The following is a 53,192-nucleotide window of genomic DNA, read 5'->3' as shown; positions in this document are numbered from 1 at the left end:
CCCTGGTCCTCTCGGACGAGGCCGAGGCCTCCAAGCGGATCTCCGAGTACTCCGCGGGCGACTCCCGCTGGATGGTCGCGGTCCGGATGGTGTCCGAGGGCGTCGACGTGCCCCGGCTCTGCGTCGGGGTCTACGCCACCTCGATCTCCACCCCGCTGTTCTTCGCACAGGCCGTCGGCCGCTTCGTGCGTGCCCGCAAGCGCGGCGAGACCGCCTCGGTCTTCCTGCCGACCATCCCGATGCTGCTGGGCTTCGCCAACGAGATGGAGCTCCAGCGCGACCACGTGCTCGACCGGCCGAAGAAGGAGGGCGAGGGCCTCTTCGACGAGGAGGACCGCCTGCTCGCCGAGGCCAACCAGGCCAAGGACGGCCCTGATGCGGCCGGCGGTGAGGAGTTCAGCTACGAGGCGCTGGGCTCGGACGCGGTCTTCGACCGGGTGCTCTACAACGCCATGGAATTCGGCATGCAGGCGCACCCGGGCAGCGAGGAGGAGGAGGACTACCTCGGCATCCCCGGTCTGTTGGAGCCCGACCAGGTGCACATGCTGCTGCAGAAGCGCCAGCACCGGCAGATCCAGCGCAGCAAGGGCAGGCCCGCCGAGGAGGCCGACCTGCTCGAACTCCCCGCCGAGGACCGCCCGGTGGTGACCCACCAGGAGCTGCGTGAGCTGCGCAAGGAGTTGAACGCGCTGGTCGCCGCCTGGCACCACCGCACCAACCAGCCGCACGGCACCATCCACAACGAGCTGCGCCGCCAGTGCGGCGGCCCGCTGACCGCGCAGGCGACGGCCAACCAGCTCAAGGCCCGGATCGCCAAGATCCGGGAGTGGGCCAAGTAGCCCGGAGAGCAGGGGCGTTCAGCTCTCGCCGGCCGGGGACCGGAGCAGCAGCTCCAGTCCCCGGCGCAGTCTCTCCGGGCTGAACTCCGCACCGAACGGCACCAGTTGCCCGGTGTCCAGCAGCGCCGAGTGCAGGGCGTTCGCGTCGGCCAGCAGCACCGCCGAGCCGGTGGCGGAGTACAGGTGGAGCTCCACCAGGCCGCCGGGGACCGGGCGGACGTGCACATCGCCGGTGCCGCTCGGTGCGCTGAGCCCGGCCAGCAGCAGATCGCGGGAGACAGCCCAGGTCACCGGGGTGTCGCCGGGTGCCGGGAAGGTGAGCCGGACGACCAGTGGGTCGTCCTCCAGGTAGTCGCACTCCACGTCCAGCGGGAAGCGGGGGCCGAGCGGGCTCTCCAGATCCATCGCGAGCCGGGTGCGCAGGTACCGCCGGGTCGGCGGCCCCGACGGAGAGAGATCTTCCGGTTGCTCGCGAAAACGCATATCGTCCCTCGTCGTTGGAGTTTTCCGGCTGACCGGTTTGTTCGGGTGGCCCTGTCGACCAGACTCCCTCTTTGGTCGAACAGCCGCATCCGCCGACCGTCTGGGACGGAAATCGCCAATTGGGTGGGTGGAAACCATCGGATCGGCGGTGGTCCTCGATGGCGAGTCGATGGTATGGGGGCCTGGTGCGGCGACTGGCGGGTGTGCTGCTGCCCGGACTGGCCGGCGCTGCCGTCCTGGCCGCCTGCGGGCGGCTGTACCGTGACCGGGCCGGCGGGCCGAGCGCCGCACGGCTGGAAGTCGCCTACGAGCAGGGGCGGTTGGCCGAGCGTGAGCGGATCGGCCGGGACGCCCACGACACCGTGGTGCAGGGCCTCGCCGCGATCACGCTGCTGGTCCGTGCCGCCGACCGGGCACTGCCGGTCGGCGCGCCCGGATTCGAACGCGCCAGGGAGCGGCTGGCGGCGGTGCACGACACCGCACTGCTGAGCCTCGGTCAGGCGCAGGACCTGACCGCCGGGGTGGCGCTGAGTCAGTTGGCTGCCGGCGGCCTCGTCCCGGCGCTGACCGGGTACGTGGAGCTGAGCCGGCGCAATCTGGACATCGTGCGCGGACTGCTGGAACTCGGCCCCGCCGGATCGTCCTGCGCCTCGACCCTGCGGGCGCCCGAGCTCCGGCTGCGGATCACCGGCACCGCCCGGCGGCTCGGCCTGGTGGCCGAGAGCGCCGCGCTGCGGCTGGTCCAGGAGGCGGTCGCCAACGCGGTCCGGCACGCCGGCGCGGAGACCGTCACCGTCGAACTCCGCCACCTGCCCGACCGGGTGCGGCTCCTGGTGCGGGACGACGGGGCCGGGCTGCCGGCGGAGCGGAGGCCGGGCCCGGGCCTCGGGCTCGCCGGGCTCGAGGAGCGGATCGGGCGGATCGGCGGGCGGCTGACCCTGGACTCGGTGCCCGGCGGCGGAACCACCGTGGCGGTGGAGTTCCCCGACCGGGAGGCGGGCGATGCCGCCCGGGGGCGCCGGCTTCGGCCGGTCCGGCCGTGGTGGCGGCCTTCTGCCGGGTAGTCAACTCCCCCTGTCATACTGGGGCTCCGGCGAGGTGGTTCGTCTGATCGCGCCCCGTCAGGCCGAGCAGTGCGGCGCGGCGGCGCCAGGACGGGGGGCGGGCTGGTGTCCGGAGAGGTGGTCCGCGTACTGGTGGTCGACGACCACCCGGCGCTGCGGCTCGGGGTCCGGGTGATGCTGGAGGACCAGCCCGACCTGCGGGTGGTCGGCGAGGCCGACGGGGTCGACCAGGCGCTGCGGTTGCTGGCGGGGTCGCCCGCCGAGGACGTCCCCGACGTGGTGCTGCTCGACCTCAACCTCGGGGCGGGGCAGCTGCAGGGCGTGGACCTGGTGCAGCAGCTGGCCGGGCGGGCGGACGCGCCGGCCGTCCTGGTGTTCAGCGCGTACGACGCCGCCCAGGAGGCCTTCGCGGCGCTGGACGCCGGGGCGATGGGCGTCATCGGCAAGGAGGCCGGCGCCGAGGCCCTGGTGTCCGCGGTCCGGGCGGCCGCGCGCGGCGAGTCGGTGCTCGGGCCGGCGGCGGTCGGCCGGCTGCTTCAGCGGATGCGCGGTGCGATCCCGGTGCTCTCCCGGCGGGAGGCCGAGGTGCTGCGGCTGCTGGTGGACGGGCTCTCCAACCGGCAGATCTCGGCCCGGCTGTTCATCAGCGAGGCGACCGCGAAGAGCCACCTCACCAACATCTACGCCAAGTTGGGTGTCGAGAGCCGGGGCGCCGCGGTCGCGGTGGCGCTGCGGGAAGGGTTGCTGCGGGTCGGCTGAACGCACCCGGAGGGGCTGCCGCGGGTCGGCCGGGGGGCTGTCACGGCTACGGGGGCGTCCGGAGTGCGGTGAGGTATCGAACTGGTGATCGATGAGGTCGGGGAGAATGCCCCGATATGTCCCGATCCGAGATGGGAGGTGCCGAGAAAACCTCCCGGATTTTGGACAAACTCTTCCGCACCGGGTCCGCCTTCACTACGTTCTGCCCATCGCTCGCCGACGGTCCACCCAACCCAGGCGGGCGCCGCACGGTCGTGCGCTCGTCGACGATGCCGGCGCACTGCTCAAGCGCGGACACCCATTCCTGCGCGCTACACCTCCACCCTCCCTCCCGGCGCTCCGTCCGGTGCTCCCCTCCCGCCGGGCGCCGTCGGTCACCGCCGCAGAAAGGAATGTGCGCGTGACCACCGAGACCTCCCAGACACTGGACCGCGGCGTACGGGTCCTCAAGCTCCTGGCAGACGCGGAACGCGGGCTGACCGTCACCGAACTGGCCACCCGGCTCGCGGTCAACCGGACCGTGGTCTACCGGCTGCTGGCCACCCTGGAACAGCACGGCCTGGTCCGCCGGGACATCGGCGGCCGGGCCAGGGTCGGCCTCGGCGTGCTCGGACTCGCCCACCGGGTCCACCCGCTGCTGCGCGAGGCCGCCCTGCCCGCGTTGCGCAGCCTCGCCGAGGACCTGGGCGCCACCGCCCACCTCACCCTGGTGGACGGGAACGAGGCGCTGGCCGTCGCGGTCGTCGAACCGAGCTGGACGGACTTCCACGTCGCGTACCGGACCGGCCTGCGGCACTCGCTGGCCGAGAACGCGGCCGGCCGGGCGATCCTTCAGGCGCGTGCCTTCCCGGGGCAGCGCCGCCCCGAGCAGGGCCTCGCCGTCACCCAGGCGGACGAGCAGTCCGGTGCGAGCGGGGTGGCCGCCGCCCTGCTCGGACTGAGCGGGATCGAGGGCAGCGTCGGGGTGGTGATGCTCAGCGGGCTGGTGCCCGAACGGGTCGGACTCCGGGTGGTGGAGGCGGCGACGGAAGTCGCGGACGCGCTCCGGTAGACGACCCGTCTGCGGGGAGGGGAGCGGGTGTGTTTGGATGCCTGTGTGCCTGATGTGAAGCTGCCTGCGGCGCTGACCGCTCCGAGGACCCGCGCCCTTACTCTCTGCGGTGTGCTGGTCGGCGCGCTGCTGGGGACGGCCGCCTTCGCGCCGCTGCCGTTCACCCGGACCATGCCCGGCTCCACCGCGGACGTCCTCGGTGACTTCCAGGACCAGCCGGTCCTGAGCATCACCGGCGCGCCGGTCCGCCCGACCCAGGGCCAGCTGCGGATGGTGACCATCACGGCGACCAGCCCGGGTGAGCGGATCAGCCTCTGGGAGGCGCTCTCCTCTTGGGCGAGCCCCAAGGAGGCGGTGCTGCCGTCCGAGGCGGTCTACCCGCAGCAGAACCCGGTCAAGGCCAACCAGGCGACCCAGCAGGAGATGGCGGAGTCCCAGGACAGCGCGACCGTCGCGGCGCTCGGCTATCTGCACCTGTCACCGGAGAAGGTCAAGGTCAGGGTGGACCTCGGCGACATCGGCGGCCCGAGCGCCGGTCAGCTGCTCGCACTCGGGATCATCGACAAGCTGGCCGGTGACGGCAGCGGCGGCGACCTGTCCGGCGGCAAGGTGATCGCGGGCACCGGCACCATCGACGACCAGGGCAACGTCGGTGCGGTCGGCGGCGTGCCGCTGAAGACCCAGGCCGCGGCCAGGGACGGCGCCACGGTGTTCCTGCTGCCGACGGCCGAGTGCTCGGACGCCAAGGTGAACACCCCGTCCGGTCTGCGGCTGGTCCCGGTCAAGACGCTGTCCGGCGCGGTGGACGCCCTGAAGGCGCTGAAGACCGGCGGGTCCGTCCCCAGCTGCTGAGACCAAGGGCCCGGCTACTCCCGGGCGGCCTGCTCGACCAGCGGCAGGATCCGGTACGGCACCGGGTTCTCCAGCGCGATCGCCGTGGACGCCCGGACGATCCCCTCGAAGTCGACCACCCGGTCGATCACCCGCTGCAGATCGCCGTTGGACCGCGCCACGATCCGGACCAGCATGTCCCCCTGGCCGGTGATGGTGTGCAGCTCCAGCACCTCGGGCACCGAGGCCAGATGTGCCCGTACGTCCACCCCCTGGCCCTGCGAGATCTCCAGTGTGGCGAAGGCCGTCACCGGATAGCCGAGCGCCGCCGGGTCGACCTGCGGACCGAAACCGCCGATCACCCCGCGCGCCTGCAGCCGGTCGAGCCGGGCCTGGACCGTCCCCCGGGCCACCTGCAGACGGCGTGAGCACTCCAGCACCCCGATTCTGGGTTCCTCGCTGAGGAGTCTGATCAACTTTCCGTCGAGCGCGTCGATGGCGTCGTGGGGGGTGTGCACGGCGGGCTCCGTCCGATGGGCAACCTGTCCAGCTGGGGCTGTCATTCTCCGGCGCCGCCGCGCAGCTTGCCCAGGAAGAACCGGAACAGTTGCGCGCCGGCGTGATGGGCGCCACGCTCCCTGCACAGCCCCGTGGCGCGGGCCCCCCACACCGCGCCACGGGGCCGGGGACCGCCGGCGGACCGGGGACAGGGGGAGGCGCTCTTGACCGACGTCTTCGTCCCGGACCGGCGGAGCGACGCCGTCGTACTCGCCGCCATCGGCACCGCCGGGCCCGCCCGGCACGTCCTGGCCGAACGCACCGGCTGAGCGGGCCTGTTCCTGCCCGGCCACGTGCGCCGCCCGTCGAGGTCCTGCCGGCAGGCCGCTCGGTGCACGCCTGACCCGCCGGGGGCGTCCTAGCGCACCACGGTCTGGACGTTCGGCGGGTGCCCGTTCCAGGTGGCGAACACCGAGTTGACCCTGCCTCCCTGGGCGAAGTCCACCCGCAGCCAGCCCTCCTGGCGCCAGACCTGCATCTGCCAGCCCGGTTCCGGGGCCGCCGAGACCAGGTCCGCCCGGTCCGGCCGCATGTCCAGCGCCACCCGCCCGCCCGGGACCAGGTAGCTGCGCACCGAGGTGTCCGCCGGCTGCGAGCTGTGCGCGACACCCGGAGCGGGGGAGGACGGCGACGGGGGCGCGGACGGCGTCGGCGAGGCGGAGTCCGGGCCGGCGGAGCCTGACGCGGCGGCCGTGGGTTCGCCGATGGCCGGCGGCGGAGTCGACGGATCGTCAACAGGCCGTCCGCTGGGCGACGGCAGCGGTACGGCCCGGGGCTCCTCGAAGGCGGCGTCCGCCAGAACGGCGTGCACACCGAGCCAGGACAGCGCCACCGCCGCCGACGTGGCCGCCACCCAGGCGGTGAGTTGCACCAGTCCGTTCCGCATCGCGAGCACATCCTGCCGCATTCCGCCGCCCGGTGGCCCGCCGGCCCGCGAACTCGCCCGGCACTCCCCGGAAGCGGGCCGGTGAACGGCCCCGAGGGCCCCGCCCGGCCGCCGAGGTACAGACCACCACACCCGAATGGCGTACCGTGCAGGCCCATGGCAACAGTGCTCGTGGTCGAGGACGACCCCTTCGTACGCTCCGCCCTGATCCGGCACCTGGCCGACTCCGGCCACGCCGTCCGCAGCGTCGGCACCGCGCTGGAGGCGCTCCGCGAGGTCGCCCAGGTCGGCTGCGACCTGGTCATCCTCGATCTCGGCCTGCCCGACCTGGACGGCAGCGAGGCCCTGAAGATGATCCGCGGGCTCACCGACGTCCCGGTGATCATCTCCACCGCCCGCGACGACGAGGCCGAGATCGTCCGGCTGCTCAACGACGGCGCCGACGACTACCTCGTCAAGCCGTTCTCCGTCGAACACCTGACGGCCCGGATGGCCGCCGTGCTGCGCCGGTTCGGCAACGGCAGCGCACCGGTGGCGCAGGTCCTGCGGGTCGGCGGTCTGGTGGTGGACGTCCAGCGCCGCGAGGCCGCACTCGACGGGCGGCTGCTCGACCTCACCCGCCGCGAGTTCGACCTGCTCGCCTTCCTGGCCGCCAAGCCCGGCGTGGTCGTCCCGCGCAAGGAGATCCTGGCCGAGGTCTGGCGCCAGACGTACGGCGGCGACCAGACCATCGACGTCCACCTCTCCTGGCTGCGCCGCAAGCTCGGCGAGACCGCCTCCCAGCCGCGCTACCTGCACACCGTGCGCGGGGTCGGGGTCCGCCTCGAAGCGCCGTCAGGTGACCCCACGTGACACGGAGCGCCGGCCGGCCGGAGCGCCGCGGGCACTCGCTGCGCCGGGCACTGATCAAGGCGGCCGTCGCCGGGACCACCATGGTCGCCCTCGCCTTCCTGATCCCGCTCGGCCTGATGGTCCAACAGACCGCCAGGGAGCGGGTGTTCACCTCCGCCGAGCGCCAGGCCGCCGCCCTCGCCCCCGCGCTGGCCATCACCACCGACCAGGACTCCATCGCCCGCGCGCTCGCCAGCACCGATGCCGGAGCCCGCGGCCGGGTCGCGGTCCACCTGCCCACCGGGAGCGGCGCCGACGCCGTGGTCGGCACCGCCCGGGCCGACGCCCTCGACGTCTCCACCGCCGCCGGCCGGGCCGATCCTGCGGGCCGGACCTCCGCCGGCGGGCCGGCCCGCTCCTTCACCGTCCACGTCACCGGCGGCTTCGCACTGCTGCAGGCCGTCGCCGTGGAGGGCGGCCGGATCGCGGTGGTCGAGGTGTACGTCGCCGACGGCGACCTCACCCGGGGTGTCGGTACCGCCTGGCTGGTGCTCTCCCTGGTCGCCCTCTCCCTGGTCGCCCTCTCGGTCCTGGTCGCCGACCGGATGGGCGCCCGGATCGTCGCCTCCGCCCGCCGGCTGGCCGCCGCGGCCCGCTCGCTCGGCGGCGGGAACCTCGCGGTGCGCGTCCCCGTCGAGGGCGACCGGGCCGAGGGCACGCCCGAGGAACTCCGCGAGGCCGCCCACGCCTTCAACGCCATGGCCGACCGGGTCGTCCACCTGCTCGCCGCCGAACGCGAGCTCGCCGCCGACCTCTCGCACCGGCTGCGCACCCCGCTCACCGTGCTCCGGCTGAACGTCGCCGGGCTGGGCGAGGGCGATGCCGCCGACGCCACCCGGCACGCGGTGGCCCAACTGGAGCGCGAGGTCGACCAGATCATCCGCTCGACGCGGCGGGCGCCCGACGGCGTACCCGCGGTCGCGGTGGGCTGCGACGCCGCCGAGGTGATCCGCGAGCGGGTCGGGTTCTGGTCCGCGCTCGCCGAGGACGAGGGCCGCAGCTGGCAGTTGGCCGGGGCCGAGGGGGCGGCGCCGGTACCCGTCCAGCGCGGCGACCTCGCCGCCGCCGTGGACGCGATGCTCGGCAACGTGTTCCGGCACACCGCGGTCGGCACCGCCTTCTCGGTGGACGTCCTGGTGACCGAGGCCTCCGTCATCCTCCTGGTCGGGGACGCCGGAGGGGGCTTCGCGGACCCGGTCGCCGCCCTCCGCAGGGGCGAGGGCCAGGGCGGCGAGGGCTCCACCGGCCTCGGCCTCGACATCGTCCGCAAGCTCGCCGAGGGCACCGGCGGCGATCTCGCCCTCGGTCGTTCGGCGGTCCTCGGCGGTGCCGAACTCCGCCTCCGCCTCCGCACCCACCCGGACGGTGACCCGCCGCGGCCCTCCCGCCGCCGCAGACGGGCCTGACCGTCCTTCAGGGTGGCCCGGCCGTACCGATCCCGGGTGCCCCCGCGCTCCTGACGAACCGTCGAGAGGCCGAGTGCCGGGGCGAGTTCCTTAAAGGCGCCCTAACGGAGGCGTTGGAGTGGCTGAGGTGGGCCGATCCGGTGGGAACGCGCCGTTAGCGTCGGCGGGGCCGGGGCCGGGGAGCTCCGGCCGATCTGTCGTCCAGCGGAGGTAAACGGGTCATGGCGTCCCAGCGGAGCCGGCGTTCAGGCAGTCACCGGAGGAGTCGGAAGGGAACGGTCATCGGGGCGTCGGCGCTCGCCGCCGTGGTCGTCGCGGGCGGTGCGATGGTCCTCGCCTCCTCCGCGAGCGCGGCCTCGGTCGGTGCCGCCTACAGCCGGACCAGCACCTGGGAGAGCGGCTACACCGGCCGGTACCTGGTGACCAACCCCGGCGGCAAGGCGCTGGAGGACTGGACGCTCAGCTTCGACCTGCCGTCCGGAGCGAAGATCGACTCGCTCTGGAACGCCACCTTCACGGCGTCCGGGCAGCACGTCACCGTGAAGCCCCAGCCCTGGAGCAGGCGGATCGACCCCGGCAGGACGGTCGAGGTGGGCTTCGTCGTCCAGGGCTCCGGTGCGGCGCAGGCCGAGCCGGCCAACTGCCTGATCGACGACACCTCGTGCACGGCGGGCACCGGCCCGACCCCGGTACCCTCCGGCCGCCCGACCACCACCGCGCCGACGCCCAGCGCCACCCCGACCACGGCCAGGCCCACCCCGACGACCCCGACGCCCACGGCCACACCGACGTCCACGGCCACCGCCACGCCCGCGCCGGCCGGCGGCGCCCGCTTCGCCCCGTACGTGGACACCTCGCTCTACCCGCCCTACGACCTGGTCGCCACGGCCAAGGCCGGCGGGGTGAAGAACTTCAACCTCGCCTTCCTGGTCTCCGGCGGCGGCTGCACCCCCAAGTGGGGCGGGGTCAGTGACCTGTCGGCCGACGCCGTCGCGGCGCAGATCGGCGCGCTGCGCGGGATCGGTGGTGACGTCAGGGCCTCCTTCGGCGGTGCCAACGGCAGCGAACTCGCCACCGTCTGCTCCTCCCCGGCCGAGCTGGCCGCCGCGTACCAGCGGGCGGTGGACGCGTACGGTCTCACCAAGCTGGACTTCGACATCGAGGGCGGCGCGCTCGCCGACACCGCCGCCAACACCCGCCGCGCCCAGGCCGTCGCCCAGCTGCAGCGGACCGCCGCCGCCAAGGGCCGCACCCTGGACGTGTCCTTCACACTGCCCGCGCTGCCCACCGGCTTGACCCAGGACGGCATCAACCTGGTGGCCGACGCGAAGCGCAACGGGGTCGCGATCGCCGCCGTCAACATCATGGCGATGGACTTCGGCGACGGGGTCGCCCCCAACCCGGCCGGGAAGATGGGCACGTACGCGATCGCCGCCGCCACCGCCACCCAGGCGCAGGTCAAGAGCGTGCTCGGCCTCGACGACGGCGCCGCCTGGGCGAAGGTCGCCCTCACCCCGATGATCGGCGTCAACGACGTCGCCACCGAGGTGTTCACGGTCGCCGACGCCAAGCAGCTCGCCGCCTTCGCCGCGGGCAAGCACCTGGCCTGGCTCTCGATGTGGTCCGGCACCCGGGACAAGGCGTGCCCGGGCGGCGCGAAGCCGTACGCTGACGCGACCTGCAGCAGCATCGTCCAGCAGCCGCTGGACTTCGCCCGGGCCCTCGGCGGCTACACCGGCTGAGCCCGCCGCCCGCTCGCCCGTCCGCCGGCCGTACCGGACCGGGGCGTTCCCGCAGCCGGGGGCGCCCCGGGCTCAGTCAGGTAGTGTCGCTAGCTGGTCAACCGGCGGACGGAGCGGAACGTGACAACGGTGCAGGAGCAGCAGCGGGCGCCTCGGCGGCAGCTCGGCCAGAACGGCGCTGCCCCGACGGGACGGCCGCGCGCCCGTACGGTCGGCGCCGCCCTCTCCGCGCCCGTCGACGCCCTGCGCGCGGCCCCGCGGCAGGCGCTGGTCAGGGCGGGCGGTGTGGCGCTGTTCTCACTGCTCGCGTACGCGATCGTCCGGCACTTCGTCGGCACCTCGATGGTGGACATGATCGTCTACCGGGCCGAGGGCTCCGCCGTCGCCCACGGCCAGGACCTGTACGCGTTGCGGGTCACGAAGTGGAACCTGCCCGCGACCTACCCGCCGTTCGCCGCGATGCTCTTCGTGCCGACCGCCTACCTCGGCGTCGGTCTGCTGCGGGTCGCGGTCACCGGCGGCAACCTGATCCTGCTCGCGCTGCTGGCGCACCTGTCCTTCAAGCTGGCCGGCTGGCCGCGCCGTGAGCTGCGGCCGGTCGGGATCGTCCTGGTCACCGGCCTCGGGGTCTGGCTGGAGCCGGTCTTCACCAACCTTCGCTACGGCCAGATCAACCTGGCCCTCGCCTGCCTGATCCTCTGGGACCTGACCCGGCCCGACGGGCGCCGCAGCAAGGGCGTCGCCATCGGCATCGCCGCCGGGATCAAGCTCACCCCCGGCCTGTTCGCCGTCTACCTGCTGATCACCGGCCGGATCCGGGCGGCCTTCGTGGCCGGCCTGACCTTCCTCGGCACCTTCGCGATCGGCGCGGCCGTCCTGCCCGACGCCACCCACGGGTTCTGGACCAAGTACCTCTACGACTCCTCCCGGGTCGGCAAGACCGAGATCGTCGACAACCAGTCGCTCCGCGGCGCCGTGGCCCGGCTGATGCACACCGCCGACCCCGGCACCACCGCCACCGTGATCGCCGGCCTCGCCGGACTCGCCGGACTCGCCATCGCCACCTGGGCGTACCGCAGCGACCGCTGGCTGCCCCGCTCCGAGGCGTGGGGCGTGTGCACCGCCGCCGTCACCGCGGTCCTGGTCTCGCCGATCAGCTGGACCCACCACTGGGTCTGGTGCGTCCCGATGCTGGTGCTGCTCGCCGCGGAGGCGGCGCACGAGCGGTCCCGGCCGGCCGGGATCCGGCGCGCCCGCTGGCGGTGGATCTTCGGTGCGACGCTGTTCGGCTTCTTCTCCTTCGCGATGTGGATCATCCCGCACAAGGGCGACCGGGACCGGTTCATGCCGTACGTCTTCCAGATCCCGGCCGACGTCTATCCGCTGATCGGGCTCGGGTTCCTGGCGGTGTCCGCGCTGCGGGTGCACTCCCGCCGTCGGGCGGCGGGGGCACCGCTGGTGCCGCTGCAGCGGGCCGACAGCGCGCCGACGCACCGGCCGGTGAAGGTCGGCGCGGAAGGCCGCTAGGCGCAGCCCCGCGCCGGCACGGGGCAGCGCACGGCGGACCCGCCCCGCCCCGGGACGCGGGAACCGTGCGAGCGGGCCACCGCCGACCCGGGACAGACGACTGCGTCCGGCTCGCTCTGCCGGAGGCCGAGTACGGCCGGCCGTGCGCTCCCGTGCGCCTGACGGCTTTCAGCAGGCCCCCGCGGCCCGCTGAGGCCCCCGGGAGCGCGCGGAGGCGCCACGGCTGATCACGCGAGCAGCTCGGCGAGGGAGTTGTCAAGGTCGACGGTCGCGAGTTCGGCGCCCGGCGGGACCAGCCGGTGCGCCCGCTCCAGCCACGCCGCCACGGCCGGGAGGGGGGCCTCCAGCAGGGCGTCGCCCGCCGGGGAACTGAGCGCCAGGCACAGTATGCTCTGCCGGCCCGACCGCGTGGGCCACACCCGGACGTCCCCGTGCCCGCACGCCCTGAAGGTCCCCTCGACCAGCAGCTCACGGGCGAACACCCAGGTCACGGGCGCGCCGCTGTCCAGGTGGAAGGTGATGTACACGGCGAACGGGTCGTGACTGTTGTACGACAGCCGGGCCGGGACCGGGATGCTGTGTTCCGCGGAGAGCACCAGGCTGAGCTCGAGCTCCTGCTCGACGACGGTGGCGGACCTGTCCATGACCGGCTTCCTCCCAGGTACGTGGGGCCGCTTCCGGGCCCCTTCACCTGGAGAGAGCACGCCGGGCGTCAGGTCTTACACACTTTTTCGCGGATCTCCCGGGATTTTCCAACTGCCCGCCGTCACGGCGCGAAGGTACTACCCTTTGTGACTGCCTGGCGACTGTCCGCCGCAAGTGCGGCGGCTCGTCCGCGCCCGCCTGCGCTGCTGCGCCGGTGCCCCAGCGGCACCACCCTGCTCCGCTGTGCTCCCGCCCGCGGCCTGCTCGCCCCGTAACGCTCCTGCCCGCAGTCCTCTGCTTTGCCGTCCCCCGGCGCTGCAACGAAAGAAGAACCACATGACGGACCGGCCCTTCGACGGCGGCGCGGACACCGCCGTCGACCCGACGCCGGGCTACTACCCCGACCCCTCCGTTCCGGGATTCGTCCGCTACTGGGGTGGAACGGCCTGGGTGCCCGGCACCAGCAGACCCGCACCCGAACCGGGCGAGGTCCTGGAGCCCCCGCGCTTCACCGCCCGCCAGACCGCGCCGTCCGCCGGCCGCTACGCACCGCCGCCGGCGCCCGCCCGGGTACCCGCCCCGGCTCCGGCGGCGCCTGCTGCTCCGGCCTCGCCCGCTGCCGGCTCGGCGGGTGCCGTCTCGCCCGTTGCCGCCTCGGTGAGTGAGACGGGGCCGTTGTTCTTCGACCAGACCTCCGGCGGGGCCTCGTTCGTGCTGGCGCCCGAGGCGGAGCAGGAGCTCGAGTCGCGGACGCGGTCGACGGCCGGACCCGTGCCACCCGCGTCACCCGCGCCACCCGCAGCCGCCGCCCCGGAGCCGGTGGCGCCGCCAGAGCCGGAGCCCGAGCCGGTCGGTGCGCCGGTCGTGCGGCCCGAGCCGGTTCCGCGGAGCGGGAGCACCGGGGCCGAGGGCCGCCAGGCGGATTCCGAGGCCCGGCGTGACGCGGCGGAACCCGGTGCGGCGCCGCGGCGGGTGTCCTGGGACGCCGTCCCCGCGTGGTCGAAGCCGAGCGAGACGCGCGCCCCCGCGGCCGCTCCGGCCGCGGCACCGAAAACCGCCGCGGCACCCAAATCCGCCGCGGCACCGAAGTCGGCATCGGCAGCGAGGGTTGCAGCCCCCGCCCCGGCCCGGAAACCGAAGCCGACGCTCCCCGCGTCGCGCGGTGCCGGCGCCCGGAGGCCGGCGGAGCGCCAGGCGCGCCCGTCCGCTCCGGCGGGTCTGGGTCGCAGGATCGCCGCCCGGCTGTTCGACAGCGCGGTGATCGCGCTGGTCGCGGTGGCCGCCGGGGTGCCGCTGGTCTCCTCGGCCGTCGCCCACGTCCAGGACCGGTTGCAGCACGCCCAGATCGTCGCCAGGGTGACGCACCGCGCGGTGGACGTCTGGCTGCTCGATGCGGTGGTGCTCGGCAAGGCCGGGGTGCTGCTGGGCCTGCTGGCGCTGGTGGGCCTGCTGTACGAGGTGGTCCCGACGGCCCGGAACGGGCAGACCTTGGGCAAGCGGCTGCTGGGGATCAGGGTGGTCCGCGCGGCGGGGCCGTCCGGTCCGCCCGCGCTCGGGCGGTCGCTGCTCCGGTGGGTCGTCAGGCAGCTCTCGGTGGTCACGGTGGTCGGCGCGCTGTCGCCGCTCCTCGACCCGGCCGCGCGGCGCGGCTGGCAGGACCGTGCCGCCCGGACCAGGGTGGTGCGCTCCTGAGGGGTGGTCACCGCTCGAGCCGATGCCGCAAAACGGGCTAAATTTCCCAACATCATAGGAATGCTGATGTTCTACTCGAATCCATGAGCAGCCACGACTCCGCAGGCCAGGAGCCGGAGGGCGGCGGCAAGCCCTCCTTCGACAAGCAGCAGCCCCCGGCGGAGGGCACGCCGGGAGCCCCGTCAGAGCCGTACGGCGAGCCCCGGCAGCCGCCGACCGGCGCGGGGCCGACCGGCGCGCCCCCGCCGTCGGGCAGTCCGTACGACACCCCGCCGTCGGGCAGTCCGTACGACACCCCGCCGTCGGGCAGCCCGTACGACACCCCGCCGGGCTACGGCGCGCAGTACGGCGCCCCGCCGCCCGGGTACGGAGCGCCGTACCCGCCGGGCCCGGGCGCCGCTCCAGGCCCGGTGCCCGGGATGCCGCCGCTCGGCAGCTGGCCCAACCGGATCGTCGCCAAGCTGATCGACTACATCGGGATCCAGGTCATCGCCGCGCTGATCGTGCTGCCGTTCGCCAGCCTGGGCAGGCAGGACGGCTATGTCGGCGCGACCTGGCTCGGGTACGCGCTGTACCTGGTCTACGAGGGCGTCATGCTGAGCCGTGACGGTCAGACGGTCGGCAAGAAGCTGATGAAGCTGCGGGTCGCGATGCTCATCGACGGGAGCGGCCCGACCGGCGCGGCCGCGTGGACCCGGGCGGCGGTCTTCGTGGTGCCGGCGCTGGTCTGCTGCGGACTGCTCTGGTGGCCGGTCAACGGTCTGTTCGGGGTGTTCGACAAGCCCTACCGGCAGTGCATCCACGACAAGGCGGCCAAGACGGTGGTCGTCTCGACCGCCTGACGCCTGACGCCTGACGCCTGACGCCTGACGCCTGACGCCTGACGCCTGACGCCCGACGCCCGACGTCGGGACGCCGGACACGCGGGCCGTGGCCGCCGGGACCGGGCCCCGGTCGCCACGGCCCGTCCGTCCAGGGGGCGTCAGCGCTGGCGGGCGTACTCCGGGGCGGTGGGCCGAGCGGCGGGCCGGGGCTCGGGGCGGGGCTGGTCGGATGTCGGGTGGGCGGGCGGGCGCCGCCGTCGGTCGGCGGTCATCAGCAGGGCAGTGACCAGTACGCCGAGCGCCACGGCGACGGCGACCAGAGCCACGATGCCCACCACCCCCGTCGCCCCCGACACCGCGAGCAGCCCCACGGTGGTGGCGACGATGATCAGGGTGCCGAGGCAGAACTGGGCGAGTGTGGGGCGCGGCATGGCGGTCAGTCCTTCGCGCGGGATTCGGTTTCCGACGGTCGTGCAGAAGGTCTACCCCGGGCTTCGGCCCGGTAAGTAGAGCCTAATAAGGCATATGCGGGGCATGCGGGGGCGCATGGGTTCACCGCCGGTTCCGGGCCGTGCTGCCCGAGGCGACGGTTCACCCGGACCAGTACGGGTCCGTCGCCGAGGCGCAGCTGCGGCCGCCGTCACCGCCGCGTCCGAACGGGTGGGTCTCGAAGCCGTCCGCCCCGCCGGTGTCCTCGACATCGGCCACCGAGCTCTCCAGCCGGACGCACCCGGTGGCGGCGTCCAGCCACCACAGCCGCGCCGTGTGGCCAGCGGCCCGCACGACCACCTCCTGGGCGCGGCGCTCGACCGGGTAACCGTGTTCGGTCCAGCTCCGGGCCACCTGGTCGAGCAGGGCGGAGTACCGGGCGGCCGAGACCCGGGTCCTGACCCAGCGGACGCCCTGGAGTTCGGCCCGGCCGGTGCGGTGGCAGCCCTGGGTGCCGCAGAGCCCCGAGAGCGCGGGGAATCCGGTGTACGCCGGGTCGGTCCACTGGACCGGGGGCCGCACGGCCGCCGAGGCCTCGCCGAAGAGGTCCTCCAGCCGGCCGTGTGCGGTGGCGAGCGGCACCACCGGCGCGGGGTCGGGCGAACAGGCGCCGCAGAGCAGCAGCGCGCAGACGGCGAGCAGCGCACTGAGGACGGGCGGCCGAGGCATCCTGCCGGTCGGTGCGCCAGTGCGGGTGCCGCTCGTCCGGGTACGGGGAAAGCGGCGGACCGTCACCGGCCGAGCGTGGGGAGAACAGTGGACCGTCACCGGCTGGGCGCGGGGCAGTCGTTGGAGCGCCACCGGACCGGGAAGGGAAGGTCGGGGGACCGTCACCGGCCCGGCACCCGGGTGATCTGGTCGGGGTGGCCGCCGACGATCCGGCCGATGTTGGGCAGTGAGTCGCCACCCTTCCCGTCCTTGCCGAAGTAGTTGCTGTGGGAGTCGGTCGGCGTGCCGTCGTCGACCTTGAACCGTCGGGCGCCGAACTCCGCGCTCGCCGGATCCTGGCCGAACCACAGCCCGTGCGGGGCCACCTGGTGCCCCGTCACGGCGGCGAAGGGGCTGGTCACCACGGAGCCGCCGATGGCGAGACCGGTGGCGGCGGCATCGGTCCGGGACGGCAGGTGGCTCACCGGGTCCGCCGCCGCGGAGCCGACGTAGACGTGGTCGGCGCCGACGCTCAGCTGCGAGGCATGGTCGGCACCGACACCGGGACTGCCGACCAGGACCACGTCGTCGGCGGGGACGCCGCCGGGGCGCTGCGCCGCCTGGCCGACCAGGAGCGAGCCGTAGCTGTGCCCGATCGCGGTGACATGGGCGGGGGCGTCCCCCTGGTGCGTACTGCGCAGGCCGGACAGGAACCGGTCGTACCCGGCGGCTCCCTCCACCGCGCGGTCCTTGGTGAGGACGGAGCCGCCGTCCCACAGGGGCGCGTCGTAACCGAGCCAGATCATCGAGGCGGTTCCGGTGGCCTCCTCGCCCGCGGCCTGGCGGATCCGCAGGGCGGTGGTCGTGTCGCCGCCGGCCGCACCGGCGAGGGTGCTGTCGAGGCCGGGGACGAGGGCCGAGACGTGCCGGGCGGTGTCGGGGTCTCCCCAGCTCAGGACGGCCCGGCCCTGGCCCTGGTCGCCGAGGCCGATCAGCAGCAGCGGCGGATCGCTGTCCGGCCCGCCGCCGTCCGGGAGTTCGCCGGCCAGGCGCCTGCGGATGGCCTCGAAGCCGTCGAGCTTCCGCTGGTCCGCCGCGGAGAGCGGGGACGGCTTGCGCCGGTACGCGTCGAGGAGCCGGGGCAGCATGATCCGGTTGGCCTGGTCGCGGGCGGCGCTGGGGATGCCGTCGCGGTTGCCGAGCAGTTCGGGGTGCTCCTTGACCAGCCTCTGCTGCTCGGCCGGGGTGAGGCTCCGCCACCAGTCGTGCACCTGGGCGGGCGAGGCGTCGTCGGGCGGCCAGGCCGCGGCGGTGAGCTTCCGGCCGAGGTCGTTGATGCTGTCGAGGCGGGTGGTGGCCGCGTCCCGGTTGATGCCGTAGCCGGACCGCGCGCTCTGAGCCAACTGGTCCAGCAGCGCGGCGATCTGCTGGTCGGCGGCGTCGGCCTCGGCGACGGCGCCGCCGATCCGTGCCGCCAGGGCGTTCACCCGGGCCTGTCGCGGGGCGCCGAGCGCGGCGTAGTCGGGGTCGTGCCGGTCGGCCTCGGTCGGCGGCGGGCAGTCGACCGAGCCGTCGGGGCCGACGGAGAATCCGGCCTGAGCCGCTTCGTCGACGGCCTCCAGCAGCTTGGCCTGGGCCAGTTCGAAGGCATCGGCGGCGTCGCGCAGCAGGATCCCCATCCCCTGCATCGCGGTGTGGGAGCCGTCGAGGCGCTTGTCGGTCCGCTCCAGTGCCTTGGTCGCCGCCTCGGCCGCCGAACCGGTCCAGTTGCCGCCGTGGACGATCCAGCGGACGGCCTCCTTGATGACCTCGTGGTGCGCCGCGTTCGCCCGGCCGAGCTCGTCGTACGCGTCCGCAGCTGGGCCGAGCCCGGACGGACGGGCGTCGCGCAGGGCGGTGAAGTCGACCATCAGCGCGCTCCGTTGGGGGCCGTGGCGTAGGACAGGCTGCCGTGCACGGCAGCATCGGTGGCGGTGTAGTTGTCGGCCGTGGCGATCAGGCTGGCGCCGTTGGCGTCGACCTCGGCGGCCAGCGTGCGGAGGCAGTCCTCCCAGGCCTGGGTGCAGCGGGTGAGGGCCTCCTGGGTGCGCCAGCCGCGAAGCCCGGCGGCCGCCTCGTCGGACGGCCCCTGAATGCGGACGATCTCGGCGGGCATGGCGGCCGCGACCTCCCGGCTCTGCCGGCCGACCTGGGCCAGGCCGTGCGGGTCCACGCTGATGGCGGCGGTCATCGCTCTCCCTCGTGGCCTACCGCCGGTCCGGCAGGCCGCAGTTGGGTCATTTGCCCACCACCTTACTGAGCGTCGATGAGTGGTTGCGCTCGGTCTCCGTCGACGGGGAGGCGTTCCGATACGGTGGTTTCGAGTTGTGTTCAGGTGTTTCTCGGGGGAGTCGAGCCGTGTCCAACAGTGTTGATCCGCCTGCCGGGTGGCCCGCCACCGAGGCCGAGGCGCTGGCCGAGCAGCAGCGGCTGAGGGGGCTGGTCGACGCCGGGCCGTGCGGGCCCGCGCTCGCCGGTCTCTCGCTGGTGGCCGGTGTCGACGTCGCGTACGACGACGAACGGGACGTGGTGGCCGCGGCCGCCGTCCTGCTCGACCGCCACAGTCTGGAGGTGGTGGAGGAGTCCACCGCGGTCGGGCGGATCAGCTTCCCGTACCTCCCGGGGCTGCTGGCCTTCCGCGAACTGCCCACCGTGCTCGCCGCCCTGGCGGGCCTCGGACGCACCCCCGACCTGGTCGTCTGCGACGGCTACGGCCTGGCGCACCCGCGCCGCCTGGGCCTGGCCAGCCACCTCGGGGTGCTCAGCGGCCTGCGGACGATCGGCGTCGCCAAGACCCCGTTCACCTTCACCTACGAGCAGCCCGGCCCCGGGCGGGGCGCGTGGACACCGCTGCACGACGCCGAGAACGGCGAGGAGGTGGGCCGGGCACTCCGCACCCGTCGCGGCGTGAAGCCGGTCTTCGTCTCGGTCGGCCACCGCATTGGCCTCGCCGAAGCCGTCCACCTGACCCTCGAGTTGGCGCCCGCGTACCGCCTACCCGAAACCACCCGGAAGGCTGACTCGCTGTGCCGCCGGGCGCTGTCCGCGGCCGTGGAACGGTGTTGACGGGTCCATTGACGGACCTGCTGACAGTTCGCTGACGGCATCCCGTGGGCCGGGACGGGGTATGGGGTCTGCGGCATCCCTGGCGATCGGAACCGGGGCAGTGGTAGACGTCTCGGGCCCCGGTCGTACGGCGGCGTTCTGACGGTCTCTGGCATGTGTTAGACATGAGGGTCAGCGTCGGGGCGCGGTGCGTGACGGACAGGTGTCCGACTGGTGCGAGCGTCGAGGATGCTGACGGTACGGAAGTTGCCGAGGGTGCACAAGGTGTACGGGGGAGGTACGAGGTCGTGAGCACAGGGACCGGTTCAAGCGGGGGCGCCGGAGCCGGCTACCGCGTGGAGGTGGACAGCCTGCGGGCTTTCGCCACGCAGGTGCGTGGGCTGCTGAGCGAGTTTGAGACGAACGCGAGCGGCAACCGGGCGCATGGGCAGAGTGGTGTAGGGGCCAGCGCGTTCGGGAATTTCGCGGAGGCGCAGGCGCTGCACGCCAAGTACGAGGTAATGCGTGACGCTCTGCGCGACGTGCTCATCGTCATGCAGGACGCGATCGATGACGCCCAGCGGAAGGCTGATCTCACCGCCAACAACTATGAGGAGCAGGAGCAGGAGACCTCCCGCAGCCTCAGGGTGAACACCGACGGCTGGTCGGTCGGCGGCACCGCCACGGCTGCCAGTCCGGCCGGGTACACCTCCAAAGCTGCTTCGACCGGTGCGTCCAAGGCTCCTGCGGGCGGCCCCTCGACGGGCAGCAGCCAGCCGCACCCGACGTGGTAGGCGAGAGCGTGTTGAGGGGGACCGAAGCGGTGCAGCGATGGGGATCAGGACGGGGACAGGAGGCGTCCGAGCATGAGTGACGCGAACACGAACTTCAGCGGATACAGCCATGGCGACATGCGGCGCATGGTCCAGTCCATGGACTCCGGCGCGGTCATGGCTGCCAGTGATCCCTGGCGCAAGGCTGCCGCCACTCTCAAGCAGATCCGAACCGCCCTCAACACCGCTGCGGGCGATGCCACGCACTCCTGGGAGGGCGCCACCAGTGACGCCTTCTACAGCAAGATGACGAAGCTGGCCAACAGCGTCAACAATGCTGCCGCATATGCAAACGACGCTGCGGTCGAACTTCAGGGGATCTCTGAGGCAATCGACCAGGCCAAGCGCGACATGCCTGAGGAGCCCGACCTCCTGGACAAGGTTGGTGACTCCATCGGCGACGCCGCAAAGTCGCTGGTGGGAGAGAAGACTACGCCTATCGCCGATGAGCGGAAGGCGCAGGCTGTTGCTGTAATGGATACGTTGGCGGTTAAGTACCGTGCAAGCACTGCGGCGTTGAAGCCACCTCCCACCTCATCAATTGAAGAGATTGACAAGCTCCCGCCGCCAGATAGCTCGAGTGGTGCTGAGGCCATCAGCGGGTTGTTTGTTGGCGCTGGTCTGGGCCTCGCAAGTGCGGGTAGCACCGCCGAAACTACCCGCCCGAGTGGCCGAGAGTCGGCCTCATGGTCTTCCGGTCAAACTGCGACGCCTCCGAAGCCAGTTGTGGCTCCGCCCACCGATCCGGGAGTCTGGGGCGGTACGGCTAATCCGGCTCCTCGCCCGCAACAGCCTGGAAGCCCCGGAGCTGGTACCGGGATTGACGGAGGTGTAGTCGCACCCAAGCCGGGAAAGGTCGGCGGTGGACCGATTCTCACCGGCGAAATTGGGACCGGTACCACTGGCACCGGCACTCTCCCGGGTACGGGCGCCTGCCCTCCCGTAGTTGGCGGCGGAGGCCTTACTGGCAGCTCCAAGGGTGGCTTGCCCAGCGGTGGTTCTTCGTTGGGCCGTGGCGGCCTCGGTGCCGGTGGCGGTCGCGGCGCGGCCCGTGCTGGCGGCGCGTTCGGGGCCGAGGGTATGGGCGGCGCTGAAGGCGGAGCCGGTGGGGCTGCGGGTGGCGGCCGCATGGGCCGGGGGCTGGGCCAGCGTCCTGGCGGGGCAGCGGGTGAGGCCGGGGCCGCTGGTGCCGGGCGCCGCTCGTTCACTGAGGGGGGCTCGGGTCTTGGCCGGAGCCGTGCGCAGGCGGGCCAGGCCGGCCAGGCCGGTGAGTCCGGTGCTGGTAAGGGCAACGGCGCGCATGGGGCGCCCGGCGCCGGGGGGAAGGGCGCCAAGAAGGAGAAGAAGGGCAAGGACCGTCCCTCCTACCTGGTGGAGGACGAGGAAACGTGGAAGTCGGGGGAGAAGGCCAACCCGAACGTGGTGGAATGATTCTCGCCAGCAGGACAGTCTGACCTGACCGGCCGTCCCGCAGATCGCTTCTGCGGGACGGCCGCTTCGATGAGTGGGGTGACGTGGCTTGACGACCAGCCGACCGATGCGCGGTGTGGCCGCGCTTGCAGCAGGAGCCCTGCTCTGGGGTCTGAGCGCTGCGCCGGCCAGCGCAGACAGTGTGCGCGATGGGCAGTGGGCTCTCATCAATTACGACGCAAAGGGGGCAGTCTGGCCAGTCAGCCAGGGCGAGGGAGTGAAGGTTGCAGTAATCGATAGTGGCGTATTTGCTGACCACCAAGATCTGACTGGTCAGGTTCTCCCTGGCGCCGACTTCTCCGGATCGGGGACAGATGGGCGCGCGGATAAACAGGGGCATGGAACTGAAATCGCCAGTATTATTGCGGCTCACGGTCATGGTGATCAAGATGGCATCATGGGCTTGGCGCCCAAGGCCAAAATCCTGCCGATCCGGATTACCCTCAGTGGGGCGGGGGAAGTTTCGGGTGGTGAGAGCAAGGTGGCAGATGCGATTAATTATGCAGTAGGCCACGGTGCGGATGTTATCAACATGTCCATTTCATCGGATGGCATGGGGCACGATAGCCAGGTTCGTGCTGCCGTCAACCAAGCGATCAAGAAGAATGTGGTTCTTGTTGCTGGTGCCGGGAATCTAGGGGACCACGGTCTGCCTGTCACCTATCCAGCCGCGTTCCCTGGCGTAGTGGCAGTCGGAGCCATCGACAAGCAGGGCATGGTCTGGGACAAGTCCAACCGCGGTCCTGAGGTGACGCTTGCTGCTCCTGGAGTAGGAATTTACGGAGCAAGCAACGAGTCAGCGACGAGTTACGGGAATGGGACCGGAACCTCTGCGTCCACCGCCTATGTCTCCGCCCTTGCAGCGCTCATCCGCTCCAAGTACCCCAATCTGTCTGCTGGTCAGGTCATCAACCGGATGATTAAGACTGCGGTCGCGCCGCCCGACGGCTCGAAGGCGCCCAACAACAGCTACGGTTACGGGATTGCGTCACCCTCGAAGGCGTTGGCGCCTAACCCGGATGTCGACAATGGGCCGAAGGAAAACCCGTTGCTTGGACGGGTCGAGGCACAGGGAGGGGACGACGGAGCCTCGTCGGCGGCAGCCCCCTCCCCCGGTGCGAGCAAGGACACCGGGCAGCCCCAGCCCGCGCCCGAGAAGAAGGACAGCGGTAAGAGCTCGATGGTGCTCTATGCGGGCATCGGTGTTGTCGCGCTGCTGGTGATCGGTGGCGTGGTGCTGCTTGTGGTGCGTCGTGGGCGCGGATCCGGTGGATCTGGTGGCCCTGGGGGCTCGGGTGGACCGGGTGGGCCCGGGGGTTACGCGCCGGCGGGCGGCCAGCCGCCGTACGGCGCCGGTGGGCAGCAGCACCCGCCGTACCAGCAGGTGCCGCCCACGGGTGGTGGTGCGCAGCCGCCGCAGTACTACCAGCCGCAGCCGCCGGCCTCGGAGAACCCGTACCGCTGACACACTCGCGGATCACGAAGCATCCGTGGATGCGAACGGCCCTTCGGGCGGTGATGGCTCGCCCATCACCCGTCCGAAGGGCCGACACGTTTTCTGCGGCGCCGGACTGGGTGGATTCACCGTTCCACAGGCCAATGTGCGTGCGGCTACCGGGCAATACGGCGGCCCCGGCCGGTCATCCGGTCGGGGCCGCCGCTGAGCCAGGGATCAGTTCATCAGCAGCTGCCTGGGAACTCTCCCGCTTTGACCCCGGCGATGAATGCCGACCATGCCTCGGCCGGGAAGACCAGCGCGGGCCCGTCGGGGTCTTTGGAGTCGCGGACCGGCATCACACCGGGAAGGCCGTCGGCCACCTCGACGCAGTCACCCTGTCCGTTGCTGTATGAACTCTTGCGCCACCTGACGGCTGGCATCTGGTGCTTCACTGGCACTCCTCTGCGACTTCCCTCAGCCATGAGACCGACTTCTCAGGTTGAACCGATGACGCCATGAGGCGAAGGAAAGTCTCCTGATGGCGGGCGACTTCGGACGGCCGCTCGGTGTAGATGCTGCTCGTTGTGACCTCGGAATAGGCCACGCTTCCAGGGAGGTCGCTGAACGACAGAACGGAGAAGGACGCTCCCATGGCGGCGTGAGCGCCAGCTGAGAACGGGAGCACCTGGATGGTGATGTTGGGTCTCGTCTCGGCCATGTCAGCCAGGTGACCGAGTTGGGCACGCATGGTGGAAGCGTCGCCGACATGGCGCCTTATGACGGCCTCTCCGATGATGGCCCAGAGCTGTGGCGGGTCCTGCCGATCGAGGATCTGCTGCCGTTCCATGCGAAGTGCTACGCGGCGTTCGATGTCGTCTGCCGACTCCGTGGGGTTCATGGCCCGGATGACCTGCCGTGCGTAGCTTTCCGTCTGGAGTAGTCCCGGCACCAGCTCGCACTGGAACGTCACGATCTTTGTCGCGTCGGCCTCAAGCCCGATGTACGCGCGGAACCAGTCCGGCAGTGCATCGCCGTAGGCGTGCCACCAGCCTTGCTGGCGACTCTGCCGAGTGAGGTTGATGAACTGCTTCACTTCGGCGGGATCGTTAACGCCGTAGTGCGCCAACAGCTTTGCTGCATCACGGTCCTGTAGCGGCACACTCCCGCTCTCGATGCGGCTCAGCTTGGACGCGGACCAATCCAGTGCGGCGGCAACATCCTTGGCGCTCGCGCCGCGCGACATGCGCAACTTCCCCAGCTCTGCGCCGAGCCTACGCCGCAGCACGGTTGGGCTGTCCACCCGTCACTCTCCCCGGTAGGTCACGTCGGTACACAGTCTGCCACTCCCGTCGAGGTGCTCAACCGTCACCCGTTCGTGCAATTGCATGGCCCATGCACTTGCACGGTGACTCCACGGAGAGCATGCTGCTGAACGTAGTCAACCGTCGACGCAGCGTGATGGCAGTGGCTCGCCAACCGGGCATCCCTATGCCTGATTTCGGCTGCCGCCAAGGCCGTTGACCGGCTCAGGCTCACGTCCACCACCCATGTCCAGGAGGGGAGTCGCCATGCCCGAAGCGCTGGAGAGATCGCCCGTCGCACCCGATGAGTACTCGTGCTGGCTGCCGCGCCACCGAAAGTCGGGAAGCGCCGCCCGGAGACTGCTCCGAGGCTTCCTGGCTGGTCTCGCCGGCGGCGAACTGTACGTGACTGCAGGCGAGTTGGTTCTGACCGAGCTGGTGAACAACGCGGTCCAGCATGCCCGCACGCCGCCGGGCCGACTGCTCATGGTCCGCTTCGAGCTGTGGCCGCGAGAGTTGCGGGTCGAAGTGCATGACGCGAGCACCGCGCGCCCGGCCGTGCAGGCGGCGGGTCCCGACGACGAGCGCGGCCGGGGGCTGTGGCTGGTCGAGCAGCTGACGACCGGCTGGGGTTGCGGCCCGCGCGAGGGCGGAATCGGCAAGCTCGTCTGGGCGGCCATCGCACCGGCGGCCGGGGATGCGGAATGAGCGCGACAGGGCCGGTGGTGGCACACCGTCAGATGGATGCACATGTGCGCTGCGACGTCCGGCCGGGGGATGGAGCGGCGGTTCGTCCCGGCCGCAGTGTCATGGAGGTGGCGCGGTGATCCGTAAGCGCAAGGCGGTCGGGGTCAGTGATGGCGGACCGGTCGTGGTCGAGATCGAGGACGTGTGCGGCCCGGCGACGTTCGAGCGCCTTCCGGACGCCCTGTCGGCACTCTGGGGCTCGCTGCGGTTGCTGCCGCTGGGGGCGGTGCAGGCCGACGCGTTCCGGTACTTCCTCACCCGACCCCAAGCAGCTGATCACGTAGCGGAGTTCATCCGGCGCGACGGCCGGATCGACCTCGCGTTCGCCATGGACGGCCGCTCGCACTACGTGCGGATCCGCCCGGCCGACAAGGCCGAACCCAACTGACCCGACGCGTTCCGAACCGGCTGCGCCCGGCGGGCGGGTGCGGGGAAGTGCAGTCGCTCCGACCGGTCCACACCTCGTGAGCGACCGAGCCACCTCAGCACCTGCCCGGACCAGCCCGCCTGCGGGATCGCACCGCTGCAACTACGACTAGTTCGAACTTCCCTGGCCGTTCGTCCGGCCGGGGCCGTCACTGGGCCGGGTGATCAGTAGCCGCCCGGGAACTCTCCAGCCTTGACCCCGGCGACGAACGCCGACCAAGCGTCTGCCGAGAAGGACAGCGTCGGACCGTCCGGGGCCTTGGAGTCGCGGACAGCCTGACCTTCGCCAACGGTGCGGGCAGTCTCCACGCATTCTCCTCCCTGGCCCGAGTAGGACGACTTCCTGAACGGGGTCACCACGTCGGATCGACTCACCGTTGCTTCTCCTCGCCATCGTCGTGCGGGATGTCCCGGATCGCCTTCGCAAGGAAGGCCGAGGTCTGTTCGGGTGTCCAGGCAGCTGATCTCAGGGCTTCTGGCGCGTAGACATATCCTGATCGCTCTTCAGCAGCTCCTATTGTCACGAAGTTTGTGAAGCCCAACGTGAACCTGCCGCACTGGCGCTGGACGGCCCCTGCCGCGCTCCTGGCCATCCTCGGTGCAACCGTCTGCGCCTCCTACGCTTCCACAGCGGCCTACGACTGGCGGAGCCTCCCGCGACTCATCTGCGAGAGCCAACCCGCTCCTCCCGTACTGGTCCAGGCGGCTGCCTGGACCAGCCCGCTCCTCGGAACCCTTGCCGTGATCTGCATCCAGATGCTGCTGCGGACCGCTTCCCGCGTGCAACGACCCGTGCGGCCGTGGCTTGTCGCGAGCCTGACGGTGGTGTTCGCCATCAGCCTGCTGGGTGTCGCGTTGGACGTGGTCACCCTCAACCAGCTGGTCCCGGATTTCCAGACCCGACCCGGATCCACTCTGGGATGTGGGTCCTGATGGGTCGTGAGGCGGAGGTAATGAACCCGGCTCCGTCCCCGACCCACGCGCGGTGGCGTCGAACAGCCGTCGCCACGCTGCTGGGCAGCCCTCTCGCGCTCGTCAGCGTGCTCTACGCACGGTGGGCGGATTTTCGTTACGTGGACATCCCCCTGGGCAACTGCCTGGACAGCCCCGGCCTGCCTCTGGCAGCTCGGCTGGCGGCCTGCGGGGGTGGGGCTCTCGGGATCGCTGTCGTGATCCTGATCACCGTCCTGCTCCGGAGCGCGACTCGCGGCCCGCGGCCCGTCGAGTCCCTTCTCACTCCGGTGTTGAAGGCAATGCTCTTCGTCAGTCTGGTGTTCCTCCTGGTGGAGGTGTACGACCTGTCCGAACTCCTCGGGCACTTCCACCCCGTGCATCCACGCCGGGACTGCGACCTCTGATGCCGGACTCCGAGACCGCACGGGATCCATAACTGCTGCTCCGCCGTTGACACGCTCACGGATGGCTCAGAATCTGCGGAAGCCAACGGCCCTTCGGATAGGGATGGCTCGTCCATCGCCTAACCGAAGGGCCGACATGTTCTCTGCGTCATCGACGTCGAAGTCGAACTCGAAGCTGAAGAAGCTCGCCACCCGCGCGCTGTGCTCCGCGGTACTGCTGGCGACGCCGTTGCTGGCGGCGCAGCCGGCGGCGGCCGAAGGGCCGAAGACTCCGCAGGAGGCCGCGGTCTGCAGGGGGCTGCTGACAACGTTCTTCGGAGGGGCGGCCGGATTCACCCAGCAGAACGTCGGTGCGGTCTGCGCGATTCAGACGGACGCCGACACGAGCGATTGACGGATCGTCGGATGGCGGGGGCCTCGCTCACTGGGCGGGTGCCCGCCATTCGCCGCGCAGCGCGGCCATGCAGAACACGTCGTAGCGCCGGCCCTCCCACATGTGGGCGTCGCGCAGGTGGCCTTCGAGGACGAACCCGGCCTTCTGGTAAGCGCGGATGGCGCGCAGGTTGAAGGAGTAGACCTCCAACTGGACGCGGTGCAGCCGTACTTGGTCGAAGGCGTAGCCGAGCAGGAGGCGTGCTGCCTCGGTGCCGTAGCCGCGGCCGGCGAGACCGGGGCTGAGGGCGATGCGGAAGGCGGCGGACTCGCTGTCGTGGTCGACGTCGATCAGGGCGAGTTCGCCGAGGTAGTCGCCGGTGGTGCGGTCCTCGATCGCGAGGTCGAGCCGGCCGGGCTGGGTGGCGCGGTCGGCGCACCAGTCGCGGACGAAGTCGAGGGTGAACTCCCGGCGGGTGCCGGTGAGTCGACGGTTCTCCGGGTCAAGGGTGGCCTGCCAGAAGGGTTCCGCGTGCTGAGGGCCCAGGGGTACCAGGCGGACTCGTTCGCCGATCACGGTGGGTTTGTCGTTCAGGGCGTGGTCGTTGATCACTCAGCAGTTCTACTCGGGCCGTCACCGGTCGGCCAAACCGTCTCCGGACGTCCGGTGGCGCGTGACACCATTTCAGACATGTACCTCGAAGAGGGCCGCGTCCTGCGGTGGAACTTCTCCTTCGGCGGGCAGTTGCTCGCGGTGGTCCCGGTGCGGGTCGTGGCGCACGGCGCCGACGGTCTGTGGCTGTGGATGGCGGGCGGATCGCCGGTGTGGGAGGCGGAGTTGCCCGCGGGACGGCACATCCGCGACATCGATCCGGCGCAGTGGCCGCCCGGCGGGTACCGGCTGGTGCCGGGGCGCTGGTACGAGGGCGGTTCACTGATCTTCCAGCCGAGCGGGGCCGGGCACGCGGTGTGGTGGAAGTTCGCGCCGGAGCCCGGGTGTGCCTTCGAGGGCTGGTACGTGAACCTGGAGCGCCGTACCCGCCGGGGCGACGACATCGACGTCGCGGACCAGGAGTTGGATCTCACCGTCGCGCCGGACGGTACCTGGCGGTGGAAGGACGAGGAGTCCTTCGCGGCCAAGACCGGCCATCCCGCGTACTGGACCGCGGAGCAGGCCGCGGAGGTGCGGGCGGAGGGGGAGCGGCTGGCGCGCCTGGCCCAGGGCCGGGAGTTCCCGTTCGACGGGAGCCGGTGCGACTACCGGCCGCCCGCCGACTGGGGCAGGCCGCCCCTGCCACCCGCACCGGCACGGCGGCTCTCGGGCACCGCCGTGCCGCCCCAGCGCGGCACCGTGGCCGAGGCGGCGGCCCACGGTGAGCACGACGGTCCGGCCCAGGGGAGGTGGGGGTCGCCGACAGCACCGCCGCACCGCTCAGGCGGCCGCAGCGCCGACGAACCACCCGGTGGTGCGGCGCTCAGGAGTACACGCTGATCTGCGTCCGGTGCCGGCTGGGGCGCTCGATCTGGTCCAGCACCGCGATGGCGTAGTCGGCGTGCGAGATGTGCCCGCCGCCTTCCGGGAAGGCGCGGCCGCCCAGCTGGTACCGCCCGGTGCGTACGCCGTCGTGGCCGAGGTCCATCGGAGGGGTGAGCACCAGCCAGTCCAGGACGGCCGGTGCCCGGGTGGCCAGCAGGTCGAGGGCGAGGGCGTGGCCGAGCGAGAAGGTGCGCCACTCGGCGGGGAACTCGGGGTCGTCCATGACCCGGACACCGGGTGCGGTCTCCAGGGTGGCGGCCATGCCGACGCTGACCAGCCGGCCGGTGCCGGCCCGCCCGAGGCCGGCGAGCAGGCCCTCGGTGACGGCACCGTAGAAGTCCTGCGAGGGCACGTCGGCCCGGTACAGAGAGCTGACGGCCGCGCCGTGCCCGGCGGCGGCCTCGGCCACCGCCTCCGCATCGCTGACATCGCAACCCACCACCGTCACCTGAGGACCCGCCAGGTCGGCATGCCGCTCGGGTGAGCGGACCGCGGCGGTGACGGACAGGCCGCGTGCGACGGCCTCGGCGGTGACGGCACGGCCGACCCGGCCGCCCGCGCCGAAAACGACAAGGGTGCTGCTGCTCATGGGGACTCCTACCGGTGAAGGGCGCCGGACCGCGCCTGGCCCGACGGTAGGACGAGGGGTGCCGGTTACTTCAAGGAAACCGCCGGCTCACCCCGCTGCCTGGAACTGCTGCGCCGGGACAGGCCGTCCGAGTGCCGAGCCGTCCGGCTCGGAGGAGGAATCTCAGCCGACCAGTCCGCCCGGCGCGGTGCGCCGTACCGGCCCGCCGGGTGCCTGCCGGAGGACCCCGCGCGGGGACGCCCGCCGGACGGCCCGCCGACGCGCCGGTCGGTGACCGTGCGTCCCCCATCCGCGCGGCCCGGCGCGACAACAGTGCGACCGGCCGCCCAGACTGAACACCGTCCGGCACCGGACAAACCCTCTCTGCCGTGGCTCTTTCGGGCTGAGCAGGGCCACCGACGATCCGAGCCGATGATCCGACGGACAGCAAGGCATGATCACTCTCCGCACTCGCAGACCGATCACGCCGGACGATCCCCGGTCCTCGGTCCGGCGACTCGGCACCCCGCCGCACACCCGCCACCGGCACCGTCGGGGTTCACACCGGTCCTTGAGACCGCACCGTGTCAGATCGGCGCCCCGGCACACGAGTTCGGCCCCGACCTGCTGTGCCGAGAGGTCGCGGCCGGGCGCTCCGGGGCGACGTCGCAGCGGTCAGCCTCATGACCCGCACCGGCCTTGACGGAACGAGCGGCCGGCTCGGAGGAGTGCTCCGAGCACCCCTCGTCCGATCCGGGCGGCCTGCGCGCCACTGCCGGCCGCTCCGGGGACACCGCTGCGACCCGCCGGACACCGCAGAGCCCCTTCCAAGACCCTTCCCGAGGAGAACACTCCGATCATGCGCACGTCGTTCGTGAACCTGGCCAAGACGCTCTGCGTCGGTCTCGTCTCCACCACCGGGGCGCTCGTCGCGCCCGCCACGGCCCACGCACAGACCACCGTCCCCTGCAACACGGCTGCTCTGGCCGCCGCCATCACGGCAGCCAACGGGGCGACCGGACCGGTGACGCTCACTCTCAAGCCCGGTTGCACCTATGGCCTGACCAGCCCGTTGCCGGACATCCTCGGCGACCTCACCATCAACGCGCGCAACAGCACGATCACGCGCAACTCCGCGACGCCGTTCCGCATCCTCACGGTCAGGAACTCCCTCCGCCTCCGTGACGCCACCATCAGCAACGGCGACGCCGGCGGGGACTTCGGCGGGGGCATCGCCAACTTCGGAACGCTCACCGTCACCAGCAGCCGGATCCGCGACAACCGCGGCAACTTCTCCGGAGGCATCGGCGGGTTCACCGGCACCACGACCACGATCACCGACAGCATGCTCACCGGCAATCACGCAGTGCACAACGGCGGCGCCGTGGCCAACGACGGCAACATGACCATCAACCGCAGCCGGATCATCGACAACTCCGCCGACCAACTGGGCGGTGGCGTCGCCAACGACGGCAGGCTGCGCATCGACGACAGCAACCTCAACGAGAACCAGGCCGGCACCGGCGGCGGCGGGCTCGCGACCTTCGGCAACGTGACGGTCACGATCGTCCGGAGCAATGTCAACAACAACCGGTCCACCACTGCCCCGGGCGGCATCTACAACAACGGCAGTTCCGTGACCCTCACCATGAGCCGGGTCAACGGCAACAGTCCCACCAACTGCCTCGGCAGCCCGACCGCAGTACCAGGCTGCTCTGGCTGACGCCACATCGAGGCTCCGGTGCAGGGCGACTGAGCAAGTCGCCCCTCCAACCGGAGCCTCGTTGCGTCGGCAACCGCCCGACCAGCCGCATCACACCGTCACGACCGGCAACTCCCGGACTTCGAAACACCACTGGCGTTCATGCAAGCACCTTCAACGAGCCCGTCTTTCTCGGCAGCGACGGTACGACCGGCTTCCTACGGACCTGGGCTTGAACGCCACCGACACCACCGCAGTACCGTCAGGTCATGATCGAGTTTGAGCCGCTGACCGCGGACTTCTTCGGACCGCACTGCCCGGTCCCCGCACTGCCCATCACCGGCGGGGCGAAGTGGAGTTGGAAGATCATGCGCTGTCTGGAGGCCGGGCCGCGCCGCTTCTCCGAGCTCAAGGTGCCGCTGCGCGGCATCACGGCCAAGGTGCTGGCCGAGACGCTGCGCGCGATGGAACGCGACGGCGTGCTGACCCGCACAGCCCACGACGAGAACCCGCCGCGCGTGGAGTACGAGCTGACGCCGCTCGGCCGTTCGCTGTTCGGGCCGATGGACGCGGCCTGCGCCTGGGGCCGCGAGCACCTGGCCGACCTGCTGGCGGCCCGTGAGGCGTACGAGCAGGGGGAGCGGGAGGTGGCGTAGGGCGCGGCGACTGGCAGGATCTTGGCGCTGTGCGGCGGTCCGGCCGCTGGCGGAGCCGAGGGCGGCCGGGCCACCCTGGACGCATGATCACTCCTGACACCAAGGACTGGACCTGGGTCCTCCAACGCCCCTGCGCCGACTGCGGGCTGGACACCCCGTCGGTGGCCCGCGAGGACGTCCCCGCGATGGTCCGCGCCAACGCCACCGCCTGGGTTGCCAGGCTCGCCGAGCTTCCCGACGAGCGGTTGCGCCGCCGCCCGCGCCCCGACGTCTGGTCGGACCTGGAGTACGCCTGCCACGTCCGGGACGTGTTCCGGCTCTTCGCCGTCCGGCTCGACCTCATGCTCACCCAGGACGATCCGCTGTTCGCCAACTGGGACCAGGACGAGACCGCCGCCGCCGAGCAGTACGGCAGCCAGGATCCGGGGCTGGTCGCGGTGCAGCTGGCCGAGGCGGCGGAGCGGCTGGCGCAGGCCTTCGAGGCGGTCGCCGGCGAGCAGTGGCAGCGCACTGGCGGCCGCAGCGACGGTGCGCGGTTCACCGTGGAGTCCTTCGCGCGCTACCTGATCCACGACCCGGTGCACCACCTCTTCGACGTCACCGGGACGCGGGTCTGACGCCCACTCGGGCAGTCGGCGTTCTCGGGCGGCCTCAGACGGTCCAGGCGGGGAGCCCGTGCGGCACGGCCTCGGCGAGCACCCGCTCCACCGCGAAGTCGGACCCGTCGCGCACGACGAGCAGGAAGCGGTGCCCGTTGTCGGCCCGGCGCGGTTCGAAGGCGATGTGGGCGAACGGGGCGGTGGCGGTGCTCGCCGCGGCCAGCCGCTGCAACTCGCCCTCCACCCGGGCCCATTCCTCGGCCGGGACGTACTGGCGCATGACGGAGTGCCAGACCACCGTCAGCGTGCCCTCCCGGGGCTGGACGTCCGCGAGGAAATCGGCGGCGCCGACCGGGTCGACCCGCGTCGGAGTCGTGCCGGCGAGCCGGAGCGCCCCGTTCAGCCGGGCGGCGCGGGCGGGCTGGTCGGCCCAGACGTAGGCGCGCAGCGCGAGCGCGCCCTCGGCGGAGACGGGGTCGATCGGGGTCGGGTCGCAGCCCCGCCGCTCGGTGACGACGACGGGCGGCTGCTCCTCGTCGAGCCAGGCCGGCGGGGCGCCGCGCCAGGCGCCTGGGAGCAGTACGGGCGAGTCCTCGGGGCCGTACCCGAAGCCGGCGGACTCGTAGCGGAAGCGGTCGGCGAGGAGGTTGAGCCCGGCGCTGGAGCCGAGTTCGAAGAGCCGTACGGGGAGCTGGCGTCCGGCGAGGGTGTGCAGCAGGCCGGTGATCAGGAGGTTGGCGCGGCCGACCTCGTTGGTCTGCGGGGGCCGGGTCATCCAGTCCCTGATCCACGGGAGCTCGGCCGCCACGGTGGTGCGGAAGGCGTCCCAGGCCCGGTCGGTCGCGGCCGGGTCGAACGTGCCGCCGGCGCTCGGGAAGCGCACGGCGAGTTCCGGGGCCCGCCCGGTGAGCACCAGCGCGTGGACGCCGCCGATCAGGCGCAACGCGATCGCGTCGGGGCCGGGTGCGCCCTCGTACCCGGCGATGGCGTCGGCGCACGGGCCGCCGTCCCGGACGTCCTGGGCGGCCCGCCTGAGCAGCGCGGCGTACAGCGGGGAACCCAGCTCCTCACAGGCGTCGGCCTGGAGTCCGATCATCGCGACGGCGTGGTCGATGGACATGCGAAGGTGACTCCTGCCTGCTCGGGACCCGGACAGAGATCATCCTTCGCCTGGTGGGGACCGGTGAGTAGTGGCCGGGCAGGTGATAACGATCACGGCCGCGGGAGCCGGCTCACCAGTCGGCCGCCTCGTGCCGGAAGGCGTGCCGCAGCTGGCTGGCGATGCTCGCGCTGTCGCTGCCGACCACGTCGGCGATCTCGGGGGTGGCCAGGCCGACCACGTAGTGCAGGATGGCGAGATCCTCGTCCATGGCCGCGCTCCGCTGCTCCGGGAGGTCCGGCCGCTCGGAGGCGGTACGGCCGGCCGGGCCGTCGCGGTGCGCGATCTGTTCGGCGACGGTGGTGCGGAGGATCTGCCAGGCCGCCGCGGCGGGATTGGGGCTGCCCAGCACCTCGCGCCACACTCCGGCCAGGGCGCGGAAGGCCTGCTCGACGATCGCCGCCGCCTGGGCCGGCTCGTGGAACCAGACCCGGGCGTAGCTCAGGTACCGCGGGTGGTGCAGCTCCCGGAACGCGGCGAACTCCAGTGGCATGGCGGAGAGTTCGGAGGAGTCGAGCTCGGTGGAGCCGTCCGGACTGCCCAGGCCGGTGGAAGGGACATGACGGTCGGTCACATCGGCCTCGCGATCTGGTCTCGGCGGCAAGGGAGCACCCTGTGCTCACTCTAGGCCCTTGAGTGGCTGCTTTGAGTGACAAGTCCCATCAGATTCCCGGAATGGGCTTGATTGAGCCGCTATTTGACGCTGTGTCAGCCGTGGTGTCGGATGAGTGTACCTGCAAGCGTGTCGCAGCTGGTTGGGATAGGTACAACGGCAGTGGCTGCAAGGGAGTTGGTGTGCCACCGTGGGTCTCATGGAGGCACACGCGGACCACCACCACGGCCCTGGCACCGGCCGCAGCCACACCCACGCAGCCGCCGATCCGCTCACCGGCGGGCCCGCCGGCGGGCGCACCCACAGGCATGATCACGTCGGACGAGGAGACGGCCACGGTCACAGCGGGCACGGTCACGACCACGGTCATGGCGCGCACAGCCACGACCACAGCCGCGACCGCGACCGCGACCGCGACCGCGATCACGACCACAGCCGCGACCACGACCACGATCACGGCCACGCGCCGGAGCGCTCCTGGCGCGGTGCCGTCCACCGGCTGGCGCATCTGGTCAGGCCGCACTCGCACGAGGCCGCCGACCGCCTCGACAGCGCTCTGGAGTCCTCCGCCCGGGGCCTGCGTACGCTCTGGGTCTCGCTGCTGGTCCTCGGGCTGACCGCCGCCGCGCAGGCGGTGATCGTCGGGCTCTCCGGCTCGGTCGCCCTGCTCGGCGACACGGTGCACAACTTCGCCGACGCCCTGACCGCGGTGCCGATCGGACTCGCCTTCCTGCTCGGCCGCCGGGCCGCCAACCGCCGCTACACCTACGGCTACGGCCGGGCCGAGGACCTCGCCGGGGTGGCCGTGGTGCTCGCAGTGCTGGCCTCCTCGGTGCTGGCCGCGGCCACGGCCGTGGACCGGCTGCTGCACCCGCAGCCGGTCACCCACCTGTGGGCGGTCGCCGGGGCGGCGCTGGTCGGCTGCCTGGGCAATGAGTGGGTCGCCCACTACCGGATCCGCACCGGGCGGGCGATCGGCTCGGCCGCCCTGGTCGCGGACGGTGTGCACGCCCGTACGGACGGGTTGACCTCGCTGGCCGTACTGCTCGGCGCGGCGGGCACCGCGGTGGGCTGGCACGCCGCGGACCCGATCGTCGGCCTGGTGATCACCGGTGCGATCCTGCTGGTGCTGCGGACCTCCGTGCGCGAGGTCGGCCGGCGGCTGATGGACGCGGTCGATCCGGTCCTGGTGGACGCGGCGGAGCGGGAGCTGCGGACGGTCGCGGGCGTGCAGGGGGTCGGGGCGCTGCGGATGCGCTGGATCGGGCACTCGCTGCGGGCTGAGGCCGAGGTCGTGGTGGACGGCGGGCTCACGGTGGTCGCCGGACACCAGGTGGCGGAGGCGGCCGAAAGGGCGCTGATCAGGGCGGTTCCCCGGCTGCTGGCCGCCACCGTGCACATCGACCATCCGCCGGTCGGGGTGAAGCCCTGACGGTGGATCATGGTCGGCTCAGGGGCCGGGCAGGGGTGTCACCGATGGCCGCGGAGGTGCGCCGGACGGCAGGCTGACGATCATGAAGATCATCGCCGCCGCCATCGAAGCCGAAGCCGCCGCGACCGGAGCTGAGGCTGCCGAGGCCCGGGCCATCGGCGCCCGCCCCTTCCTCGCCCGCAGGGCGGTGAACGCGCTCGCCGGTGCGGCCGTCACGGTCGCCATAGTGGCGGCCTACGAGCCCGGCTTCGCCCACCCGTAGCCGCCGGCACCTGTCCGGGCGGGCACCGACCGGAGGAGTTGCGGGGGGGCGTACCGCTCCGACCGCTGCACCGGGCGGCTCGGCCGGCACCAGGGCGGGAGGGCGCCGGACGACGCCGGGGGCGGCCACCGAGTCGTGGTGCGAAGGCGGTTCGGACTGCTGTGCCGGACGACCCGGCATGGATTTCGAGCTCACCGGCCCGCTGCTGCCCGGGGCCTGCGGCATCGGCGCGGACGCCCCGTCGACCTCCGGCCGAAGCGCTCAGGCAGGTCGGTACGGCTCTCCCCGGAAACCCCCTTCGATCTTGTTCTCGGCGTACGCGGGCGGGTTCACCGCCCCTGTCGCCGAGGACCGGGCCCATTCGTCCGGTCCGCTGGACCCCCGCCTCGGCCTCCCCTCCCCGAGCGGCGACCCGATGGCCTACGACGCCGAGTGCGCCGTCAGGACGTACGACCGGCCGCCGGCCCGTTGACCTGCGGGTCCGCGGTCTGGGCGGGTTCCGCCGCCTGGCGGGCCCGCAGTGCGGCCGCCGCTGCGGCAGCAGAGGCCGCGGCCGCGGCGGTCGAGGCGGCACCGGTGCGGTGCTCGCGTTCGGCGCGGCCCCGCTCGCCGCGGCTCCGGTCGGTGCCTCTGCGCTGGGTCGGGGTGCGCTGGGCCGACTCGGCCCGGCACTGCTCGGTGACGCGCGGCGCGCCGCTTCTGGTGCGGGCCGAGCCCTCGACCGCCTCGCGCGCCGCGAGGTAGGCCTGGACGGCGGCGATGCCGTAGACGGGCTGGATCAGCTGGTGCCCCTTGAAGAAGGGGCGGGCCGGGGCGAAGCCCGCGGCGACCACCAGGTCGCGGATCTCGGCTATCTCCTCCTCGGTGCGAGCGGTGAAGCGGACCTCCCACCCCTTCTTGTACGTGCGGCCGTCCTCGCCGTTGCGGCGGGCCAGGTCTGGCTGGCGGACGTAACCGGGCAGACGGCCGAGACGAAGTTGGGCGGCACGCAGGCCGGCGGACTCATCGCGTGGCATGAGCTGATGGTAGGCAATCCCGGAGGGCGGTCATGACCTCGGGGCAGTGCTTCACCGTATGTCCTTCGTCACTGTCGGTCAGTCGCCGCAGCTCAGCGCGGGGTGTCGGGCGGGCGTCACCGAAGGTCGTAGACGACGAAAAACCGGATGGCACATGTCAACTGCGGTCGAAACCGGCAAGGTGCTGAACGTCCATTACGCCGAATGAGTGAGGGTATGGGGACTTTAGTGCGGGGCAGTCCCGATTTCGCGACGGTTGGGTAACAGTGCGTCAGGTCATGGGTGCAGTGGGCGAGCTGTTGGGGAGGGTGTCGGCATGAGCTACCAGACTCCTCCTTCGCATCCGTCACTCGAAGAGTTGGCGCGCCGTCAGCAGAACGTCATCACGGCCAGTCAGCTGCGCGCCCGGGGAGTGCCGACCAGGTTGGTCAGTGAGCACTGCCGGCGGGGCGGTCCGTGGCAGCGGGTGCTGCCCCGGGTCTACCTGCTGCAGGACGGTGAACCCACGCCCGAGCAGCGGATGTGGGCGGCGCTGCTCTACGCGGCGCAGAACGGCCGCGAGGAGGGCCGCCGCGAGGGTGCGGTGATCACCGGTGCGGCGGCGCTCGCTCTGTACGGCTTCGCCTCGGCGCCCCGGCTGCCCGCGGTCACCGAAGTGGACGTCCTGGTGCCCAGGCAGCGGCGGTTGCGGGACGTCGGGGAGGTGCGGATCCGGCGCACCGAACGGGAGTTGGAGGCGCGTTCGGTGCACGGCCTGGCCTGCGCCCCGGTGGCGCGGGCGGTCGCGGACGCCGTGCGCGAGTGGACGGACGAGGGCGTGTTCGACCGCGGCGAGGCCCGGCCCGAGCTGCTGCGCGACGTGCTCAGGGAGGCCGTCTCGCCAACCCCGGCGACGCCGGGGCTGGTGAGTGGCGAATTCCGCTGCACGCTGCGGGAGTTGGTGGCCGAACTGCAGGAGTCGGACCTGCTGGGGGAGGCCCGGGTGCGGGCGGCGCTGGACGAACTCCTGGCCGTCGAGCGGGAGTCGGTGCTCGACCGGATCGGCGAGTTGGTGGACGAGTGGCTGCTCCCGGTGCCGCTGGCCGGCCCCGAGCTGCGGATGCGCGGCGGTACCTACATCGCGGTGCCCGACCTGTACTGGCCGGCGGTGGCCGTGGCGGTCGAGGTGGATTCCGAGCTGCGCTGCGTCAGCGAGGGCGAGTCCGCCTGGGTCAGGGGCGGGCAGCACCGGATGGAGTACCTGGGGGTGCGGGTGGTCTACGTCTCGGGGGAGCGGGTCCTGCGGGAGCCGGACGCGGTCGGGGCCGAGCTCCGGGAGGCGTTCGTGGCGGGTGGGGTCGATGTGGTGGAACTGCTCGTCATCGAGCGCTGAGGCTGCCGTCGGCGCGGGACCGGCCGGGCGGGGGCCAGGGGTGCAGGGCCCTGCGGCCGACCGTCGGTGCGGCCGGCTCCCGTGGGGCACGGGCTTCTCGCCCGAGGTTCCCGCACTCACTCCCGCAGGGCGGACATCCCCGCCCCGGCCGGGGCGGCCCCGGCAGGCCGAGCGCTGGAGCGGCACCGGGCCGAAGGCCGCGCCGTCAGGACGCCGGGCCGAGCCCGGCTCCCCGCGCCGCCGGTGGCTCACGCCACGACGACGGGGGTCCCGGTCAGTTCGACGCCTGAGCTGCGGAGTTCGGTGAGGGCGGCCTCGGTGGTGGCGGGGGCGACCCCGGCGGTGAGGTCCAGCAGGACGCGGGTGGCGAAGCCCTCCCGGGCGGCGTCCAGGGCGGTGGCCCGGACGCAGTGGTCGGTGGCGATGCCCACCACGTCCACCTCGGTGACGCCCCGCTCGCGCAGCCAGCCGGCCAGCGTCTCCCCGTTCTCGTTGCTGCCCTCGAAGCCGCTGTAGGCAGCCGAGTGGGCGCCCTTGTCGAAGACCGCCTCGATCGCACCCGAGGTGACCGAGGGCGCGAAGTTGGGGTGGAAGCCGACGCCCTCGGTGCCCGCGACGCAGTGCGCGGGCCAGGAGTCGACGTAGTCGGGCTCGGCGGAGAAGTGCGGGCCCGGGTCGATGTGCCAGTCCCGGGTGGCGACGATGTGCGCGTACCCGGGGGAGGCCTCGGCGATCAGGTCGGTGATCGCGGCGGCCACCTCGGCGCCGCCGGCGACGGCCAGGCTGCCGCCCTCGCAGAAGTCGTTCTGCACATCGACGACGATCAGTGCCCGGTGCATGGGGTGCTTCCTTGGGTGGATTCGGTGGTGCGGCGGCTCGGTGCGGCGGCCCCGGTGTGGCCACTCTAGGGAGTGACGCGCGTAGGCGGAAGCCCGGCGGCAGATGCCCGGCAGGGCGGTGACCCGGCGGCGCGGGGGCGCGGCGCGGCCGGACCGCCACGGCTTCGGCGGCGGCCGCGCAGGCTCTCGCCCGCGCCCACGGGGTGTCAGGAGGTGAGCAGTTCGGTGGCCAGTACCGGCTCGCCCTTGGAGAGCTGGGTGGCCGACAGCGGGAGGGCGGCGCGGGCGCGCTTGTGGCGCTCCCTGGCGGCGGTGAGCGGTTCGCGGCCCACCACCTCGCCGCCGGTCACCAGCGGGACGTGCAGCAGGTGCGGCGCCAGCGCCTCGGGCACCGGCCCGGTCCCGACCACCTCGGCCTCGGCCACTCCGTCCGCGTCGGGCCGCCGGGCGGCCCACTTGCGGCCGCCGACGCTGGTCTTGCCGCCGGCCGAGCGCTTGGCGACCGAGACCAGCGGACCGTCCGGCGTGGTGGCCCGGGCGACCAGCTTGTACACCATCGCGCAGGTCGGGTGCCCGCTGCCGGTGACCAGGCTGGTGCCGACGCCGTAGCCGTCGACGGGGGCGGCGGCGAGTGCGGCGATGGCGTACTCGTCCAGGTCTGAGGTGACGATGATCCGGGTCTTCTCGGCACCCAGCTCGTCCAGTTGGCGGCGGACCCGGTGGGCGAGCAGGGTGAGGTCGCCGGAGTCGATCCGGACGGCGCCGAGGGTCGGCCCGGCCACCTCGACGGCGGTGCGGACCGCCTCGGCCAGGTCGTAGGTGTCCACCAGCAGGGTGGTGCCCCGGCCCATCGACTCGACCTGGGCGGTGAAGGCGTCCCGCTCGCTGTCGTGCAGCAGGGTGAAGGCGTGGGCGGCGGTGCCGGCGGTCGGGATGCCGTAGGTGTAGCCGGCCTCCAGGTCGGAGGTGGCGGTGAAACCGGCGATGTACGCGGCACGGGCGGCGGCCACGGCGCCGCTCTCGTGGGCCCGGCGGGCGCCCATCTCGATGCAGGGGCGGTCCCCGGCGGCACTGGTCATCCGGGACGCGGCGGCGGCGATCGCCGAGTCGTGGTTGAGGACCGAGAGGATGACGGTCTCCAGGATGACCGCCTCGGCGAAGCTGCCCTCGACGGTGAGGATCGGCGAGCCCGGGAAGTAGACCTCGCCCTCGGGGTAGCCGTGCACATCGCCGGTGAACCGGTAGTTCGCCAGGTACTCCAGGGTGTCCTCCTCGACGACGCCCTGGTCGCCGAGCCACGCCAGTTGGGCGCCGGTGAAGCGGAAGTTCTCGATCGCGTCCAGCAGCCGTCCGGTCCCGGCCACCACGCCGTAGCGGCGGCCGTTGGGCAGCCGCCGGGTGAACACCTCGAAGACCGAGCGGCGGTGTGCCGCTCCGCTGCGCAGGGCGGCCTGCAGCATGGTCAGCTCGTAACGGTCGGTGAGCAGCGCAGTGGAGTGGTGCGCGGTGATGGCGTCCATGAGGATGATGCTACTACCACTTAGCGTCAAAGTGACGATTTCTGTCCGGGTGGGGTGACCCGGATTCGCCGGGACCTCCCTCGGATGGAAGCATGAGAGGCGGAAACCGTGTCCTGATGAGGAGTGTCCGCCGTGAGTGTCGCGCCCGTGGAGATCGAGCGCCCGGAGGTAGAAGGCATTCCGGCGGTGGAGCCGGACACCCCTTGGGTGACGATCGTCCACAACGACCCGGTCAACCTGATGAGCTACGTCCAGTACGTCTTCCAGGCCTACTTCGGCTTTCCCAAGGACAAGGCCAGGAAGCTGATGATGGAGGTGCACACCAGGGGCAGGGCGGTGGTCTCCAGCGGCTCCCGCGAGGAGATGGAGCGGGACGTGCAGGCGATGCACGGCTACGGACTGTGGGCGACCCTCCAGCACGATTGACCGCACGCTCCACCTGCCGGGACCTGCGGGCCGCAGGGTCTGCCGACGTCGGCGGGCGGGTCAAGGGGTGCTCCCGGTCGTGGTCGGGAGCGCACCGGAGCGGGGCCTTGCAGCCCCCGCCCGGTGGCTGGGAGGGGAGTGAGCGTCGGCACCGGACAGGATCGCCCGGAGTCGAACGGGCGGTAACGACATACGACGAAGACGGGCTGATAGGGACTCATGGCTGGGTTGTTCGAGAGTGCCGGCGACGGCGGCGCGGTGATCGTGCTGGACGAGCTGGAGGCGTCCATCCTGCGCTCGCTCGAGGTGCAGATGCTGGAACTGATCGGGCCCGGTCCGGGCGAGGGCGGCGGCGACCCGCTGGCGGCGCTGTTCGCCGAAGGGCCGACCGAGGCGCCCGTCGACCCGGCGCTGGCCCGGCTGTTCCCGGACGCGTACGGCGAGCCGGGGGCGGCGGCCGATCTGGAGACCAGGGCGATGGCCGGCGAGTTCCGCCGGTACACCGAGCCGGACCTGCGGACCCGCAAGCGGGACGACGCGCTGAACGTGATCAAGGCGCTGGACGGGCTCGGCGGCGAGGGCGGCGCGGTGGAGGTCGAGGCGGCCGACTGTCGGCACTGGCTGGGCGCGCTGAACGACCTGCGGCTGACCCTGGGCGCCCGGCTGGAAGTCGCCCAGGACGACGAGGACTTCTACGGGCTGCCGGACAGCGATCCGCGCAAGCCGCTGGTGATGGCCTACCTCTGGTTGGGCGGCATCCAGGAGTCGCTGCTCGCCGCGATGGCCGACTGAACGTTAACGACCGGTAACCCCCTGTCCACCTTTTGGACAGGGGGTTATCTCATTTCCGGCGAACTATCGCAGAACCGGACATGCCATGCTCAAATAACGCTCAGATGGGCTCGATATTCGGGCACACCGTGGTATTTCTCCTTCTTTCCCCCACGAACCAAGGACGGTGGCCATGGCCGATCAGGCGTACGACGAAGTCGTCGATACCGAGCCGGACGAGGAGGGCTACGCCCGCGGGCTGGGCAGCCGCCAGATCCAGATGATCGCCATCGGCGGCGCCATCGGTACCGGCCTCTTCCTCGGCGCGGGCACCGCCATCTCCAAGGCGGGCCCCAGTCTGATCCTGAGCTACGCGGTGGCCGGCCTGGTGATCTTCGCGATCATGCGGGCGCTGGGGGAACTGCTGACCTATCGTCCGGTCTCCGGCAGCTTCGCCGAGTACGCCCGGGAGTTCCTCGGCCCCTTCGCCGGGTACGTCACCGGCTGGACGTACTGGCTGTTCTGGGTGGTCACCGGCATGGCCGAGACCACCGCCGCCGCCGTCTACGTGAGGTACTGGCAGCCCGGAATCCCGCAGTGGGTCAGCGCGCTGGGCTTCCTGGTGGTCCTCTACGCCGCCAACCTGATCTCGGTGAAGGTCTTCGGGGAGATCGAGTTCTGGTTCTCGATGATCAAGGTGACGGCGATCATCGGCATGATCCTGATCGGCATCGGGGTGCTCACCCTCGGCTTCAGCAAGGCGGGTGACACGGCATCGGTCACCCACCTGTGGCGTGACGGCGGCTTCTTCCCCAAGGGCATCGGCTCGACCGTGATGACCCTGCAGATCGTCATGTTCGCCTACCTCGGTGTCGAACTGGTCGGCGTCACCGCGGGGGAGAGCGAGAACCCCGAGAAGACCCTGCCCCGGGCGATCAACACGCTGCCCTGGCGGATCGCGCTGTTCTACATCGGCGCGCTGATCATCATCCTGGCCCTGGTCCCGTGGACCGAGTTCCAGCCCGGCGTCAGCCCGTTCGTGGCCGCCTTCGGCAAGATCGGGATCCCGGCCGCGGCCGGCATCATCAACTTCGTGGTGCTCACCGCGGCGCTCTCCTCCTGCAACTCCGGCATGTACTCCACCGGCCGGATGCTGCGCGACCTCGCCCTGCGCGGCCAGGCCCCCGCGCGGCTGACCCCGCTCAACGCCCGCAAGACCCCGGCCGCCGCGATCACCGTCTCCTGCGCGCTGATGGGTCTGGGGGTGGTGCTCAACTACGTGACCCCGGCCAATGCGTTCGAGTACATCACCTCGGTCGCGACCGTCTGCGGCGTCTGGACCTGGGCGATGATCCTGATCTGCCAGATCCGCTACCACCGGGCCTGGAAGAACGGGCACCTGCCGCCGCCCAGCTTCAAGGCGCCCGGCGGTGTGGTGGCCAGCTGGGCCGCGCTGCTCTTCCTGGCCCTGGTCGTCGTGCTGATCGGCTTCGACCCGGACAACCGGATCTCGCTCTACGTCTTCCCGGGCTGGGCGGTGCTGCTGGTGGTCGGCTACCAGGTGCTCAAGCGCATCCGCCCGGAGGCCGTCCACGCACAGGCGCACGACCACCTGCACGTCGGGTCCGGCAGCTGAGACGGGGCTCAGATCCGGCGAGGGGGCGTGGCTATCCTGACCGCATGCTGACCATCACCCGAGAGCTGCACGACGCGATCATGGCCCACGCCCGCGCCGACCATCCGGACGAGGCTTGCGGCGTGATCGCCGGACCGGCCGGCAGCGACCGCCCCGAGCGCTTCATCCCGATGCTCAACGCGGCCCGCTCGCCCACGTTCTACGAGTTCGACTCCGGTGACCTGCTGAAGCTCTACCGGGAGATGGACGACCGGGGCGAGGAGCCGGTGGTGGTCTACCATTCGCACACCGCCACCGAGGCCTACCCCTCGCGCACCGACGCCAGCTACGCCTCCGAGCCGAACGCCCACTACGTCCTGGTCTCCACGGCCGAGGGCAACGGCGAGGGCGACCCGTTCGAGTTCCGCTCGTTCCGCATCGTGGACGGCGTGATCACGGAGGAAGGCGTCCAGGTCGTCGACGCCTGACAGCCCGCCTCGACAGGGGCCCGCCGCACCGCCCACGGACGGTGCGGCGGGCCCTTCCGTTTGGGGCGCATCTCAAGTGGAGGAACGGAAACATCCGTATCGCAAGACGGAGATGCCGCTGCCGGGCCGGGAATCTATACGATGAGCCCATGCGTTCCGTCGATGTGAGCAACCAGGCCCCGGGCATCCGCCTCGTGGCGCGCCTGCACATCGACCTGTGCCGGCTCGCCAGTTCGATCTGTCCCCCCGCGGCGGAGCCGCTCATCGACACGACCGCCGACGCCAGCTGACCTCGGCACCGAACCGCCGCCCCACCCGGGGCCACCCCTCCTTGCCGCGAGCCCTGCGGCACCCCGACCGACTCCACAGGAGCGCAGCCATGGCCATCGAGGTCCGCATCCCGACCATCCTCCGCACCTACACCGACGGCGCCAAGGCCGTCGAGGGCACCGGCGGCAACCTCGGTGAGCTCTTCGCCGACCTGGACACCCGCCACACGGGCATCGCCGCACGCCTGCTGGAGGAGACCGGCGAGCTGCGCCGCTTCGTCAACGTCTACCTGAACGACGAGGACGTCCGCTTCCTCAGCGGTGTCACCACGGAGCTCTCCGACGGCGACAGCATCACCATCCTCCCCGCCGTGGCCGGCGGAGCCCGCTGAGCTTCCCCCCGCCCGCCCGACCCACCGCCGCCGGAGGCCCCGTGCGCTACGACAGTCCGCTCGAAGCCGTCGGCAACACGCCGCTGGTCCGCCTGCCCAGGCTCTCCGCCGCCATCCCCGGCAACACGGAAGGCCTGGTCAGCCTCTGGGCCAAGCTGGAGGACCGCAACCCGACAGGCTCGATCAAGGACCGCCCGGCCCTGCACATGATCGAGCGGGCCGAGGCGGCCGGCCGGCTCACCCCCGGCTGCACCATCCTGGAGCCCACCAGCGGCAACACCGGGATCTCGCTCGCCATGGCGGCCAGGCTCAAGGGCTACCGCATGGTCTGCGTGATGCCGGAGAACACCAGCGAGGAACGCCGCGAGCTGCTGCGGATGTGGGGCGCCGAGATCATCTCCTCGCCCGCGGCCGGCGGTTCCAACACCGCCGTGCGGATCGCCAAGGAGATCGCGGCCGAGCACCCCGACTGGGTGATGCTCTACCAGTACGGCAACCCGGACAATGCCGGTGCGCACTACGCCACCACCGGCCCCGAGATCCTCGCCGACCTGCCGACCGTCACCCACTTCGTCGCCGGACTGGGTACCACCGGCACGCTGATGGGCGTCGGCCGCTACCTGCGGGAGAAGGTCCCCGGCATCCGGATCATCGCCGCCGAACCGCGCTACGACGACCTGGTGTACGGGCTGCGCAACCTCGACGAGGGCTTCGTCCCCGAGCTGTACGACGCCGAGGTGCTCTCCACCCGGTTCAGCGTCGGCTCGGCCGATGCGGTGCGCCGTACCCGTGAACTCCTGCAGCAGGAGGGCATCTTCGCGGGTGTCTCCAGCGGCGCGATCCTGCACGCCGCGATCGGCGTCGGCCGCAAGGCGGCGCAGGCGGGCGAACGGGCGGACGTGGTCTTCGTGGTCGCCGACGGCGGCTGGAAGTACCTGTCCACCGGTATCTACACCGCCGCCACCACCGAGGAGGCCGTCGAGGCGCTCCAGGGGCAACTCTGGGCCTGACGGCACGTCGGTCCTGTTGGAGGGCGCGGCACCCGGCGGGTGCCGCGCCCTCCTGGTGCGTGGATCCGTGACATTCCGGAAATTGTCCGTGTCTGACCTCCGGTCGGTCACAGGACGGTGACGGGGCGCGGGTGGTGCGCCGGAGCGCGCGGGCGGGCCGGAAGGGTCTGGTCTCCACGCCCCCCGAGATCGGCCTCGGAGAACCTCGCCCGAAGGTGGTCCACGATGAGCCCGCGCAGCTGTGAACTGTGGTCCTACGCGGAGATCGCCCGGCATATCAACGTCCAGCCCGACAGCGTCCGCAACCTCCGCCGGCACGGACTGCTCCCCGAGCCGGACCTCGTCGACGCGGGCGGCCATCCGCGCTGGTACCCGGAGGGCATCCGGACCTGGGCCCGCAACCGGCCGGGCCGTCGCTGAACGAGCGTGTGTGCGACCCGGGTCGAGGGTCTGTGCGGGCGGTGGCGCGGGCCCGGCCCGTTCTGGTGATTCCAGCCACAGCCCGGCACGGGGACGGGGACAGAGTGCCTCCGCGCCCGTACTCTCGACAGGCGAACACAGCGCTACCGGCAGGTAGTGGCAGCGGATGCGGACCATGACCCAGCGGGGCGGAGGGGCTCGGCATGAAACTGACCGTGGTGGGGTGCTCGGGGAGCTTCCCGTCCGTCGACTCGCCCTGCTCCAGCTACCTGGTCGAGGCCGACGGCTACCGCGCCGTCCTGGATCTCGGCAACGGCGCCCTCGGTGCCCTGCAGAACTACTGCGGACTGTACGAGGTCGACGCGGTCCTGCTCACCCATCTGCACGCGGACCACTGCATCGACCTGTGCGCGTACTGGGTCGCCCGCAACTACCGGGTGGAGGGGTGCCCCGTCGCCATCCCGGTGTACGGCCCGCACGGCACCGCCGAGCGGCTCGCCCGGGCGTACGACATGCCCGAGGAGCCGGGGATGAAGGAGGTCTTCGACTTCCACACCCTGAACTCGGGCAGTTTCCAGCTGGGCCCGCTGCGGGTCACCGCCGTACCCGTGAACCACCCGGTCGAGGCGTACGCCTTCCGGATCGAGCACAACGGCCGCAGCCTGGTCTACTCGGGCGACACCGGGGAGAGCCCCGAACTGGTCGAACTCGCCCGAGGGGCCGACCTCTTCCTCTGCGAGGCCGCGTTCACCCACGGCAAGGAGGAGATCGAGGCCGTCCACCTCAACGGCCGCCAGGCCGGCGAGCACGCCGCGGCCGCCGGGGTGGGACGCCTGGTGCTCACCCACATCCCGCCGTGGACGGACGCCGAGGGCAACCGGAGGGACGCGGCCAAGGAGTACCACGGCCCGATCGAACTGGCCCGCGCCGGCGCGACGTACGAGGTCTGAGCCCCCGCCGGTGCGGGGTGCCCGGTGAACGGACGGACCCCGCCTCGCGTGCGCGGGGCGGGGTCCGTGGCCGGTCGGGGCTGCTGCTCGCCTCCGGGCCCGCTGGCCCGGCGCCGACGCTCTTCGGCTCGGAGCGTCAGGCCTTGGTGACGTCCTCGATCTCCTCCTCGGGCTCGCGGCCCGGGGTGGGGAGGTTGAACTTGGTGATCGCGAAGCGGAACAGCACGTAGTACAGCGCCGCGAAGACCAGGCCGATCGGGATGATCAGCCAGGGCTCGGTGGCCTTGCTCCAGGACAGGCCGTAGTCGATCAGGCCGCCGGAGAAGGTGAACCCGTCGTGGACGCCCAGCGCCCAGGTGATGCCCATCGACAGGGCGGTCAGTACGGCGTGGATCGCGTACAGGACCGGGGCGATGAACATGAAGGAGAACTCGATCGGCTCGGTGACACCGGTGGCGAACGAGGTCAGCGCGAGCGAGATCATCATGCCCAGCACGGCCGGCCGGCGCTCGGGACGGGCGCAGTGCGCGATGGCGATGGCGGCGGCCGGGAGCGCGAACATCATGATCGGGTAGAAGCCCGACATGAACTGACCGGCGCTCGGGTCGCCGGCGAAGAAGCGGGTCAGGTCGCCGTGGACGACGGTGCCGTCCGCCTTGGTGTAGTCACCGGCCTGGAACCAGGCGTAGGAGTTGACGAACTGGTGCATGCCGACCGGGATCAGGGCGCGGTTGATCAGGCCGAACGCACCGGCGCCGACGGCCCCGGCACCGATCAGGGTGTTGTTGAGGCTGCCGATGGCGTCGCCGACCGGCCCCCAGCAGAGGGCGAAGAGCACACCGACGGCGGTGCCGACGAAGGACATGATGATCGGGACCAGTCGGCGGCCGTTGAAGAAGCCGAGCCAGTCGACCAGCCTGACGCGGTGGCACCGCTGCCAGATGACCGCGCTGAGCAGGCCGATGACGATACCGCCGAGCACACCGGGGTTCTGGTAGGTCGCGGCGACCCACTTTCCGCCTGCGATGTGGCCTTCGGTGATCGGGAACGCGGTCAGCACGTTCTTGTAGGTCAGGAAGCCGACCAGGGCGGCGAGCGCGGTGGAGCCGTCCGCCTTCTTGGCGAAGCCGATCGCGATGCCCACGGCGAACAGCAGCGGGAGGTTGTCGAAGACGGCACCGCCGGCGGTGGAGAACACCGCGGCGACCTTGTTCCAGCCGAGGCCGTCCTTGCCGAAGACGTCATCCTGGCCCAGCCGCAGCAGCAGGCCGGCCGCGGGCAGGACAGCGATGGGGAGCTGGAGGCTGCGTCCCATCTTCTGCAGGCCCTGCAGCAGGTTCTGGCCGAACTGCTTGGCGGGGGAGGGGGCCGGTGCCGCGGCGGGCGACGATGCCTGCGCAGTCGTACTCATGGGGGATGGTTCCTAACGACAGGGCGGATCGGACAGGGGGACGTCCATTGGGGGCCGAACCGCGAACTGGTCTACACCACTAGTGGTGTAGACCAGCTTTGTAGCACGTGCGGACGAGGGGGGAAAGGGTCGAAAGCCGCACCGCTGGGAAGCGCTATGAAATCGAAACCTTGTTGCGGATCAATGATCGCGACTACCCGGGGTGGCCGTGATTTTGGAGAGTTGCGCAACAAAAGCGGCGCCCGTCGCCGAACGATTCGGGCCGGGAATTTCCCCGGCCGCATCAAGGGTCCGCTCAGGCCTTGGCGACGTCCTCGACGTCGGCCTCGCCCTCGCGCCCCGGGGTCCTCAGGTCGAACCCCGTCTTCTGCAGGCCGCCGTAGAGGTCGTGCCACCGCCGGCGCTGCGGGACGGCGGCGCCTGCTGAGCCCATCCTCGCCCTCCAGGAGCGGTGGCGGTCGCGGAACCCTGGGGTTCGGTCCCGCGTTGTGCGAAGTGCACCTAAGATTGGTGTAGACCACTATCGACGGGGTTGACGCGCCGGGCCGCAGGCCCCACTGATCGTTCATTCTCGGGTGAAGATCAGTACCGTGCGCGCCGGAATGCTCCATAAGTGGCCTGACATGGCACACCGGGCAGTCCCGGGTGATGCTGGTCGCGCTGCCCTACGGCGCAACACAGCTGAGCCCGCATCAACTCCGGCAGCCACCCGCCCCGGCCCCCGGCCGGGGAACCCCAGCACCGAGCAGCACGGCACCCGGCAGAGCAGCCGACGCGCCGAGACAGAGGGAGAAAGACATGGCCAGCAAGGCTGAGAAGATCGTCGCCGGCCTCGGCGGGATCGACAACATCGAAGAGGTCGAGGGCTGCATCACCCGCCTGCGCACCGAGGTCGTCAACCCCGAACTCGTCGATGAAGCCGCGCTCAAGGCCGCCGGCGCCCACGGTGTCGTGAAGATGGGCACCGCGATCCAGGTCGTCATCGGCACCGACGCCGACCCGCTCGCCGGTGAGATCGAGGACATGATGTAACCCAGCCCACAGGCTCCAGCCACAAGGCCCGCCGGCCCCACCACCGGCGGGCCTTCGCACGTTCTTCGCACACACCGGGAACGACTACGCTCGGAAGCTATGTCACGCATCGACGGCCGCACCCCCGACCAGCTCCGCCCCATCACCATCGAGCGAGGCTGGAGCAAGCACGCCGAAGGCTCCGTCCTCATCACCTACGGCGACACCAAAGTGCTCTGCACCGCCAGCGTCACCGAAGGCGTCCCCCGCTGGCGCAAGGGCACCGGCGAAGGCTGGGTCACCGCCGAATACTCCATGCTCCCCCGCGCCACCAACACCCGCGGCGACCGCGAATCCGTCCGCGGCAAGATCGGCGGCCGCACCCACGAAATCAGCCGCCTGATCGGCCGCTCGCTGCGCGCCGTCGTCGACCACCGCGCCCTCGCCGAGAACACCATCGTCCTCGACTGCGACGTCCTCCAGGCCGACGGCGGCACCCGCACCGCCGCCATCACCGGCGCCTACGTCGCCCTCGTCGACGCCATCTCCTGGGCCCGCGACCGGAAGCTCCTGCGCGCCAAGAGCCAGCCCATCACCGGCGGCGTCTCCGCCGTCAGCGTCGGCATCGTCGGCGGCACCCCCATGCTCGACCTCCAGTACGAGGAAGACGTCCGCGCCGAGACCGACATGAACATCGTCTGCACCTCCGACGGCCGCTTCGTCGAAGTCCAGGGCACCGCCGAAGGCGCCCCCTTCGACCGCGACCTGCTCAACCAGCTCCTCGACCTCGGCACCCTCGGCTGCGCCGAACTCGACCAGATCCAGCGCAAGGCCCTGGAGACCCTGGAGAGCTGACAAACCGCCAGGACCGCCACGGGTTCCGGGAACCGCCGCCGTACCGGCCCACGCTGTACAGGCCCACCCGGAACCCGTAGCGTTCCGCACAGTGGTCCGGACCCGGGAACCGGCCGAACCCACCCGACCGTCCTCCCCTACCGGACCAACCACAGCGCCACCACCGGAGGACCAGCGATGCAGCACAGCATCAACCGCTCCACCACCCTCGCCGCAGCCGCACTCATCCTCCTCCTCCCACTCAGCGCGATCAGCTGCTCCGCAGCCCAGAAAGCACTCGACTGCGGCAACACCGCAGTGAAGATCACCAGCGACGTCGCCGACGCGGGCAGCGCCTACAACAACGCCGACAAGGACCCGCAGGCCGCCGGCAAGGCCCTGCAGAAGCTCAAGCAGGACCTCGACCAGATCGGCCGCAACTCCAGCGACACCGACCTCGCCAAAGCCGTCGACGACCTCCGCACCCAGGCCGACAAGGCCCAGCAGGCCATCGACAACAAGCAGACACCCGACCTCAAGCCGCTCGGCGACGCGGCCGCCCAACTCACCAAGGTCTGCACCAAGTAGGACCGTCCGGCGACCGGAGCGAACGGCCCGGGCAGGCCAGGTCAGTAGGGTGGACGGCATGACTACCCGACGCCTCGTCCTCGCCACCCGAAACCAGCACAAGGTCTCCGAACTGCGCGCCATCCTCGGCGACGCCGGCCTGGACGTCGAACTCGTCGGCGCCGACGCCTACCCCGAGATCCCCGACGTACCCGAAACCGGCACCACCTTCGCCGAGAACGCCCTCCTCAAGGCACACGCCCTCGCCCGGGCCACCGGACTGCCCGCCGTCGCCGACGACTCCGGCCTCTGCGTGGACGTCCTGAACGGCGCCCCCGGCATCTTCTCCGCCCGCTGGGCCGGAAAGCACGGCGACGACCGCGCCAACCTGGAGCTGCTGCTCGCCCAGCTCTCCGACATCGCCGACCCGCACCGCGGCGCCCACTTCGCCTGCGCCGCCGCACTCGCCCTCCCCGACGGCACCGAGCGCGTGGTCGAGGGGCGGCTGCCCGGCACGCTGCGCACCGCCCCGGCCGGCGACGGCGGCTTCGGCTACGACCCGATCCTCCAGCCCCTCGGCGAGAGCCGCACCTGCGCCGAGCTCACCGCCGATGAGAAGAACGCCATCAGCCACCGAGGCCAGGCCTTCCGCGCGCTGGCGCCGGTGGTCCGCGAGCTGCTGGGCTGACGGGACGTCGACACGACGAAGGCCCACTCCGCGATCACTCGGGAGTGGGCCTTCGATTCCAAGGCTCGTACGGCCGGAGGGATTCGAACCCTCATGGGGAATACCCCACTGGGACCTAAACCCAGCGCGTCTAACCAGCTCCGCCACGGCCGCCCGTACTGCTGACCATCATGCTACTTGGCTCGAAGAACGGATGGCACCTCCATTTCCCTTGAGCCGGACCTTGCCTCGGTTTCCGCCGCACCAGGTCTCCGTGCGGGCATGGCAGTTGGGGCAGAGGAAGCGGAGGTTTTCCGGACGGTTGTCGAGCCAGTCGCCGTTGACGTGATCGATCTGGAGCGTGATCGGCCCGCCCATCCACTCACCGGGATTACCGCAGGAGTTGCACTTGTAAGGCATGCCGATCGATTCCATCGCTCGCCGTAGACGGGGATGGTTGAGCCGGGTGGACCCGGGTGGCAGCAACCGGAGGACGTCGCTGGGCTGCCGCTGTGTCGGCACTCTGCGGAAGGTCGGTCGACCGCCGGGTGAAGTGGGAGGTGTCCAGCCCCAGCTTGTGTACGTGAGTGCGGACTTTGCGATGGTTCGCAGAGTTTGTGACGAGCCCGAACCGGCGCATGATCTGCGCGAAGCTGGTGGATTCGGCAACAGCCGTGCGCAGCTTCGCCTCGTCGAAGCCCGTGCTGGTGCGATGCGAGAAGTGAGCGGTGTCAAGCTTCAGTTGCACGATCGCCTGGCCGAGCAGGCGACGGGTGTCGCTGTCCCCGTCGGCTATCCCGAGCAACCTTGCCGCTTCACGCACGCTGCATGCTGCGTGGACAGCCTGTTCGACCTCTTCTCGGGTGAAAGGGAGATCGGGGCTGGTGATTCGTTTCATCTGCGGGAAGTGGCTGACGTCGATGCCCGCCCGGGCAATGCGCCGCCGCAAGTGGGAGAGGGTGCCACTGGCGGGGATGGCGCCCAGCTTCTGCGCGGTCTCGCGCAGGTTGGTCGACTCGGCCACCGCGGTGGCGATGGCCGAGTCGGAGTACTTCACCCAGGGGCTGGTCCGCATGAAGTGGCCGGTGTCGAGATCGAGCGTCTTGGCGACCTTCTGCAGCTGCTTTCGCCTGCCGCCGCTGATCTCGACGCCGAGGTTGCGCATCAGGTCGTTCCAGTTTCGCGAACGCGCGACCTGCGCGGCGACGTTGGTCGGCTCGTAGGTGTCGCTCATCGGGTGCCTCCGCGAGTGGATTGGGCGCCCGTCCCCCACGCGTGCAAACGAGCGCCAGGCGAGCGGGTCACGGGCATCCAGAGGATGAGGATGCGACAGCAGTTACCGCATGGACTCGACAACGGTTGGCTGCCAATTGGTACAGACCTATTGACCCCGTGTGGTTCAGATCAAATGCCGTCCCGTCAACTTCGGCGAGTTGACCGGAAGTCAGCTGCGAGGTTTCCCCCGAACCTCCACGCGCGCGCCCCCCACGGGCGTGCCGGCACCCACTCCTGGAGGCCGAGTGTTGATCAGAACCAGGGCGGAGCAGCGCCCACCGCTGCCACCGGTGTGCGGGTGGCGTTCGCGGCCGCGGCGGCGGCCGGGTCGGCCGGGCTGCTGGTGGCCACGCTGGGGCGGTGCCCTCGCGGGCGTCGGCGGCGGTGGACAACCGGTCCTGTCGGCCCGACGGGATGTGTGCCACGCCCGGGGGTTCAACAACGCCA

The 53,192-nt window shown here is 71.6% G+C and carries 63 protein-coding genes and 1 tRNA gene (1 of these 64 only partly in view); 41 read left to right on the top strand and 23 right to left on the bottom strand.

Annotated features, from left to right (window positions below):
• A protein-coding gene (locus ACWDAK_RS09670; RefSeq protein WP_344636320.1) for a DEAD/DEAH box helicase crosses the window boundary here: on the top strand, positions 1-839 show its 3' end. Its footprint begins 982 nt before the window's first position; the window shows 839 of its 1,821 coding nt (coding positions 983-1,821); its start codon lies off the left edge, out of view; the stop codon is at positions 837-839.
• 18 nt (positions 840-857) lie between these two features.
• On the opposite strand, the gene ACWDAK_RS09665 is transcribed toward ACWDAK_RS09670, so the two are convergent.
• Entirely contained in the window at positions 858-1,244 is a 387-nt protein-coding gene (locus tag ACWDAK_RS09665) for an SsgA family sporulation/cell division regulator (RefSeq protein ID WP_344636319.1), read from the bottom strand.
• Between the two features lie 236 nt (positions 1,245-1,480).
• Here ACWDAK_RS09665 and ACWDAK_RS09660 point away from each other — a divergent pair, with 236 nt between their 5' ends.
• The 4 genes from ACWDAK_RS09660 to ACWDAK_RS09645 all read left to right on the top strand — a co-directional run bounded on the left by ACWDAK_RS09660 (position 1,481) and on the right by ACWDAK_RS09645 (position 5,048).
• The gene (locus tag ACWDAK_RS09660; RefSeq protein ID WP_344636318.1) at positions 1,481-2,386 is read left to right on the top strand and encodes a sensor histidine kinase; all 906 of its coding nucleotides are present in this window, start codon (positions 1,481-1,483) and stop codon (positions 2,384-2,386) included.
• 105 nt (positions 2,387-2,491) lie between these two features.
• The gene (locus ACWDAK_RS09655; protein ID WP_344636317.1) at positions 2,492-3,145 is read left to right on the top strand and encodes a response regulator transcription factor; all 654 of its coding nucleotides are present in this window, start codon (positions 2,492-2,494) and stop codon (positions 3,143-3,145) included.
• A 400-nt stretch (positions 3,146-3,545) separates the two neighbouring features.
• The gene (locus ACWDAK_RS09650) at positions 3,546-4,196 is read left to right on the top strand and encodes an IclR family transcriptional regulator (protein ID WP_344636316.1); all 651 of its coding nucleotides are present in this window, start codon (positions 3,546-3,548) and stop codon (positions 4,194-4,196) included.
• 45 nt (positions 4,197-4,241) lie between these two features.
• Positions 4,242-5,048 (top strand): S16 family serine protease, encoded by an 807-nt coding sequence (locus tag ACWDAK_RS09645; protein ID WP_425557594.1) that lies wholly within the window; start codon positions 4,242-4,244, stop codon positions 5,046-5,048.
• Positions 5,049-5,062: 14 nt separating this feature from the next.
• Here ACWDAK_RS09645 and ACWDAK_RS09640 read toward each other — a convergent pair whose 3' ends face one another.
• Together ACWDAK_RS09640 and ACWDAK_RS09635 are read right to left on the bottom strand one after the other, a co-directional pair.
• Entirely contained in the window at positions 5,063-5,545 is a 483-nt protein-coding gene (locus ACWDAK_RS09640; RefSeq protein ID WP_344636315.1) for an Lrp/AsnC family transcriptional regulator, read from the bottom strand.
• Between the two features lie 398 nt (positions 5,546-5,943).
• Positions 5,944-6,471, bottom strand: a complete 528-nt coding sequence (locus tag ACWDAK_RS09635; RefSeq protein WP_344636314.1) for a hypothetical protein — start codon at positions 6,469-6,471, stop codon at positions 5,944-5,946.
• A 156-nt stretch (positions 6,472-6,627) separates the two neighbouring features.
• On the opposite strand from ACWDAK_RS09635, the gene ACWDAK_RS09630 reads away from it, so the two are divergent.
• From ACWDAK_RS09630 to ACWDAK_RS09615, 4 genes are all read left to right on the top strand, one after another.
• Positions 6,628-7,323: a response regulator transcription factor gene (locus ACWDAK_RS09630; RefSeq protein ID WP_344636313.1), complete on the top strand. Its 696-nt coding sequence runs from the start codon at positions 6,628-6,630 to the stop codon at positions 7,321-7,323.
• Between the two features lie 38 nt (positions 7,324-7,361).
• Positions 7,362-8,768: a sensor histidine kinase gene (locus ACWDAK_RS09625; RefSeq protein WP_344636369.1), complete on the top strand. Its 1,407-nt coding sequence runs from the start codon at positions 7,362-7,364 to the stop codon at positions 8,766-8,768.
• A 221-nt stretch (positions 8,769-8,989) separates the two neighbouring features.
• Positions 8,990-10,510 (top strand): glycoside hydrolase family 18 protein, encoded by a 1,521-nt coding sequence (locus ACWDAK_RS09620; protein WP_344636312.1) that lies wholly within the window; start codon positions 8,990-8,992, stop codon positions 10,508-10,510.
• Between the two features lie 120 nt (positions 10,511-10,630).
• The gene (locus tag ACWDAK_RS09615) at positions 10,631-12,037 is read left to right on the top strand and encodes a glycosyltransferase 87 family protein (RefSeq protein ID WP_344636311.1); all 1,407 of its coding nucleotides are present in this window, start codon (positions 10,631-10,633) and stop codon (positions 12,035-12,037) included.
• A 227-nt stretch (positions 12,038-12,264) separates the two neighbouring features.
• Here the strand turns inward: ACWDAK_RS09615 and ACWDAK_RS09610 are convergent, their stop codons facing one another.
• Positions 12,265-12,681, bottom strand: a complete 417-nt coding sequence (locus ACWDAK_RS09610) for an SsgA family sporulation/cell division regulator (RefSeq protein WP_344636310.1) — start codon at positions 12,679-12,681, stop codon at positions 12,265-12,267.
• 337 nt (positions 12,682-13,018) lie between these two features.
• Between ACWDAK_RS09610 and ACWDAK_RS09605 the strand changes: the two genes are divergently transcribed.
• Both ACWDAK_RS09605 and ACWDAK_RS09600 read left to right on the top strand, forming a co-directional pair.
• A complete protein-coding gene (locus ACWDAK_RS09605) occupies positions 13,019-14,374 on the top strand; it encodes an RDD family protein (protein WP_427394006.1) in 1,356 nt (451 codons plus the stop codon).
• An 83-nt stretch (positions 14,375-14,457) separates the two neighbouring features.
• Entirely contained in the window at positions 14,458-15,216 is a 759-nt protein-coding gene (locus ACWDAK_RS09600) for an RDD family protein (protein ID WP_427394005.1), read from the top strand.
• Positions 15,217-15,356: 140 nt separating this feature from the next.
• Here the strand turns inward: ACWDAK_RS09600 and ACWDAK_RS09595 are convergent, their stop codons facing one another.
• The 4 genes from ACWDAK_RS09595 to ACWDAK_RS09580 form a co-directional block, all read right to left on the bottom strand.
• Positions 15,357-15,629, bottom strand: a complete 273-nt coding sequence (locus tag ACWDAK_RS09595; RefSeq protein ID WP_344636307.1) for a hypothetical protein — start codon at positions 15,627-15,629, stop codon at positions 15,357-15,359.
• A 160-nt stretch (positions 15,630-15,789) separates the two neighbouring features.
• Complete coding sequence (locus ACWDAK_RS09590; RefSeq protein ID WP_344636306.1) at positions 15,790-16,356, bottom strand: hypothetical protein; 567 nt, start codon at positions 16,354-16,356, stop codon at positions 15,790-15,792.
• A 161-nt stretch (positions 16,357-16,517) separates the two neighbouring features.
• Positions 16,518-18,245, bottom strand: a complete 1,728-nt coding sequence (locus ACWDAK_RS09585) for an alpha/beta hydrolase (protein ID WP_427394004.1) — start codon at positions 18,243-18,245, stop codon at positions 16,518-16,520.
• The gene (locus ACWDAK_RS09580; protein WP_427394003.1) at positions 18,245-18,565 is read right to left on the bottom strand and encodes a hypothetical protein; all 321 of its coding nucleotides are present in this window, start codon (positions 18,563-18,565) and stop codon (positions 18,245-18,247) included. Before ACWDAK_RS09580 ends, ACWDAK_RS09585 begins: the two co-directional genes overlap by 1 nt.
• A 167-nt stretch (positions 18,566-18,732) precedes the next feature.
• On the opposite strand from ACWDAK_RS09580, the gene ACWDAK_RS09575 reads away from it, so the two are divergent.
• The 4 genes from ACWDAK_RS09575 (at position 18,733) to mycP (ending at position 23,187) form a co-directional block, all read left to right on the top strand.
• Positions 18,733-19,440 (top strand): endonuclease V, encoded by a 708-nt coding sequence (locus ACWDAK_RS09575; protein WP_427394002.1) that lies wholly within the window; start codon positions 18,733-18,735, stop codon positions 19,438-19,440.
• A 335-nt stretch (positions 19,441-19,775) separates the two neighbouring features.
• On the top strand, positions 19,776-20,213 hold the full coding sequence (locus ACWDAK_RS09570) for a hypothetical protein (protein WP_427394001.1): 438 nt from the start codon (positions 19,776-19,778) through the stop codon (positions 20,211-20,213).
• Between the two features lie 72 nt (positions 20,214-20,285).
• The gene (locus ACWDAK_RS09565; protein ID WP_427394000.1) at positions 20,286-21,683 is read left to right on the top strand and encodes a WXG100 family type VII secretion target; all 1,398 of its coding nucleotides are present in this window, start codon (positions 20,286-20,288) and stop codon (positions 21,681-21,683) included.
• Positions 21,684-21,771: 88 nt separating this feature from the next.
• Entirely contained in the window at positions 21,772-23,187 is a 1,416-nt protein-coding gene (gene mycP, locus ACWDAK_RS09560) for a type VII secretion-associated serine protease mycosin (RefSeq protein ID WP_427393999.1), read from the top strand.
• Positions 23,188-23,402: 215 nt separating this feature from the next.
• Here the strand turns inward: mycP and ACWDAK_RS09555 are convergent, their stop codons facing one another.
• Entirely contained in the window at positions 23,403-23,600 is a 198-nt protein-coding gene (locus ACWDAK_RS09555; RefSeq protein WP_427394029.1) for a DUF397 domain-containing protein, read from the bottom strand.
• An 8-nt stretch (positions 23,601-23,608) separates the two neighbouring features.
• A complete protein-coding gene (locus ACWDAK_RS09550; RefSeq protein WP_427393998.1) occupies positions 23,609-24,460 on the bottom strand; it encodes a helix-turn-helix domain-containing protein in 852 nt (283 codons plus the stop codon).
• A 268-nt stretch (positions 24,461-24,728) separates the two neighbouring features.
• Here ACWDAK_RS09550 and ACWDAK_RS09545 point away from each other — a divergent pair, with 268 nt between their 5' ends.
• Together ACWDAK_RS09545 and ACWDAK_RS09540 are read left to right on the top strand one after the other, a co-directional pair.
• Positions 24,729-25,169, top strand: a complete 441-nt coding sequence (locus ACWDAK_RS09545) for an ATP-binding protein (protein ID WP_344636297.1) — start codon at positions 24,729-24,731, stop codon at positions 25,167-25,169.
• A gap of 115 nt (positions 25,170-25,284) precedes the next feature.
• On the top strand, positions 25,285-25,596 hold the full coding sequence (locus ACWDAK_RS09540) for a hypothetical protein (protein ID WP_427393997.1): 312 nt from the start codon (positions 25,285-25,287) through the stop codon (positions 25,594-25,596).
• Between the two features lie 203 nt (positions 25,597-25,799).
• Here ACWDAK_RS09540 and ACWDAK_RS09535 read toward each other — a convergent pair whose 3' ends face one another.
• Positions 25,800-25,991: a DUF397 domain-containing protein gene (locus tag ACWDAK_RS09535; RefSeq protein ID WP_344636368.1), complete on the bottom strand. Its 192-nt coding sequence runs from the start codon at positions 25,989-25,991 to the stop codon at positions 25,800-25,802.
• Between the two features lie 174 nt (positions 25,992-26,165).
• Here ACWDAK_RS09535 and ACWDAK_RS09530 point away from each other — a divergent pair, with 174 nt between their 5' ends.
• From ACWDAK_RS09530 to ACWDAK_RS09520, 3 genes are all read left to right on the top strand, one after another.
• Positions 26,166-26,567: a hypothetical protein gene (locus ACWDAK_RS09530; RefSeq protein ID WP_427393996.1), complete on the top strand. Its 402-nt coding sequence runs from the start codon at positions 26,166-26,168 to the stop codon at positions 26,565-26,567.
• Positions 26,568-26,707: 140 nt separating this feature from the next.
• A complete protein-coding gene (locus tag ACWDAK_RS09525) occupies positions 26,708-26,992 on the top strand; it encodes a hypothetical protein (RefSeq protein WP_427393995.1) in 285 nt (94 codons plus the stop codon).
• 136 nt (positions 26,993-27,128) lie between these two features.
• Positions 27,129-27,386, top strand: a complete 258-nt coding sequence (locus ACWDAK_RS09520; protein WP_427393994.1) for a hypothetical protein — start codon at positions 27,129-27,131, stop codon at positions 27,384-27,386.
• A 27-nt stretch (positions 27,387-27,413) separates the two neighbouring features.
• Here the strand turns inward: ACWDAK_RS09520 and ACWDAK_RS09515 are convergent, their stop codons facing one another.
• Positions 27,414-27,977, bottom strand: coding sequence for a GNAT family N-acetyltransferase (locus tag ACWDAK_RS09515; RefSeq protein WP_344636292.1), 564 nt, complete (start codon positions 27,975-27,977; stop codon positions 27,414-27,416).
• Positions 27,978-28,055: 78 nt separating this feature from the next.
• On the opposite strand from ACWDAK_RS09515, the gene ACWDAK_RS09510 reads away from it, so the two are divergent.
• On the top strand, positions 28,056-28,856 hold the full coding sequence (locus ACWDAK_RS09510) for a DUF402 domain-containing protein (RefSeq protein WP_427393993.1): 801 nt from the start codon (positions 28,056-28,058) through the stop codon (positions 28,854-28,856).
• Here ACWDAK_RS09510 and ACWDAK_RS09505 read toward each other — a convergent pair.
• On the bottom strand, positions 28,840-29,490 hold the full coding sequence (locus ACWDAK_RS09505) for an NAD(P)-dependent oxidoreductase (protein ID WP_427393992.1): 651 nt from the start codon (positions 29,488-29,490) through the stop codon (positions 28,840-28,842). The genes ACWDAK_RS09510 and ACWDAK_RS09505 overlap by 17 nt on opposite strands.
• A gap of 838 nt (positions 29,491-30,328) precedes the next feature.
• Between ACWDAK_RS09505 and ACWDAK_RS09500 the strand changes: the two genes are divergently transcribed.
• The 3 genes from ACWDAK_RS09500 (at position 30,329) to ACWDAK_RS09490 (ending at position 32,444) form a co-directional block, all read left to right on the top strand.
• Positions 30,329-31,192, top strand: coding sequence for a hypothetical protein (locus ACWDAK_RS09500; RefSeq protein WP_344636289.1), 864 nt, complete (start codon positions 30,329-30,331; stop codon positions 31,190-31,192).
• Between the two features lie 248 nt (positions 31,193-31,440).
• The gene (locus tag ACWDAK_RS09495; RefSeq protein WP_427393991.1) at positions 31,441-31,827 is read left to right on the top strand and encodes a winged helix-turn-helix transcriptional regulator; all 387 of its coding nucleotides are present in this window, start codon (positions 31,441-31,443) and stop codon (positions 31,825-31,827) included.
• An 83-nt stretch (positions 31,828-31,910) separates the two neighbouring features.
• Entirely contained in the window at positions 31,911-32,444 is a 534-nt protein-coding gene (locus ACWDAK_RS09490) for a DinB family protein (protein ID WP_427393990.1), read from the top strand.
• Between the two features lie 34 nt (positions 32,445-32,478).
• On the opposite strand, the gene ACWDAK_RS09485 is transcribed toward ACWDAK_RS09490, so the two are convergent.
• Both ACWDAK_RS09485 and ACWDAK_RS09480 read right to left on the bottom strand, forming a co-directional pair.
• The gene (locus tag ACWDAK_RS09485; protein WP_427393989.1) at positions 32,479-33,546 is read right to left on the bottom strand and encodes a DUF2332 domain-containing protein; all 1,068 of its coding nucleotides are present in this window, start codon (positions 33,544-33,546) and stop codon (positions 32,479-32,481) included.
• 112 nt (positions 33,547-33,658) lie between these two features.
• Entirely contained in the window at positions 33,659-34,159 is a 501-nt protein-coding gene (locus tag ACWDAK_RS09480) for an RNA polymerase sigma factor (RefSeq protein ID WP_344636285.1), read from the bottom strand.
• A 238-nt stretch (positions 34,160-34,397) separates the two neighbouring features.
• Here ACWDAK_RS09480 and ACWDAK_RS09475 point away from each other — a divergent pair, with 238 nt between their 5' ends.
• The 3 genes from ACWDAK_RS09475 (at position 34,398) to ACWDAK_RS09465 (ending at position 36,364) form a co-directional block, all read left to right on the top strand.
• Complete coding sequence (locus ACWDAK_RS09475; RefSeq protein ID WP_344636284.1) at positions 34,398-35,630, top strand: cation diffusion facilitator family transporter; 1,233 nt, start codon at positions 34,398-34,400, stop codon at positions 35,628-35,630.
• A gap of 82 nt (positions 35,631-35,712) precedes the next feature.
• A complete protein-coding gene (locus ACWDAK_RS09470) occupies positions 35,713-35,892 on the top strand; it encodes a hypothetical protein (RefSeq protein WP_427393988.1) in 180 nt (59 codons plus the stop codon).
• Positions 35,893-36,070: 178 nt separating this feature from the next.
• Complete coding sequence (locus tag ACWDAK_RS09465; protein WP_344636282.1) at positions 36,071-36,364, top strand: hypothetical protein; 294 nt, start codon at positions 36,071-36,073, stop codon at positions 36,362-36,364.
• On the opposite strand, the gene ACWDAK_RS09460 is transcribed toward ACWDAK_RS09465, so the two are convergent.
• Positions 36,333-36,908 carry a hypothetical protein gene (locus ACWDAK_RS09460; RefSeq protein WP_427393987.1) on the bottom strand — a complete coding sequence of 192 codons (576 nt, stop codon included), beginning with the start codon at positions 36,906-36,908 and terminating at the stop codon, positions 36,333-36,335. The two genes, ACWDAK_RS09465 and ACWDAK_RS09460, sit on opposite strands and share 32 nt — an antisense overlap.
• A gap of 316 nt (positions 36,909-37,224) precedes the next feature.
• Between ACWDAK_RS09460 and ACWDAK_RS09455 the strand changes: the two genes are divergently transcribed.
• Complete coding sequence (locus ACWDAK_RS09455) at positions 37,225-38,280, top strand: type IV toxin-antitoxin system AbiEi family antitoxin domain-containing protein (protein ID WP_344636280.1); 1,056 nt, start codon at positions 37,225-37,227, stop codon at positions 38,278-38,280.
• 248 nt (positions 38,281-38,528) lie between these two features.
• Here the strand turns inward: ACWDAK_RS09455 and ACWDAK_RS09450 are convergent, their stop codons facing one another.
• Together ACWDAK_RS09450 and ACWDAK_RS09445 are read right to left on the bottom strand one after the other, a co-directional pair.
• Positions 38,529-39,119 (bottom strand): isochorismatase family protein, encoded by a 591-nt coding sequence (locus ACWDAK_RS09450; protein ID WP_344636279.1) that lies wholly within the window; start codon positions 39,117-39,119, stop codon positions 38,529-38,531.
• A gap of 206 nt (positions 39,120-39,325) precedes the next feature.
• Positions 39,326-40,639 carry a nicotinate phosphoribosyltransferase gene (locus ACWDAK_RS09445; RefSeq protein ID WP_427393986.1) on the bottom strand — a complete coding sequence of 438 codons (1,314 nt, stop codon included), beginning with the start codon at positions 40,637-40,639 and terminating at the stop codon, positions 39,326-39,328.
• A 132-nt stretch (positions 40,640-40,771) separates the two neighbouring features.
• On the opposite strand from ACWDAK_RS09445, the gene clpS reads away from it, so the two are divergent.
• The 9 genes from clpS (at position 40,772) to ACWDAK_RS09400 (ending at position 46,980) form a co-directional block, all read left to right on the top strand.
• The gene (gene clpS / locus ACWDAK_RS09440) at positions 40,772-41,065 is read left to right on the top strand and encodes an ATP-dependent Clp protease adapter ClpS (protein WP_344636277.1); all 294 of its coding nucleotides are present in this window, start codon (positions 40,772-40,774) and stop codon (positions 41,063-41,065) included.
• 219 nt (positions 41,066-41,284) lie between these two features.
• Positions 41,285-41,857, top strand: coding sequence for a DUF2017 domain-containing protein (locus tag ACWDAK_RS09435; protein WP_344636276.1), 573 nt, complete (start codon positions 41,285-41,287; stop codon positions 41,855-41,857).
• Between the two features lie 172 nt (positions 41,858-42,029).
• A complete protein-coding gene (locus ACWDAK_RS09430) occupies positions 42,030-43,472 on the top strand; it encodes an amino acid permease (protein WP_344636275.1) in 1,443 nt (480 codons plus the stop codon).
• A 44-nt stretch (positions 43,473-43,516) separates the two neighbouring features.
• Positions 43,517-43,939, top strand: a complete 423-nt coding sequence (locus ACWDAK_RS09425; RefSeq protein WP_427393985.1) for a Mov34/MPN/PAD-1 family protein — start codon at positions 43,517-43,519, stop codon at positions 43,937-43,939.
• Between the two features lie 149 nt (positions 43,940-44,088).
• Entirely contained in the window at positions 44,089-44,229 is a 141-nt protein-coding gene (locus tag ACWDAK_RS09420; protein WP_344636273.1) for a putative leader peptide, read from the top strand.
• Between the two features lie 89 nt (positions 44,230-44,318).
• A complete protein-coding gene (locus ACWDAK_RS09415; RefSeq protein WP_344636272.1) occupies positions 44,319-44,600 on the top strand; it encodes a MoaD/ThiS family protein in 282 nt (93 codons plus the stop codon).
• A 41-nt stretch (positions 44,601-44,641) separates the two neighbouring features.
• The gene (locus tag ACWDAK_RS09410; protein ID WP_344636271.1) at positions 44,642-45,610 is read left to right on the top strand and encodes a PLP-dependent cysteine synthase family protein; all 969 of its coding nucleotides are present in this window, start codon (positions 44,642-44,644) and stop codon (positions 45,608-45,610) included.
• Positions 45,611-45,835: 225 nt separating this feature from the next.
• Positions 45,836-46,030 carry a MarR family transcriptional regulator gene (locus tag ACWDAK_RS09405; RefSeq protein ID WP_344636270.1) on the top strand — a complete coding sequence of 65 codons (195 nt, stop codon included), beginning with the start codon at positions 45,836-45,838 and terminating at the stop codon, positions 46,028-46,030.
• Between the two features lie 203 nt (positions 46,031-46,233).
• Positions 46,234-46,980: an MBL fold metallo-hydrolase gene (locus tag ACWDAK_RS09400; protein ID WP_344636269.1), complete on the top strand. Its 747-nt coding sequence runs from the start codon at positions 46,234-46,236 to the stop codon at positions 46,978-46,980.
• 136 nt (positions 46,981-47,116) lie between these two features.
• Here the strand turns inward: ACWDAK_RS09400 and ACWDAK_RS09395 are convergent, their stop codons facing one another.
• Positions 47,117-48,391 (bottom strand): PTS transporter subunit EIIC, encoded by a 1,275-nt coding sequence (locus ACWDAK_RS09395; RefSeq protein WP_344636268.1) that lies wholly within the window; start codon positions 48,389-48,391, stop codon positions 47,117-47,119.
• Positions 48,392-48,686: 295 nt separating this feature from the next.
• Positions 48,687-48,824, bottom strand: a complete 138-nt coding sequence (locus ACWDAK_RS09390; protein WP_344636267.1) for a hypothetical protein — start codon at positions 48,822-48,824, stop codon at positions 48,687-48,689.
• A 365-nt stretch (positions 48,825-49,189) separates the two neighbouring features.
• On the opposite strand from ACWDAK_RS09390, the gene ACWDAK_RS09385 reads away from it, so the two are divergent.
• The 4 genes from ACWDAK_RS09385 (at position 49,190) to rdgB (ending at position 51,491) form a co-directional block, all read left to right on the top strand.
• The gene (locus tag ACWDAK_RS09385) at positions 49,190-49,423 is read left to right on the top strand and encodes a PTS glucose/sucrose transporter subunit IIB (protein WP_344636266.1); all 234 of its coding nucleotides are present in this window, start codon (positions 49,190-49,192) and stop codon (positions 49,421-49,423) included.
• A gap of 99 nt (positions 49,424-49,522) precedes the next feature.
• A complete protein-coding gene (gene rph, locus ACWDAK_RS09380; RefSeq protein ID WP_344636265.1) occupies positions 49,523-50,257 on the top strand; it encodes a ribonuclease PH in 735 nt (244 codons plus the stop codon).
• 177 nt (positions 50,258-50,434) lie between these two features.
• Positions 50,435-50,824: a hypothetical protein gene (locus ACWDAK_RS09375; protein ID WP_427394314.1), complete on the top strand. Its 390-nt coding sequence runs from the start codon at positions 50,435-50,437 to the stop codon at positions 50,822-50,824.
• A gap of 58 nt (positions 50,825-50,882) precedes the next feature.
• The gene (rdgB, locus tag ACWDAK_RS09370; protein WP_344636263.1) at positions 50,883-51,491 is read left to right on the top strand and encodes an RdgB/HAM1 family non-canonical purine NTP pyrophosphatase; all 609 of its coding nucleotides are present in this window, start codon (positions 50,883-50,885) and stop codon (positions 51,489-51,491) included.
• 68 nt (positions 51,492-51,559) lie between these two features.
• Here rdgB and ACWDAK_RS09365 read toward each other — a convergent pair.
• From ACWDAK_RS09365 to ACWDAK_RS09355, 3 genes are all read right to left on the bottom strand, one after another.
• Positions 51,560-51,644 (bottom strand) — tRNA-Leu (locus ACWDAK_RS09365).
• 15 nt (positions 51,645-51,659) lie between these two features.
• The gene (locus tag ACWDAK_RS09360; protein WP_427394313.1) at positions 51,660-51,848 is read right to left on the bottom strand and encodes an HNH endonuclease; all 189 of its coding nucleotides are present in this window, start codon (positions 51,846-51,848) and stop codon (positions 51,660-51,662) included.
• A gap of 13 nt (positions 51,849-51,861) precedes the next feature.
• Positions 51,862-52,704 (bottom strand): HNH endonuclease, encoded by an 843-nt coding sequence (locus tag ACWDAK_RS09355; RefSeq protein WP_427394312.1) that lies wholly within the window; start codon positions 52,702-52,704, stop codon positions 51,862-51,864.
• Between the last annotated feature and the right edge of the window lie 488 nt (positions 52,705-53,192).

This window comes from Kitasatospora sp. NPDC001175, from assembly GCF_053598215.1.
Note: the sequence above shows the minus strand (reverse complement) of the source record. Positions and strands in the feature narration are given on the sequence as shown.

Coding starts and splice junctions, on each gene's coding strand:
- ACWDAK_RS09510 (WP_427393993.1), top strand. CDS start 28,056: ATGTACCTCGAAGAGGGCCGCGTCCTGCGGTGGAACTTCTCCTTCGGC.
- ACWDAK_RS09660 (WP_344636318.1), top strand. CDS start 1,481: ATGGCGAGTCGATGGTATGGGGGCCTGGTGCGGCGACTGGCGGGTGTG.
- ACWDAK_RS09590 (WP_344636306.1), bottom strand. CDS start 16,356: ATGCCTCGGCCGCCCGTCCTCAGTGCGCTGCTCGCCGTCTGCGCGCTG.
- ACWDAK_RS09490 (WP_427393990.1), top strand. CDS start 31,911: ATGATCACTCCTGACACCAAGGACTGGACCTGGGTCCTCCAACGCCCC.
- ACWDAK_RS09580 (WP_427394003.1), bottom strand. CDS start 18,565: ATGACCGCCGCCATCAGCGTGGACCCGCACGGCCTGGCCCAGGTCGGC.
- rph (WP_344636265.1), top strand. CDS start 49,523: ATGTCACGCATCGACGGCCGCACCCCCGACCAGCTCCGCCCCATCACC.
- ACWDAK_RS09425 (WP_427393985.1), top strand. CDS start 43,517: ATGCTGACCATCACCCGAGAGCTGCACGACGCGATCATGGCCCACGCC.
- ACWDAK_RS09445 (WP_427393986.1), bottom strand. CDS start 40,639: ATGGACGCCATCACCGCGCACCACTCCACTGCGCTGCTCACCGACCGT.
- ACWDAK_RS09430 (WP_344636275.1), top strand. CDS start 42,030: ATGGCCGATCAGGCGTACGACGAAGTCGTCGATACCGAGCCGGACGAG.
- ACWDAK_RS09545 (WP_344636297.1), top strand. CDS start 24,729: ATGCCCGAAGCGCTGGAGAGATCGCCCGTCGCACCCGATGAGTACTCG.
- ACWDAK_RS09465 (WP_344636282.1), top strand. CDS start 36,071: ATGGATTTCGAGCTCACCGGCCCGCTGCTGCCCGGGGCCTGCGGCATC.
- ACWDAK_RS09505 (WP_427393992.1), bottom strand. CDS start 29,490: ATGAGCAGCAGCACCCTTGTCGTTTTCGGCGCGGGCGGCCGGGTCGGC.
- ACWDAK_RS09415 (WP_344636272.1), top strand. CDS start 44,319: ATGGCCATCGAGGTCCGCATCCCGACCATCCTCCGCACCTACACCGAC.
- ACWDAK_RS09620 (WP_344636312.1), top strand. CDS start 8,990: ATGGCGTCCCAGCGGAGCCGGCGTTCAGGCAGTCACCGGAGGAGTCGG.
- ACWDAK_RS09565 (WP_427394000.1), top strand. CDS start 20,286: ATGAGTGACGCGAACACGAACTTCAGCGGATACAGCCATGGCGACATG.
- ACWDAK_RS09470 (WP_427393988.1), top strand. CDS start 35,713: ATGAAGATCATCGCCGCCGCCATCGAAGCCGAAGCCGCCGCGACCGGA.
- ACWDAK_RS09460 (WP_427393987.1), bottom strand. CDS start 36,908: ATGCCACGCGATGAGTCCGCCGGCCTGCGTGCCGCCCAACTTCGTCTC.
- ACWDAK_RS09450 (WP_344636279.1), bottom strand. CDS start 39,119: ATGCACCGGGCACTGATCGTCGTCGATGTGCAGAACGACTTCTGCGAG.
- ACWDAK_RS09500 (WP_344636289.1), top strand. CDS start 30,329: ATGCGCACGTCGTTCGTGAACCTGGCCAAGACGCTCTGCGTCGGTCTC.
- ACWDAK_RS09390 (WP_344636267.1), bottom strand. CDS start 48,824: ATGGGCTCAGCAGGCGCCGCCGTCCCGCAGCGCCGGCGGTGGCACGAC.
- ACWDAK_RS09585 (WP_427394004.1), bottom strand. CDS start 18,245: ATGGTCGACTTCACCGCCCTGCGCGACGCCCGTCCGTCCGGGCTCGGC.
- ACWDAK_RS09555 (WP_427394029.1), bottom strand. CDS start 23,600: ATGCCAGCCGTCAGGTGGCGCAAGAGTTCATACAGCAACGGACAGGGT.
- ACWDAK_RS09420 (WP_344636273.1), top strand. CDS start 44,089: ATGCGTTCCGTCGATGTGAGCAACCAGGCCCCGGGCATCCGCCTCGTG.
- rdgB (WP_344636263.1), top strand. CDS start 50,883: ATGACTACCCGACGCCTCGTCCTCGCCACCCGAAACCAGCACAAGGTC.
- ACWDAK_RS09630 (WP_344636313.1), top strand. CDS start 6,628: ATGGCAACAGTGCTCGTGGTCGAGGACGACCCCTTCGTACGCTCCGCC.
- ACWDAK_RS09355 (WP_427394312.1), bottom strand. CDS start 52,704: ATGAGCGACACCTACGAGCCGACCAACGTCGCCGCGCAGGTCGCGCGT.
- ACWDAK_RS09395 (WP_344636268.1), bottom strand. CDS start 48,391: ATGAGTACGACTGCGCAGGCATCGTCGCCCGCCGCGGCACCGGCCCCC.
- ACWDAK_RS09400 (WP_344636269.1), top strand. CDS start 46,234: ATGAAACTGACCGTGGTGGGGTGCTCGGGGAGCTTCCCGTCCGTCGAC.
- ACWDAK_RS09360 (WP_427394313.1), bottom strand. CDS start 51,848: ATGGGCGGGCCGATCACGCTCCAGATCGATCACGTCAACGGCGACTGG.
- ACWDAK_RS09665 (WP_344636319.1), bottom strand. CDS start 1,244: ATGGATCTGGAGAGCCCGCTCGGCCCCCGCTTCCCGCTGGACGTGGAG.
- ACWDAK_RS09385 (WP_344636266.1), top strand. CDS start 49,190: ATGGCCAGCAAGGCTGAGAAGATCGTCGCCGGCCTCGGCGGGATCGAC.
- ACWDAK_RS09595 (WP_344636307.1), bottom strand. CDS start 15,629: ATGCCGCGCCCCACACTCGCCCAGTTCTGCCTCGGCACCCTGATCATC.
- ACWDAK_RS09635 (WP_344636314.1), bottom strand. CDS start 6,471: ATGCGGAACGGACTGGTGCAACTCACCGCCTGGGTGGCGGCCACGTCG.
- ACWDAK_RS09610 (WP_344636310.1), bottom strand. CDS start 12,681: ATGGACAGGTCCGCCACCGTCGTCGAGCAGGAGCTCGAGCTCAGCCTG.
- ACWDAK_RS09520 (WP_427393994.1), top strand. CDS start 27,129: ATGTTCTCTGCGTCATCGACGTCGAAGTCGAACTCGAAGCTGAAGAAG.
- ACWDAK_RS09600 (WP_427394005.1), top strand. CDS start 14,458: ATGAGCAGCCACGACTCCGCAGGCCAGGAGCCGGAGGGCGGCGGCAAG.
- ACWDAK_RS09405 (WP_344636270.1), top strand. CDS start 45,836: ATGAGCCCGCGCAGCTGTGAACTGTGGTCCTACGCGGAGATCGCCCGG.
- ACWDAK_RS09605 (WP_427394006.1), top strand. CDS start 13,019: ATGACGGACCGGCCCTTCGACGGCGGCGCGGACACCGCCGTCGACCCG.
- ACWDAK_RS09495 (WP_427393991.1), top strand. CDS start 31,441: ATGATCGAGTTTGAGCCGCTGACCGCGGACTTCTTCGGACCGCACTGC.
- ACWDAK_RS09435 (WP_344636276.1), top strand. CDS start 41,285: ATGGCTGGGTTGTTCGAGAGTGCCGGCGACGGCGGCGCGGTGATCGTG.
- ACWDAK_RS09375 (WP_427394314.1), top strand. CDS start 50,435: ATGCAGCACAGCATCAACCGCTCCACCACCCTCGCCGCAGCCGCACTC.
- ACWDAK_RS09455 (WP_344636280.1), top strand. CDS start 37,225: ATGAGCTACCAGACTCCTCCTTCGCATCCGTCACTCGAAGAGTTGGCG.
- ACWDAK_RS09475 (WP_344636284.1), top strand. CDS start 34,398: ATGGAGGCACACGCGGACCACCACCACGGCCCTGGCACCGGCCGCAGC.
- ACWDAK_RS09485 (WP_427393989.1), bottom strand. CDS start 33,546: ATGTCCATCGACCACGCCGTCGCGATGATCGGACTCCAGGCCGACGCC.